The sequence below is a fragment of the Marivirga sp. genome, from assembly GCF_051117495.1.
Classification (GTDB): domain Bacteria; phylum Bacteroidota; class Bacteroidia; order Cytophagales; family Cyclobacteriaceae; genus Marivirga.
On the sequence record NZ_JBNPEF010000001.1, the window covers coordinates 1 to 57,671 of the forward strand.

Sequence of the window (57,671 nt, forward strand, 5' to 3'; positions counted from 1 at the left end):
ATTAAGGCCCCGCTCTAGATAGACTCCGGTGCAAAGAATCGACTGAAGCCTTCTTTTGGTCAGTTCAAAGTTAATAAATGGATTAAAAGTATAAAACTAATTAGGAATTTAACATAGTATCTTTTGTCTCTTTTATGGTTAAAGTATAGCAGTTAATTAATCAAAATTTCTTGTCTAGTAGTAGAAGTATAAAAAATGAGGCTTCAAAGTTTAACTTTATAACATTGGCAGGGGAAGGAGATGGTCTCACGTTGATTAAAATTAACTCCAATAGATTTTCTGGGATCTAAAAAAAATAGCCCACAATTTCTTGTGAGCTATTTTTATTGAAGATTTACATTTTACATTCTTTCATAAAGTACTCTTAATTGATCTTGGTACTCCACCGCTTTTTCGTTCATTCCGTATTGCCTCATAATTTGAACTATTTGACTTAGAATGGCAAAGCTAATTTGTCTTTCTCTTCCCATGTAAATCAAATCGTTGTTTACTAAATACTGAAACTGTTCGAAGTTTTGCTCCCATAAAATATTCATTACTTCATTGGCCTTTTCTTCGTTTCCTGTTGCCAAATAAATTTGAATGTAATCCAGCGCGGTCATATCATAAGGAACCACTTCATTAGGCACTTTTTCTCTAATAAATTCAATCACTTCAAGCGCTCTCTTTTCATCACCTTCAGCCACCAATGATTTTGCCAATGCAGTATAAACCGAGCGGTGATTCAGGAAGAAATTTCTATAATTTTCATTATAATAAACATCCGGATCTGCAGTATTGGTGAAGTGGAAGTCGTTCATTAAATTATTGTACATTACCTCGGTATTGACAAATTCAGATTGAACATCATCTCTTTCTATAGGCAATAATCTGTAGGTCAAACCTTCTTGAACCACGTATTTACGAAGATCCATTTTGATGCCGTTCAATGATGTGGTATTGAAGTAAATTGGTCTTTCCCAATTATTTTCATTCATGATATCCAAAATCATCAAATCTTTTTTCTCCAGTCCATTTCCTTTTACATTCCAAACCATTCTATCCACCATCATGTCAGCCTTATCATCAGGGATTATCCCCAACCCTCTCACATGGGCTGAATCTACTTTCAGACTCAACTGCCTAGAAGGCAACATATTATAGCTACCGACTGAAGTTGGTACTTCTAAACTTTTATTATTGCTTCTTATCAAGCTTAAATATCGGTCAATAGGAATCGCTCCTTTAATTCCGGCATTCTCCATATAAGGCAAATAATCATTTTTGCCTCCTTGGGCTACTTGCTCTTCGCTTAAAGTAATTGGTAAAGGTTCAGAATCATAGGCATTCTGGCGCATCTGGTTAATGTACCAATCTGTATTGAAATAACTTAAAACAATCACCCTAACATCGGTTCTAAACCCCTCCACTTCTTGTACAAACCAAAGCGGGAAAGTATCATTATCGCCTCCTGTAAATAGAATTGCATTCGGCTCGCAAGATGCTAAATAGTTACGGGCTGCATCAACAGAGAAATAACGCTCAGACCTATCATGGTCATCCCAACCTTCTGAAGCCATAATACCGGGCACGATCAAACAAATTACTCCCGCTACGGCACCTGCCACTTTTGGATTTTTGATTGCCCGTTCTAATAAGGAAGCAACCGCTAATACTCCAAAACCAATCCAAAAGGCAAAGGCATAGTAAGAACCAGCATAAATATAATCTCGCTCCCTAGGTTCGGTAGCTGGGGAATTCAGATAAAGAATTAGAGCTATTCCAGTTAAGAAAAAGAACAAACCCACGACACTAAATCCTTTCAGATCCTTTTTGTAATGGAAGAAAATTCCAATAAGCCCTAAAATAAAAGGCAGCATATAAAAATTATTACGCGCCTTATTTTCTTTCATCACTTCCGGCATTTCACTAGTATCCTGAAACATCGTTTTCCAGCCCGCCCCTTCAATATCGCTTTCTCGGCCTGCAAAATTCCACATTAAGTAGCGGAAATACATATGGCCTAATTGATAGCGAAAAAGGAATTTTATATTATCAGCAAAATTTGGTCTCTCGTTTTGCCTCAGTCCCGTCCATCTTCTATATTCCTCCGCATGACCAGGTGCATTGCTATACATCCTCGGAAAAATTGTAGTCCTTTTCGGATCGTGTTGAGTTGTAATTTTATAATCTGTTATTTCATACTCTTCCTCGCCTTTACTGTAAACGGCATCTCCTCTGTCTTGAGAAACTACTTCTGCATCAAAATACTGACCATGAATTAAAGGTCTTGAACCATACTGATCCCTATTTAGATAAGATAATAAGGTCATCACATTTTCAGGATTATTTTGATCAATTGGGGGATTATAATTTGATCTAATCAAAACAATGAAATAAGAAGAATAGCCAATTAAAATAAATGTGAAAGCTAATAAAAAAGTATGAAGCGTTACTTTATCATTTTTGATGGCATAATATATTCCATAAGAAAGTCCGCCAATTAAAAGTAAACCAAAAATTAAAGCTCCTGAACCAAAGGGTAATCCAATTGAATTGATAAAGAATATTTCAAATTTACCTATTAAATTAGGTACGCCTAAAATAATAAATTGCCAAATCACGATCAGGATGGCACTACTAATTAGCAATGCAAAAAATATCCCTTTGAAAGTTACTTTTTTATATTTCTTGAAATAATAAATTAATCCTAATGCAGGAAGCGCCACTATATTCAGTAAGTGAACCCCAATTGAAATACCTATGATATATGCAATTAAGATTAGCCAGCGATTTTCTGCGGACTCGTCTTCAATCAAATCCCATTTTAACATGGCCCAAAAAACAAGGGCAATTAAGAAGGAGGACATTGCATAAACTTCCGCCTCCACTGCTGACCACCAAAAAGAATCTGAAAAAGTAAAGGCCAAACTACCAATGGCTCCTGCCGCAAAAATCTTGATCATTTGTGCTGTATTGGCCTCCCCTACTTTTATATTCATAATTTTATGAGAGAGCAAATTGATTGACCAATACATAAATAAAATGGTGAATCCACTACTTAAGGCTGAAACCAAGTTTACCGCAAAACCAACTGATTCCACATCACTGCTAGCAAACATGGAGAACATCCTACCAATTAGCAAGAACATTGGGGCACCTGCCGGGTGCGGAACTTGCAATTTATAGGCACTGGCTATAAATTCGGCACAGTCCCAAAAGCTGGCAACCGGCTCAATAGTGAAGATATAAACGGCAGAAGCGATTAAGAAAATAATCCAACCACTGATGTTGTTAATCCTTTGGTATGACATCATAAATAATTTTGTTTTTTATAACAGAGGCGAAAATAAGAAATTTCATCCTATCGGACATTAGAACGTAGCAATTAATTCAGAATTGCTACCTTTTATGGATTTTAGTTTACTTTTTTACCCCACATTAGAAAGCTTAAACCCGATATTATTCTAATAATTTTCCTATATTAGATAATAAAGGTATAGTATAATCAATGATTTTTTAATATGACAGGAGGTCTTGGGTTTAGCAGACAAGGTAGCGATTCTTTTAAGCAGAACCGTGCTATGAGAAATAAGCGGAAATCAATGAATGAAAACCCTTATTCAGCACAAAAGATGAAAGTAAGAAAAAATCGCGGAAATTTTGATTTCAAAGAATTACAAAATTTCCGATCAAGAAGAAAACGAAAATCAAGGCTCATAAGCGTAATCGTTATGATTGTTTTCTTAGCAATAGTCTCTGTTTTAATGGCACTAATAATGAATTAAAGCAAAGGTTTCAGATTCTCCCAAACCGTTTCAGCCACAATTTTATGTCCCTCCGGTGTCGGATGAATACCATCTGGTAGGTTTAAGTCTTTCTCGCCTCCCACATCTTTCAATAAAAAAGGAATAAGGTTTACTTCTTTTTCCTCTGCTATTTTGGGGAATAGTTTTTGAAATTGCTCCGCATAATTTTGGCCCATATTAGGAGGAACCATCATGCCGGCCAATAAAATTTTCACCTCTGGATGGATTGCTCTTACTTTATCAATAATTGCCCGAAGGTTTTTATTGGTTTCTTCAGGTTCAATTCCTCTCAGTCCATCATTTCCTCCCAATTCTAAAACAAATATTTGCACGGGCTGTCGTTTCACAACCCATTCTACTCGGGATAGGCCACTGGCTGTCGTTTCTCCACTCACTCCCGCATTGATCACATTATAGTCATAATCCATAGAATCTAATCTTTTTTGAATTAAGCCGGGAAAAGCCTCTTCGGCCTCCACGCCATATCCCGCTGTGAGACTATTACCAAAAAAAATGATATTGTCCCTTTCTTCTTTCTTTTCAACTACTTCTGACCTTTCTTCTTTTTCAGATTTCTTTTCGGCCTGTTTATTATTGGTTCCGCATGCAGTGAGCAGTATAAAAGTTAATGCTATGAATGAATTGAAATATATTTTCATATTCTTATTGAATTGAACTGTTAACGCTTTCTATTAAAAGTATTAAATTACGCAAAATGTTATAAAATGATTGATTATATAAAAATTCCTCTGATAATACTTATTGTATTTTTAATTGTTGCTTGCAACCAGCAACCAAATAAACCCATTCCGGAAGATGCAGAAATCCTAAAAGTTGCCAATAGCTTTGCTTTTACCGAGGGTCCGACACCAGATAAGTTTGGTAATATTTATTTTACCGATCAACCCAATAATCTTATATATAAATATGATATCAATGGAAATTTGAGTGTGTTTACTGATAATTCTGGCAGAGCCAATGGTTTGTATATAGATGATGAGCAAAACCTTTGGGCTTGTGCAGATGGAAATAATCAATTATGGAAATTTTCATTGGATGGTGAAAAGGAAGTTATGCTGAATCCATCCGGTGAAGTAAATTTCAATGGACCAAATGATGTTTGGGTACATCAGAATGGAAATTTATATTTTACAGATCCCATTTACCAAAGGCCTTATTGGGAAAACAAGCATGATACGGTTGGCCATCAATCCATTTATTTATTTAAAAATGGATCTCCTCTCTTATTAGATTCAACTTTAGTGCAAGCCAATGGGGTGGTGGGAAATTCTAATGAAAATTTATTATTTGTGGCTGATATCGGAGCCGATAAAACCTATCGCTATAAAATAAATGAAAAAGGTGAATTAGAAGAAAAAATGCTTTTCATTGAACAAGGCTCAGATGGAATGACCTTAGATTCCAATGGAAATCTTTATTTGACTGGAAATGGTGTGGATATTTATGATAAGGAAGGCACCTTTATACAGCATTTGGAGATTCCTGAAGATTGGACTGCCAACATTTGTTTTGGGGGAGAAAATTTTGATCAGCTTTTTATTACTGCTTCAAAATCTTTATATAAAGTTAAGACCAATACAGAAGCCGTTCGTTGAAAAGGCTTTTGTCAATTAAAATTCTTCTTATAGTTTTGCCCTATCTTTTTCATTTCAGAACTTACTTTTTTTATGACTTTCAGAATTATAATTGCCTTCACATTATTATTGTTTTCCTTAAAGCCGATAATAGCACAAGATAATCCTGATTTAGGTGCCTGGTATATGTATTTCGGAGGCATTGAATTTGAAGAAAGCCAATTTGGGATTCATGCCGAAGCACAATACAGAAACCACAATATCATTGGAGATTTAGAGCAATTATTATTAAGAACTGGTTTACGCTATCATTTGAAAGATGGTTCTGCAACTTTCACTTTGGGTTATGGAAATATCACTACTGAGGATGTGGGTGAACCTAATGACACATTTTATGAAAATAGGATTTACCAAGAAGCGCTTTTGAGACAAACGGTATCAACAGCTTCTTTAAACCATCGCTTTAGATATGAACAAAGGTTTGTAGAAAATCAAGATTTTAGAACCAGGCTAAGATATGCTTTATTTATCAACATCCCCTTGACCGATAAGAAATTTAATCCGGGTGGTTTTTACATTCCTATTTATAATGAGATATTCATCAATGGAGAAAAAATGGATAATATTGAATATTTCGATAGAAACCGATTGTATGGAGGGTTAGGCTATGTTTGGAAGAAAAATCTCAAAGTCCAAATTGGATTAATGGAACAAACACTCAATAATAATTTCAGCAAAACACAATTGCAGTTCTCACTGCATCATAATTTTCAATTATAAATAATTTCAAAGAACCTTAAAAATGAAGAACTCAACCTTATCATTACTCATCCTTACCATTCTATTTCTTAATGCCTGTAAATCTGCTCAGCAAAGAAAAATCGAAGCTGAAGAAAAATATGGATATCTTCCTGATGAAGTCAGAAATTTGGAAACTATACAAGCCTATGCTGAAGAATGGGGTATTCCAGAAGAATCATTATACATCATGGATACCAAAAAATATAGTGATGAGATCTATAGTTATGAAGACGAGAATAAAAGGCTAACCCATGATTTATACCAATGGCATCAACTAATGGTTTTTGATCGATCAGACCGGTTATTATCTTATCAACTAAATTGTACCACCAAAAGGAAAGAGGATAATTGGAAATGGAATTATGAGGGTACTTTTAATCAATATCCGCCTAAAGATGAATCCGTTAAGAAATATCAAAGAGAACTAAAGTTATCCAATATTTCACCCTATTTTAAAGATCTATCGAACAACACCCTCAGCGATAGAATAAATAAGGATGCTGAAATTTTCATTATTGTTTATTGGACAATTTATAATGGAAGACAGTCCAAAAACTTAATTGAAGAAGTATTAAATTACAGAAAAAAATATGCTGACAAAAAAATTCAGCTCGTATTTCTAAATCAACCATCTGTTTTCATTGAAGACGAAACGATTAATTAATTTCATTTATACAATCACGATCTATGCCTAATATTGATATTTATAAGGCCTGTAAGCTTTTGAGTCAAAATACCCTAAACCCTACCGTCTATCTACTTTAATTTGTATTGATGTAATTATAGCATCCAATTCCTGAAAATTGTGTTAAAATTGGAAGCTAGGTTATTAATACATTAAAGTTTCAATTGCCAATGTTTAAAAAAATATCATTACCTCTATTTCTTATTATTTTTTCTAGTGTAACTATTTGGGCTAAAGACAAAGAAAAAAAGGCCATAAGGGAAATGGAATCCCAGTTTGTTGAAGAACTTACACCAAATATTGATGGGGATTTAGAGGATGTGTTTTGGCAAGGGTTAAAGGAAACAGAAGCGAATTTCATTGCCTTTGTTCCAGAAAACGGGGCTGAATCCAATCAAAAAACCTATATCAAAACTGCTTATACTGATTTTGGCATTTACATTTCAGCAAGAATGGTGGATGATAGCGGTGAACCCATTAGACAAGAATTAGGAATCCGAGATGATGACAGCAGAAATGCCGATCAGTTTGGAGTGATTTTGGATACCTACCAAAACGGACAAAATGCATTTTATCTTAAAGTGAGTTCGGCTGGTGTTCAAACTGACATATTTATCAATAGAGGCCGAAGTGATTATAATTGGGATGCTGTTTGGAAAAGCGAGGCCAAAATAACGGAAGAAGGTTGGCAAGTCGAAATGGAAATTCCTTATGCTGCCATTCGTTTTCCAAAAAATCCAAATCAAGATTGGAACATTAACTTCATGCGTAAAATCCAAAGCAAGAATGAAACTTCATACTGGAATTATGTGGATAATTCGGTCGATGGTTTGGTGAATCAATCTGGTGTTTTAAAAGGGCTGAAAGGAATTAAGCCGCCTTTAAGGTTATCCGTTTCACCTTACATCACTACTTATTATAATAAAAGGGGAAATGAAAGCGGAATGGACATTACGGGGGGTATGGATTTGAAATATGGTTTGACTGAAAGTTTTACATTAGATATGACTTTGATTCCAGATTTTGGACAGACCGTATCCGATAATCTGGTTTATAACCTAGGCCCATTTGAAGTTCAATATGCTGAGAACAGAGCATTTTTTACTGAAGGAACTGAGCTTTTCAATAAAGGTGGATTGTTTTATTCCCGTAGAGTGGGGCAATCATTTGGTTCTGTAGATTTACAGGATTCGGACTCTTTAATTAACAGACCTAGCGAGGCTCCATTATTAAACGCCTCTAAAATTACCGGTAGAACAAAAAACGGATTGGGAATTGGCTTTTTTAATGCCATTACCAATAGAACTTTTGCGGAAGTTTATGATAAAGAAAGCAAAGACAAAAGATTGGAACAAGTTGATGACCTTACCAATTTTAATGTGATGGTAGTGGATCAAAGTTTAAAAAATAATAGTAATATCAGTGTGATCAACACTAATGTTCAGCGTTTTGATGGTGGAAATAATGCCAATGTAATTGGTTCAGATTTTAGATTAAGAGATAAAAGCAACACTTATCAAATAGAAGGATTTGGAGCTTACAATAATATTCAAAATCCGGATGGCTTAGTTGAAGATGGTTATAAGTACAATGCGAGTTTTGCTAAAATAAGCGGAAAGTATCAGTTTGAAATAGGGAGAAACGTAGAAAGTGACACCTATAATCCCAATGATATGGGTTTTTTACGGAATCCTAATGAAATTACTCATTATGCCTCTTTAGGGTATAATCAATTTCAACCCACCACTATTTTTAATCAATATAGGATTTGGGCTGGTGCTAATTATAGTAAACTATATGAACCTCGTTTATACCAAAACTTTTCTCTCTGGAATCAGTGGTGGGCACAAACAAAAGATTTTCAAACTTTTTCTGTGAACCTAAATTATAGACCTTCCAAAACATTTGATTATTTTGAGCCAAGGGTAGCCGGAGCCAAATATTTCAGAACATGGAATTATAGTACAAACCTTCGGTATTCGTCAGATAGCAGAAAAGCCTTTATGAGCAATGTTTCCGTGGGGGTTTGGAATGCTCCCGACAGAGCGCAATTTGATTATTGGGTTAATATTTCTCCACGCTATAGATTGAATGATCAGTTCTCTATTAATTACGGCTTTAATTTTAACAAACAATTTAGCTCAATTGGTTTTGCTGAACATTCAAAAAATGAGGACGGAAACATAGAGCAAGTTATTTTTGGAGAAAGAGATATTGATGTGATGTCAAATGTTTTGGGCCTCAATTATACTATTAATAACAAAATGGGCTTTAATTTCCGATTAAGACATTATTGGAATAAAGTAGATTACTTCAATTATTATAATTTAACTGAACAAGGTGATATTGAACCCATTCCTTATAACGGAAAAGATTTACGAAGTGATAAATATGAAAAGCATGATACCAATTTCAATGTCTTTAATATAGATGCTGTTTATTCATGGCAAATTGCTCCCGGCAGTTTTGTAAATGTAGTTTGGAAAGATGCCGTACAAGAAGTCAACAATATGGTGGACATGAATTTCTCTGAGAATTTCAAGAATGTTTTATCAACAGAGCATCAACAAAATTTGAGTGTTAGATTAATTTATTTTTTAGACTATACTCAAATCAAAAGGGATATTGCGCTTAATAGAAGTTAAAATTATAGAAAAGCATAAAAAAAGGAGCTTGATAAAATCAAGCTCCTTTTTTAATAAGTATGAATTTAACAGCTTAGTAAACCAAGATTGGGTCAGCTGTTCCATCAGGGTCATTGTTAACCGTACCATCTGTAGAATTTCCTCCTAAAAGTAAAACTCCTGCTGCATGAGGTGCAGCCATAGAAGTACCACTAATGGTATTGTAACCGCCACCTTTCCAAGTAGAATTAATTCCAACACCTGGTTGGCAGTAATCAACCGGTGGATTTGCATAATTAGAGAATGAAGCAAAGTTATCATTGCTATCCATTGCTGAAATAGTATATACATTATTATACTCTACTCTTGCTGGAGATGAGTTATTGGCATCTTCACTAGAGTTTCCGGCAGCTAAAACCATTTTGATTCCTGCATCAGCAGCTGCTCTAACTGCATCATCCAAAGCATCAGAAGTTGGTCCTCCTAAACTTAAGTTAGCTACATCACCAGCACTTCCGTTAGCTGCAACATGATCAACACCTGCGATAACGCCTGAATAAGAACCACTTCCTCTTGAATCTAAAACTTTAACTGGAATTACAGTTGCACCAGCCGCAACGCCTATTACACCTACGCTGTTATCTAAAGCAGCAACAGTTCCAGCAACATGAGTTCCATGACCATTTCCATCATCTGTACTTTTTCCATCTCTTCCAGATGTAAATGCATTAAAGCCTCTTGAAGCATCAACATTTAAGTCTTCGTGATCCAAGTCAATTCCAGTATCAATTATCCAAGCAACGGAAGAACCACTATAAGCAACTCCACCATTTACTCTGTTAATTCCGTAAGGAGTAGTTTGTGAAGAGCTACCATCGTCTCCACCACCGTCATCTGGGTTATCATCACAAGGACCTCCATTTGGTGTTCCACAAGGTGGTGCCAATGTCACAATTCTGTCCGGCTCAATTTGAGCGATTCTTTTGTCAGAACGCAAATCTTTTAATTCTGAATCCGATAGCTTTAAAGCAAACCCTTTTACTGTTTCAGAATAAACAGCAATAACATTTTCATTTGAAATGTTATTTTCTGCCAATAAATTATTGGTAGTACTAACTATAGCTTCTTTTCTAGCTGCGGGAGAAGCCAATCCTCGCATGGTTAGGTTGGTAGTTGTTTCACTGTAAGTTACAATGTACTGGCCTGGTATAATTTGGCCGTTTACCACATCGCTTACCTCAATAAGGTCTGCGGGATCATTGATTTTCATTTCATCCTCTTGAGAACAGGCAACAAATATCACTGCTGTAATCAGTAAGGATAAAACACTCTTTGTTAGTTTTTGTAGTGAAAACATAATGTAAGTATTTAGTTAAAAATTAGTTTATCCAAAAGACTAATAATTCCTTTAAATAAACAAATTTAAAGCTGACAAATCATTATGTTACGTTATATTTATACCTATAATCCAATTTTAACAGAATAATATATAATTGAATAATGAAAAATACAAAATCAATTAATATTACCGTTAACAAATTGAGTGTAGGTGTTTAAAAGGTCAGATTTTAATTTAGGCGGATTTTATATGCTTTTAAGAAAAATTGAAGAAGAAAACAGAGAAGTCATTCTTTTTTTAAATGGATCAAAATATGTAATATATAATAACATAAATGTATAATTCATAAAAATCAACAATGTTATTTATGAAGGTAAACAGTAAATTTGGTTCCTTTTCCTAATTGACTCTGTACCTCTATTTTTCCGCCTAAGGCCTCTACTTGAGACTTAACAAGATAAAGTCCTAAACCCTTACCTTCCACATGAAAGTGAAATCTTTTATATAGGCCGAATAACTTTTCTCCATAATTATTTAAATCAATTCCCATCCCATTGTCTGAAATTTCAATAACAACGTTTTCTTCTGTGGAATAAGAATTAAATACAATTATGGGTTTCCGGTTTTTTTGATGATACTTAATGGCATTTGAAATTAAATTATATAAAATGCTTTCAATATAAAGTGGTAAAGACTTGATGACTTTTTCACTTTTAATGTTCCCCTTTATTTCAGCTGAGGTTCGCTCAATTTCATGAGCTAATATATCTCTAACTTTCTGTAGAGATTTTGCCAAATCAACTTTCACTAACTTTTTGCTTCCCGGCTTTTGAACTAATAAAATTTTACCCATATCATCTATCACTTCATGAAGTTCGTGAGAGGATTGAATCATCAGCTGAATTATTTTTTCTCTTTCTCCTTCCTTCGTTTTATCAATTAAATTACCTAGCCCTAACAGTCTCGCTGTGGGTGCCCTTAAATTATGCGATACGATATAGCCAAATTGCTCTAGTTTATTTATTTGATCCACTAGCTCTAAGTTGGTTTTCCTCAAGTCTTCATTTTGCCTAGCTACTTCCTCTGTTAATTCTTCATTCCTTAATTCCAGAAGCTTTTGTTGTTTTTCAATGGTAACCTTCGCCTTATTAAGAATTTCATTTTGAGTGGTGAGCTCTTCATTTTTCTCCTCAATTAACGCTTGTTGATTACTCATTTCTTCATTATGTAACATAATGACGTCATTCTGAGAAGAAATCTCTTCATTTTGAGCCCTTATTTCCTCATTCTGAGCTAATATTTCATCTGTCCGTTTTCTCACTAATCGTTCTAGCGTCTCTTTCTGATTTTCCAAAATGTTGGCCTTATCTGATTCTGCTTTTCTGAGTTTATTGGATAGTGAGATAGTTTTCGTACTATATATTGCAGAATAAATAAGGGTTGGCATAGCGATTAAAAACAGAAAAATCTGTAGCCAAAAGGATGTTTGGATAGCCGTTTGAAACTCTTCATTTGCTGTTGCTTCTATTTTATTCTCAAATACCGTTACTTCATTTGAAAAGTTCTTAGCTTTAAGCCATACAGGGTAGCCTCTATCCTCAGCTACCATTGCTTGCGCTTTTAAAAAATTATTATCTTGGATTTCTTTTGAAATATTGCCAACAAAATTAAAGTATTCATCAGTTAAATTTTTCAAGTCAGAAAAATCATCCAATGGAAAGGCTTGATTTTCCAAAGTCTGTTTTAAATAATTAAATGCTTTATTTTTTCTTTGTCTGGCGCTATCAGCTGGACTTTGATACATTTCAAGATTTCCCGTGATGGCATATCCTCTTATTCCTACGTCCAATAAATGAAGGGTCTGAACAATTTCTTCTGCATTTATCACTACTTTTTGTGCAGTGTCTATTATTTCTTGATTCTCTTTAATGGTTTTACCGTTTTCTCTTATCAAGAAAATATTAATAAGCATCAAAACTGTGACAATGCCTACTATAAAATAAATTCTATTTCCTTTTCTTGACTGCATAAATTAAAAGAATCAATGAAAAATACGGAATATAAACTTAATTTTGAAATAGAGCTAAGATTAAAAATCCAAACTCTTTGAATTCTCCACTTTTCCTATACGTTCAATTATTCTGACTAAGCTTATTTTTTCATGAAGGATAAAATATATACTTACTTTGATGTGCTGAATCAACACAGTATTATATCTGCCACCAACCTCAAAGGGGAAATCAAATACGTAAATGATCAATTTTGTGATATCTCTAAATATGAAGAATCTGAATTAATCGGTGCTCCTCACAGCATAGTAAATTCTGGTTATCATAATAGAGCTTATTTCAAAGATTTATGGAGAACTATTGGCAGAGGAAAGGTTTGGCAAGGAAACATTCTGAATAAAGCTAAAGATGGAAGTAATTATTGGGTAGCTACCACCATAGTTCCGATTATAGAAGAAAGTAAAGTAAAAGAATATTTTTCCATTCGGATTGAGAAAACCGAAGAAATGAAATTGGAAGAAGAAAAGACCCTTCATGAAAATCGTTTCACACAACTTTTTAATCACATTAGCGAAGGGGTTGTTACCTTAAAAAAATTCGGACACAAATTTATTATCACCGATTTTAATCGAGGTGCAGAAAAATTAGACCATAAAAATAGTGCAGAAGTAATAGGTAAAGATGTCTTAGAGGTATTTCCTGGAACTGAAACCAGTGGTTTTTATGACTATATTGAAGAAGCCTATCAAAAAGGCTATGCGCAATATCCTATTTTAAAATATCAAGACGAAAATTCAGATGTTTGGAGAAAAGGGGAGTTTTATAAGTTACCAAATGAAGAAATAGTCTGTGTTTACCATGATATCACAGAGGAAATAATACAATTAGAACAACTAAAAAAATATAATGAAAAACTAGAGGAAATCGCTTTCAAGGCTTCACATGAAGTAAGGGCGCCAGTGGCCAGTATTTTAGGTTTAATGCAATTATTAGATTTGTCTGATCTGTCTGAAAACAATCAACAGGTTTTAGAACATATGAAAAGCTCCGTGGAAAAGTTAGACCAAACAATTCGAGATATTGTCAAAGTAAGTTATGATACTGAAGAAGGAAAAGCACTTTTTTCCAAGTTATCTGATTTAAAAAATCATTTCCAAAATCTTTAATTTTCTATTTCATCATAACCGACTCTTAAAAGAGCGTAAGCCATTAAGCCAGAAACAATTAATCCAATAATAGGAATAAGAAAAACATCCCAAGTAATATTGTTTTCAAGAAATATTGCTTGATAAACAAGGACAAAAAAACCTACCAAACAAATAACTGCCCCAAATAAACTGCCTATTCCAAAGTAAATTGCTAATCCACCATTCACTCTTTTCTTAATTCTTTTTGACATAGTGCTATTGTTTAAAAAAAGGTTAAGCTTACCTGCATTAATACGGCAAATATCATAAATGCCACCAAACCCAAACGCAAATCATAGTTTTTTACTTTATAAAAATATAGATATTGGGAAAGAAATACAAACGGAATGATAAAACCAAAAATTCTATAAATATCATAAGGAGGGGTTAGTTTTTCTCCTGTTCTATGATGAATAAGTTCCATGCAAGTGCCAAAAAACACGCTTTTTTTCAAAATGTATTTTTCACCTATTTTAACAACTTCTTTTGTATTAGCCTGAATTTCATATTGTTGATTGTTTTCTAGCAATATAGAATATTCGTATGCGATTTTGTTAGGATTTATAACGCTTTTTCTTGAGGTATTATAATGATATCCTACAATTGTACTTTCCTTTTCAAAATATGGGAGTACGTAATCCAATGCAAGTAAAATATTAAAAGCTAAAACGATTAAAACGAATGGCTTTACTTTTTTAATCATCCACTGATAAACTTCCTTTTGAGTTTGTGCTTGACCAGCTCTTTTTCTTCTATAATAAGCTTGTCTTTTTTGCGCATAGTTATCTGGCGCATTATAAAATGCTGATTTTTGATTTCTCTGATAAGTAGGGTTTTCGGGGGGATCGGGATGTTTCTTTAAAAAGCTATAGGCTGAATTAATTTCCTTAAATTTCTCTCCATTATCCAATTTATAAATATCAGGATGATATTGCTTGGCTAAATTTCGATAAGCATCTTTTATCTCTTCTGGTGAAGCTCCAGGGCTTAATCCCAAAATTGAAATGGATTCAATATAAGTTCTTTTGATTCGAGCCATTTGACCTAGCAATATAGAAGTAGCCTATACCTAATGCAAAACCAATCCCTGTGAAAAGGGAAATATTATCCACAAAGTATCCTACTAACATTCCTGCCATGGTACAGATACTAATTTTGAAAAAAGGACTATGCCATATTTTTCTCATTTAATCATTAACCTGTAAACAGGATATCGTTTGTGGGATTTTTCATAATGCTTGGATTTCTTAAAAATCCAGTCTAATTGTGCATAATTATTAGAGGCAAATGCGGAATCATTTTCTTGCTTTTCATAAAATAATGATTGTTCATCTTTAGGCAGATCCGCTAAAATTTCTTTAGCTTTTGGTTCAAATACATAAGCTGAAAAACTTTCCTTCTGCTGTAAAATACTATCAAAGAAATTCCAATTAAAAAATGAATCCTTTGCCTCAGGCTCTAGGGTCTCTACCAAATACCTTTTATTTTTTTGGCGGGTATCAATCAAATAATCACCTTTTCGAAATGCCATTTCTTGATTTGAAGATTTAACCTTTGTATTGTAATGCAAATAATGTCCCTCATAAGGATTCCCGACCGTTTTAAAATCATTAATATGATAAACTTCAACTGAAAATGCAGTATCTTTTCTCAAAGATTCCATCTTTATCCCATTAGCTTTAAGTCTGTTAATTACTTCAGACCATGCTTGAGGAATTACATAATAATCTGGCACTTTTACAGATTTTTCCACTTTATAATAATTGTAAAATGGCACCTCTTTTTCGAATGTATCATTTTTATGATACTTCAATAATGGATTTCCCGTTAATTCACTTTCAGGATAGCTTGTTTTATATCCATTCAATGTAATCATCTTAAATTCATCTTGATCATTTTTCCATAAGATCGGCAAAGAATCTGCTTCTTGAATTTGGTTCCTATCCTGCGCTTTTAATTTTTGGATTTTAGCTCCTTCCTTGGCTGTCAATTCTGAAGCAATATTCAGAAAGTCATAAATATTTTCCACTCTAGTTTTATAATCTTTCCACATATGGTCTTCAGTCATAAAACCAAAAGTCTGGAATAGGGTAGTGTATCCTGTTGAATAGCGAGGCGCATCCCAGAATTGCGTCCATCCGTTTTCTGGTGTAGTGCCATGTACATTTACATATTCAATAGGGTTTCTGCCTTTTGCTTCCATCATTTCAAAAATCTTAGGCTCAAATTCATTCTCAAGATATTCCCCCAAATTTCTACCTAATTTATTATGCTGAGTAGTCAGCACTGTCACCACATGCTGATGATCGGAACCATTAGTCACATGCGTATCAATAAAAACATCGGGGTCGAGTTGATGGAAAATTTCAGCAAAGGCAAAGGCATTTTTGGAATCCATTTTGATAAAATCCCTATTCAAATCATAATTATGAGCATTACCTCTGAAACCGTAAGATTCTGGTCCGTTTTGATTGGTTCGGGTTGTGCTGTTTCGATTGAGTGCCCCTCCAATATTATAAAAAGGAATTACGGCCACTATCACATTATCCAAAAATTTATGCTGGCTAATATTTTGAGCCCAATTTCTAAGCATCATCATAGAAGCATCTATTCCATCAGATTCACCTGGGTGAATTCCATTGTTGATGAATAATATGGGTTTTTCTGAATTTTGTAATTCACTAAATCGAAAATTTTCTTCCTTATTGAAAACTACTAAATGTAAAGGTTCCCCACTATCCGTTTTGCCCATTTCCCGCATATCAATTTGCGGAAATTTTTGAGCTAATTTTTTATAAAAGTTTATTCCTTCGTGATAAGTAGCGGTTTTTGTTCCATTTGATTCTTCGAATGCTGTAATTAATTCTTGAGCATTGGAAGATGAGAGGCAAAAAATAAATAGGATGAAAAATATGGGTCGCATCATATTGCTATTTTAAGTTGAAATTTAAAATTACTAAATCAGATTTGATTATAAAATGTATTTTATCTCCTGCCTCCTTTAATTCCCTTCTTTTTTCTATTCGCGAAAAACTCTTGTTTTCTTCTCTGTTTTTCTTTTTCAAATTCCTTTTTTTCTGCCGTGGTCATAGGTTTATCGGTTTGAGGAAATGGATTGTCCTTCACCACAGGAATTTTCTGCTTGATCAGTTTTTCGATATCTTTCAAATAGTCGTTTTCTTCCGGTTCACATAACGAGATTGAAACTCCAGCTTCACCTGCTCTGCCTGATCGGCCAATTCTATGCACATAAGTTTCTGCAATATTGGGAATATCATAATTGATCACATATTGCAATTTGTCAATGTCAATCCCTCGGGCGGCTATGTCTGTTGCTACCAAAACGCGAATTTCTTTGTCTTTAAATTGACTCAAAGCTTTTTGCCTTTGATTTTGAGCTTTATCACCATGAATGGCTGCTGCTGAAATATTATTCTTTTTTAAATCTCTTACAATTCTATCCGCACCATGTTTTGTTCTATCAAAAAGCAATACCTGATCCATTTTTGGGTCTTTTAAAATATGAAGAAGTAAATCCTTCTTATCTGATTTATTGGTATAATATAGATATTGCTGAATAGTCTCTGCTGTGGAAGAAACTGGGGTTACCGCTATTTTTTTAGGATTATTTAAAATTTTTCGTGAAAGTTCCACTATCACATCCGGCATGGTAGCCGAGAAAAATAAAGATTGTCTTTTTGGAGGAAGAACGGCTATCACTTTTCGGATATCATGAATAAAACCCATATCCAACATTCGGTCTGCTTCATCCAGAACAAAATATTGAATATCTCTTAAATTGATAAATCCTTGATTCATCAAATCTAATAATCTGCCAGGAGTTGCAATTAACACATCCACACCATTTTTAATGGCATTGGTTTGTTTATTCTGATTTACTCCTCCAAAAATTACTGTGTTTTTTATAGTTGTATATTTTCCATAAGTGCTAAAACTTTCTCCAATTTGAATGGCCAATTCTCTTGTTGGGGTCAGTATCAATGCCTTAATTTTTCTAGAGTTTGATTGGCCTTTTTCTAGATGTTGCAAAATAGGAATGGCAAAAGCCGCTGTTTTTCCGGTTCCGGTTTGGGCACTGGCCATTATATCATTTTTTTCAAGCAAAAGCGGAATAGCTTGTTCTTGTATGGAAGTAGGCTCTGTATAATTTTCTTCTTTTAGCGCTTTTAAAATGGGCGCAATAATATTCAGTTCTTCGAATCGCATATTTAGGATTTAAATGTTCCTATCAACGAATAAACGACCAGGAACTTGGGTGTGAAAAATCAATAATTCAAAGGTAGTTAATTAGATTTCATTAATACCTTCTATAACTTTTTATTTTATGAAAATGATGAAGGCTTTAGTTTACAAAATCGCCTCTTAATTGGCGGAATCTTTTTCTGGCTTCTGCCACAAATATGCTTCCCGGATAATCTGTCATTAATTGCTGATAATATTCTTTTGCTTTGTTTTCATCTTGAATGAATTCTTCATAAATAATCGCTATTTCATAAAGTGCATCATCGGTTAATATATCATAGGGCATATCGTTCACAATTCTCTCCAACAAATTAATGGATTGTGTGTATTCCCCAATTTCTTTATCTCTTTTAGCTTTTAGCCAAAGCAGTTCATCCAGAATCGGATGTTCTTCATATTCTTTGATTAAACTGTCCAGTGTTTTTTGTGCTTTCTGGTATTTATTTTGATAAATTAACAAATCAACACCAGCATAGGCGCGAAGCGCCTTTTGCGTACTATCCAAAATAGTATTATTCTTTATAAGAATGCTCAAATCCATAGCATCATTAGCTATTTCCCTTCGGGTTGCATTTTTCAGAATATCCAGATGTTCCTGAGCCAGTTCAAATTCTCCTTTATAAAAAGAAAGTTTTGCATTTTTAAGTTTAGCGTTTTCGCCTAAATTTTCATTTTTATGACTCTTTTCTACTTGATAATATAATAAAACAGATTCCCAAGGCTCTTCTGTAATTATATAAATATCTCCCAAATTCAATTTTGCTTTAGCAATAATATCTTTTTCTGCATTGGGAAAATTTATTACTTCTTTTAACATATCAATAGCTTTCTCATGTTCATTTAAGTAAAATGCATGTAATAAAGCTTGTTGTCTGTAGGCTTCTAAGGTATAGTTAGATAAGCCAATTTCATTTACCAAATTTTTATAGGAAACAATCAAATTTCTAATAGCAGCCGTATCTATAGGGAAATGATTTTTAATTTTGATTTCCTGCGTTTTAATTTTTAATTGTTTGGCTCTTATATAATTCATTGAATTAGGAAAATTATCAACAACATAGGAAAAAATCATTTCAGCAATATCGTAATCTTCATTCTGATAGGCCAATTCCCCTATTTCCAAACTATTTTGCCCGTCTAATTGATTTCTTTTATCTATTGCTCTTGCTTGTATAAACGCTCCGTAAAAATTCTCTAATTGTAAATTGGCCCAAATCAGGAGATCGGAATACATATCTTTCTCCTTACTTTTTTGCAATTCTACCATTATTCTTTCCACGAAAGCTTGAAGTTCTTCCTCTTCTGTTAAGGATAACTGTAGCATGTTTTTAACATATCTCAAATTCCCCGGTCTCTCATTGGCATATTTTAAATACTCATTAACCATTTTATCTTTTTGATTGGTATATCGATAAAGCGTGGCCAATTGAATTGCAAATGCATTGGGATCTCGCATTATTTCACGTGCTGATAAATACAGACGCTCGGCATAATCTCGGTGTTGTTTATTGATAAAAAATTGTGCCGCAGATCTGAGATTTCCTAAATTTTGTAAAACGTCTGACTCAATTTGCTGATAAACTTTTTCTGCTTTTGAACTATCGTTAATTGTAATATAAAAATCTACAAAATCTACTTGATAATTAATATTGGAAGGAAATATTTTATTAATGTTTTTTAGATATTTTTCTGCTTCTTCATTGTATTGCTTTGCATATAATATCTCTAAATAATTATTGTGGATAAAAGAGATGTTTTGCGGAGAATCAGTCAACTCTCGATATATTGATATTGCTTTTTCAAACTCTCCTTCCTGATAATATGCATTGGCCAAACCAATTTTCTGGTTCGCTTGCCCGTAGCAAATAGTTGTTGCTAATAACAAATATGTTAATATCCAATACTTCATATATTTCAAAATCTTTTAACTAAGCCTTTTTCCACACACATAATATTATATTATTTAATTATATATAAATTATTATCTATTGTTAATGCTGTTGATATGTTGATAAATAATGAATTTAATAAAATAGTTTCTCTTTTGTATATGAATTGTAGATAACTTCATTCGATATCCACTTATATTTATCTGTAAATTAATCAATTAACATTATTGATTTTGTTTGTGAATAAAATCTTCTAGTCTGATGTTTATATCATGTCTGTGGATTAAGTTGTAGATAGATCTCACTTTTTTACACTTATCCTCATGACTTATTAACTTATCAGGATATTTTATTATCTACTGTTAAAGGATGTTTATAAATCCTCTTCTTTTACACCACTATCCACTTCATTATCCACAGTGAAATCGAAGTTTTTGTCTATAATTTCCCAATTAGCTTTTACCGTAATTAATTCATCATAGAACACGTATTCCTCTGCTTTTCTTAAAGTGTAAACATTTCCTGCATCCCAAACATTATTGTTATTGAGGTCTTTCAGTAATCTCAGTCTATACTTTCCGGGTTTTACGTAATCAAATTTATATTCCCTTTTATTGATTAGAGTATCTATAATTTCATATTTTTCATTGAGCAATTGTATAACAAAGGGAAAGGGTGGATCTATTATTTTTCCTTTTATGGTTCCATAATCTTCTATTTTTTTAAATGATAGGCTTACTTGTGTTTGTTTGCTTGTATCATTTTCTATTCCCATAAAGGCCGATTTGCCAAAGTATAATTGTAAATTCCCTGTAGATCCCTCTGATGATTGGCTGCTTTGTCTCCCTTCCATTGAGATTGGTTTTTTTAATACGTTTTCAGATTCTATTTCATTAGCTTTTATAGAATCATTAACTTTTGAGCTATCATTTAAATTGTTTGAAATAGAATCTGCTTCCTGAAGTTTTTGATTGATTTTAGTCAGGCTGTCAATTATAGTTTCAATTTTTTCTTGTTCAATATTAGTATTGATTTTTATTTCTTTCTTATTAAAACTTTGTTCTACTTCATCCTCCTTAAATGTATATATTGGAATGCTATCAATTCTTAATTGAATTGAATCAAAATTAATTTTTCTTACAGGTTTCGAGAGGCTAACATTAAACTGTTGTTTTCCAGAAGTTAATTCTCCTTTTGGTTTTTCAATAATTTTTATTGAATCATTGGTGATACGACTTTCCCTTAGTTTGAAATAAACAGAGTCTGTTCTACTTGATCCTATAGAATCAGTGACACTTACAAGAAGTAATGTCGAATCATTATCAAAATTTAGTTCTGGAAAATTTTCTTTATAGACTTTTAAGTATTTGGAATTTTCTACGTCATTGGTATATATATATTGATTGTTATCTTTTGGATTAGTTATATGATAATTACTTAGACCTTTATTGTATTGAATTATAAAATCTTTACCTACAGGACTGTATTTTTTAATCTTCAATGTATCCTCATTTCTTTGATATGTATGTAAATTGATTTGACCTATGCTATCATATAATTCAACAACCTCTGAGTGAAAACCAAAAGCTTCATTTTGTGGATTGTTTATCAAATCATCATTGTTATCCTGAAATGTATATAACCGATATTCCCCGTTTTTTAAATTTTTCATCTGATATTTTCCTTCCTTATCAGTAGTGGTAAAATATACGGGCTTACCTTGTCTTAAATTAGCGGTATCGTAATCAGTGGTATATAGTCCAACTACAAAACCTTCTTTTGCTGTATTATCTTTAATATCAGTTATGGTTCCAGATATTTCTAATGAATCTAAATAAGGACCTGTACTAAATGCAATTACGGGGTTTTCCCATAAATTTCCTTCTGTGATGTCTTTTAGTGCTTTTCTGAAATTGAATGTATAAGTGGTAGAATCCTTTAATGGTTTTTCTAATTCTATGGTGAGTTCTTGTTTTTTTAAGGAAGCCTCAAATTGTATATCTTCTCGTGGAGTTATGATTAATTCCTTATCAAGTTGTTCAAGTTTCATCCATTCATTAAAAAATAATTTTATTTCCTGATCATTGAAATTTATTGACTGGTTTTTAGGATTAGACTCATACAGAATAGGTGCTTTTTCGTCTTTTTCACCACCAGTTGGGCCTTGTACTGTGGCACATGCATATAAGATAATTGGAATTAAAAAGGATGCTATTTTTTTGGTCATTTCTTAATAACGTAAATTAGGCTAGAGAAATTATTTTTATTTTTGGAAGCGTAAGTATTTGATTTATAGCCAGTTAAAAATGAATTTACAAATTTATTCTTATTAAATTTATATTTATTGCTAAGTAAACTTATGTAGTAGGCATCTAATTTCATCGGATAGACTTTTTTTACTCTTAGGCCGTGTTTTAACATAAGGGTTTTCATAGTTTCCTGATTGAAATGATATAAGTGTCGTGGGACATCATAAGCTGCCCATTCTTCTTCAAATACCGTTTGCTCGTAACTTTCAATATTAGGTACAGCTACAATAATCTTGCCTTTTTCTTTGAGAATTGTCTTTAATATTTTGATTGTATTATTGATTTCATGTATATGTTCTAAAACATGCCAAAGTGTTATGATATCAAACTTCTTATTTTTAAGATTTAGGTCATCTATTTTTTCCTTTACCTTGGCCTTAGATTTTGCTAATTCCCTTGCTTGATCGTTAGGTTCTATTCCATATGTTTTCCAGCCATCTTCTTTCATTGTTTCTAGAAAATATCCTGTACCACATCCATAATCAAGAATCCTTCCTTTTTTCTGTTTGGCAATTGTATTTATTAATTTCCTTTTTGATGCCAAGGCATATTTTCTTACTAACTTATATATAAAATTGATTGGGGAATTAGCCTTATCCGAATGAGATATATATTCATCAGATTGATAATATTTCCCGATCTCATTTTCATCTGGTCTAGGATTAGTAAATTGAAAGTTACAATTTTCGCAAATCATGATATTAAAACTTTCCTTACTAACAGAATAGTCTTTTATCACTTTATGATTCTTTAGATTCGAAGCACTACAAACGGGGCATTCGCTAAGCTTTTCGTACATATTTATCTTCCTAAGTAAACCATTAAAATTGAAATATCTGCCGGAGTGACCCCGCTTATTCTTGAGGCCTGACCTAAAGTTTGTGGTCTTACTTTTCTTAGCTTTTCCTTGGCCTCTGCTGAAAGTGCAGGGATTTGATTGAAATCCAACGAATCTTTAATTTTCAGATCTTCGAGATTCTTCATTTTTTCAATCATTTGATTTTCTTTCTCTATATAGCTTTCATATTTTATATGAATTTCTGAAGCTTCGATTACTTCTTGAGTAAACCCATTGATCATTTGGTTTAATTCATCTTCTATATGTTGTAATTCTTTAAAGCTAATTTCTGGCCTTTTCAATATACTGTAGGCATTTGTTTTTTCCTTAATTGGTGCAGAATTGATTTCATTTAACCTTTCATTAACGATATTAGGCTTTACTTTATGAGTTTTTAAATTATTAATAAATGAATCAATATGAGATTGTTTTTTCTCAACATGCTTTAATCTTTCATCGGAGGCAAGACCAATTTTATGTCCTAAAGGAGTTAAACGAATATCTGCATTATCTTGTCTTAATAATATTCTATGTTCCGCTCTAGAGGTAAACATTCTGTAAGGTTCTTCTGTGCCTTTATTAATTAGATCATCTATTAAGACGCCAATATAGGCTTCAGACCTTGATAGTATAAAAGGTTCTTGTTCATTTAATTTTAAATGAGCATTGATTCCAGCCATCAATCCTTGGCATGCTGCTTCTTCATAACCTGTTGTACCATTAATTTGACCGGCAAAATATAAATTGTCAACTAATTTTGTTTCTAAAGTAGTTTTTAACTGAGTAGGCGGAAAGAAGTCATATTCTATAGCATATCCAGGTCTAAACATTTTAACATTTCTGAAGCCCTCTATTTCTCTTATAGCTTTATATTGTATATCTTCTGGAAGAGAGGTAGAAAATCCATTTACGTAAACTTCAACTGTATCCCAGCCTTCTGGCTCTACAAATATTTGGTGCCTGTTTCGTTCTGCAAAACGGTTGATTTTATCTTCAATTGAAGGACAGTATCTTGGTCCTAAGCCTTGGATTCTTCCATTAAACATAGGAGATCTTTCAAATCCTTCTTCTAATATTTCATGAACCAATGGATTTGTGTAGGTGATATGGCAACTTCTTTGGTTTTCTAATCTTTTGGTTTCATTTGAGAAAGAGAATTTTTCCGGAAGCTCATCCCCTTTTTGTTCTTCTATTATGCTGTAGTCAATAGTCCTTCCATCTACTCTTGGAGGAGTACCCGTTTTCATTCTTCCCGATTCAAAGCCTAAATCTTCTAGTTGTTCGGTTATTCCTTTAGACGCTCTTTCTGCAGATCTACCACCACCAAATTGTTTTTCACCAATATGGATCAATCCATTTAAGAATGTGCCATTGGTCAGAACCACAGCTTTTGCTTTTATTTTTAAACCCATGCTGGTTTCAATACCGGTAACTTTATTGTTTTCAACAATAATTCCAGACACCATTTCTTGCCAGAAATCAAGGTTGGGAATTCTTTCTAATTGTAATCTCCATTCTTCGGCAAAACGCATACGGTCATTTTGCGATCTTGGGCTCCACATGGCTGGTCCTTTGGATTTATTAAGCATCCTAAACTGAATCATAGACTTATCTGCTATAATACCAGAATAACCCCCAAGTGCATCTATTTCGCGAACAATTTGTCCTTTAGCCACCCCACCTACTGCAGGGTTGCAAGACATTTGGGCAATTGTATTCATATTCATTGTCGCCAGCAAGACTTTTGAGCCCATATTGGCAGCGGCAGCAGCAGCTTCACACCCTGCATGCCCACCTCCTACTACTATTAAATCGTAATCTTGAAACATATTGCTATATATATTCAATGTTCCACGTGGAACACATGATTTTATTTTAGATGTTTATTTACTGTTCCACGTGAAACAGTTTTCGTTTTATTTTTTTGCTTTGTTAATGTTCCACGTGGAACATCCAATTTCCTATAATAATTCAATCGCTTTGTTTTCTTCTACCCTCATTTCTATTTTCTCAGCTTCTGTTTTATCACGGAACCCCATTAAGTGTAATAAGCCGTGTGCCATTACTCTTGCTAATTCCTTTTCCTTGCTTATTTCTAATTTAATAGCATTTTCATTCACTCTCTCAAGACTGATAAATATATCTGCCTCTATAGTGTTTTCTGCTTCCGAAACCTCTTTTAAATCAAATGTTATGATATCAGTATAAGTATCGTGATTTAAATATTCTAAATTGATTTTATGTAAGTATTCGTCAGAACAGAAAATATAATTAATTTCAGTAATCTTGTAATCATAAGAATTGGCAATTTTATGCAACCAATTTTTATGATTTCTTAGTTTTCTTAAATCTATTTTATAATCTTCCTTAAAGAAGTAAATATTGTTCATTAACTTATATAGAAGCTTAATTTTACTTTTTTCCCTTCTTCTTCAAAACTTAATTCATCGCTCAATGCTTTCATCAAGAATATCCCTCTTCCACCTGGTTTATCGATGTTTTCCGGTGCAGTTGGATCAGGAAGAGCATTATAATCAAATCCTTGGCCTTCATCCGAAACATTAAAGACTATGGTGTTGTCTTCCATATTGAGTGAGAGAAAAACATTTTTTTCTTTATTGCCTTGGTTTCCATGGATAATGGCATTATTAACGGATTCCGTTACTGCAATCATGATGTTGCCATAAATGTCATCATTCAGGTCAAATTTTTCCTTTGCATTGTCAATAAAGCTCTCAACAATTCTTATGTTCTCACTGAGAGATGGAATACTTATACTGATTTCGCTCATTGTATTAGGTTTTCTTTTGATTTTAATCGATTATAATATTTATTGATTTCGTTTTTATAGTAAGGGGTAAAGTTCGGTGGAACGTTCCTTAACTGTTCAATTTCCTTCTGTTTCTCTTTTATATATTCTTCAAAAGCGTTAGGGATACGTTCTCTTTCATATTCTGTTGCAGTCTCCCCTTTTCTTTCATCCTTTTCTTCTTGTTCTTCTCGTGCTTTTTCGGATTCTAATAATCTAGTCACTATTTTTTGCTGTCTCTCTATTAATTTTCTGTCCAAACGCTTATTAACTAAATCCTCTTCTATTTTTTCCATTTCTTCCGAGATACTACCATTGTTTCCCCCGTTTTCATTTCCGTTTTCTGAATTCATTTGTTTCTCAAGCTCTTCCATTATTTGCCTGATTTTAGCTTGTTCGCGTGCTAGTTCTCCTAATTCTTCAGAAAATTGCCTACCTGATTTTTGTCCTTTGCTTAATTCCTGCGTCTTTTGGTTGAGGGATTCTTGCATTTGAGATAGGCTTGGTGTTTGTTGGTTGCCTTGTGATTCTTGCCCCATTCCCATGGATGATTGCATTTGCATCTGCATTTGCTCAAGAACATCATCCAGCATAAGAGCTAGGTTATTCATAGAGGTCATGGCAAATTGCTGTTCGCCTATAGCCTTTTCATTTTCTCTTTCTCGTAAAGCTTTGACACTAGATTCCATTGACTCATTCATTTGGTCAAGTTCTTTGTAAATAAAATTTTTAAGTTGAAATACACGTTCTGCTAAAGTAGAAAGACTATCTTCCACAATTTTAGCATCATCTTGCATGGCCAGTTGTTTTTCTGATAAAGTAATAAACCTAGGATCGCTTGGGTTAACTTCTTTAAATTTATTCATTAATTTTTCTTGCCTAAATGACAGCTTTAATAGATTATCGACAATATTTTTCAAGTCATCAATATTTTCCTGTAACATTTCCATTTCCATACCCATTTGCATGGAAGATAGCATTTCAGACATTTTTTTCATTTCATCTGCCGCTTTTTGCTGTTGTTCGCTAGCGCCTTTTTTGTTGTTCTCTTGAATTTTTTGCTGACTGTTCTGCTGGCTTAAGTCTATTTCGCTTTCTTGTTCTTTTGTATTCTGAAGTGCATTAGGTTGTTTTAAAGACTGATTGCGCTTTTCAATCTCTCTTAATTCCTCTTGTAATTTCTCAAAATCTTCATTTACCTTTTTTTGCTTTTCTAAAGCTTCTTTTTGTTCTTTTTCAGACTCAAAATTTTCTTCATCATCACCATTTCCCTCATCCCCATCATTTTTTTTTGGTGTTGAAGAATTTTCTTTAGGTTTATTTTCCTCAGCTAATTTCTTTTGTTCTTTTTCTAATTCTTTGAATTTCTCCCCCACCTGCTTCATATCATACTGGATTTCCATTCTCTTAAATAACTCCATCAATCTTTCCATCTCCTTAAGCTTATTTTTCTCTTGCTTTTTAAGGTCTTCAACTGATTCTCTAAATTCATCAGATTGATTTTGCTCTTCTAAAAGGGATTTTATTTTTTCCATGAGTTCCTCATTCTCATCTTGAAGCATCTCTTCCATTAAGTTTTCCAGCTGTTCAGATTTTTCTCTGAGTTGGTCATCTTCTTTATTAAACCGTTCTCTCTTTGCTTGATTTTTCTCAAGTTCATTTTTTATTTTCTCTAATTCCTTTCTTCTATTCTCTCGTTCTTGAAAAATTTCTTCAATTAACTTTTTATCTTCCCAATCAAGGTTTCTTTTTGTTTTAAGGATTTCTTCTAATTCTTCTAATTTTAAATTAGTCCTTTTAGTGGCATCTATGTTTTTATCTAACTGATTTTCAGTAGATTGACTAGTTTTTCTGATTTCTTCTTCAATTTTTTCATCATTGGGTAATTGAAAATAATAGGTTGTGCTTTTTGAATATTTTGGTCCGTTAATACCGTCATTATCCGCAACTTCAACGAAGTACTCTAATCTTATGTCTTTATCAGTTAAAAGAGAATCTATTTCCCAAACTTTGAAATATTTTTGATTGAGGATTTTTTGATCGAAGGACAACGGAATAAAGCCTTTTTCCAATACTTCCCCTTTTTTTAGTTTTTGGTAAACAATTCTTAATTGGGAAAAACCATAATCATCACTTATTTCACCTGCTATAGCTACTTGGTTAAAGTATGTGCTGTCATTAATTGGGTTTAAGTTTATTTCAGGATGCTTATCTTTAATTACTTCAATTGAATAGTTGATTTTATGATTGTATGATGCTTCAGTATTAAATAAATTCAATTGATATTGTGCACTTTCTATCAATATTTTTGACAAATTAAAGGTGTTATTATTAATTTTAGTAAAAGGAGTGCTATCATTATTAATACTTATGGATAACAGATCGCTGGATCTACTTTTAATAAGCCATTCTGCTTCTGTTCCTTCTGGAATGATAAGATTTCCAGAATTACTTATTCTTTCTGTCTTTGTTCCAATATAGTCAGGATAATTTAGTGTAATGTTCATATCCTGAATTCTTGGCTTTTCAAATATCTTCAAAACATAGTTACCTGAATAGAAGCCTGCCGCCTCTAAATTGAAATTCAAATCCTTTTGAACATTTTTTATAACGAACTGAAATTCATTATTGGATATTTTTTCAAATTTCTGTTTTACGCCATCCTTATTAATATATAAATCCTGTGGTAGCTCGTTTCCTTCCAATTTAGCTTTAAGGGTATAGTTTTCGCCTTTAAAGCTTTTTAACTCATCATTTTCTACTATAAATGAAAAAGGAGCTTTTGGAATAAAATCCTCGTTGAATTTTATAATACGATAACTTCCTTCAGTAATCATATTAGGGGAAAGCATAAGAATTAGTCCAATGATGATGGTGGGAATTATCAAATAAGGTAAATAAGGAGAATTTGAAGATTTTATATTAATACTTTCCTTAAAATTCAGCAGAGCAATTTTTTCAGACTTTTGATCGATACTTGCAGCAATGAGGCTATTTTCATTGGAAGTTATTTTATTTAACTGTATGATATTCAAAAGTTTATCACTTATTTCAGGAAAAAATTTTCCTATTTGCCTTGCCGCTTCAGCATCGCTTAATTGCTCTCCATTTTTAAGGAGATGAAAAGCAGGAATCAAAAGGGAACGGATCAGGACATAAACAATTATTAGGGAAGAAAGGCTAAAAATAATTGTTCTAGCAAAACTGCTCATCTGAAAACTATATTCTAACCAACTACTAATCAACAAAATAAATAGAAAAATAGCCATGTTGACAATAATGCCTTTTACTATTTTATTCAAATAGTATTTTCTCTTATAAGCCCTTAGCTTATCAAGAATTTCCGCTATGTTCCTATTTTCCTTCACTTCAGTTATAACGGGAATTTTAAAACAATGATTTCCAATATATTATCAATTTCAGGATACATCTAATTCAATTTTTACTGGGCAATGATCAGAATGTTTAACATCCTGTAAAATATCAGCTGATTGAAGTTTATGGAGTAAGTTTTCCGAAAGCATGTGGTAATCAATTCTCCAACCTTTATTTCTTTCTCTTGCCGCAGAACGATAACTCCACCAACTGTATTGGTCAGGTTCTTTATTCAAATGTCTAAAAGTATCAATAAACCCATCATTTAAGAATTCAGTCATCCATTCTCTTTCTTCAGGTAAAAAACCCGAACTATTTTTATTTCTTACCGGGTCATGGATATCAATCGGCTGATGGCAAATATTATAATCACCACAAATTAGAAGATTAGGATAGTCTTGCTTCAGCTCTTGAATATAATTCCTGAAATCGGCCAGCCATTTCATTTTGAAATCTTGACGGGGATCACCGCTGGAACCGCTGGGCATATAAGTGCTGATAATTGAAAAATCATTAAAATCGGCTCTAATTACTCTTCCTTCCCTATCATATTCCGGTATTCCACAACCGACCTCAACATTTTTAGGTTTTATTTTCGTAAAAATACCAACACCACTGTAGCCTTTTTTCTCTGCCGAGTGCCAATAAATATGGTACCCTAAATTTTCGAAAACAGAAAGGTCAATTTGGTCTTGATTGGCTTTTAATTCTTGCAGGCAAAAAACATCGGGTTCTTCGTTTTGAAGCCAAACGCTTAAACCTTTTCTTTCTGCTGCCCTAATTCCATTTACGTTGTAAGAAATGATATTCATTAATAAATTATCAAATTAAAATTCTAAACCGATTTCTTGCTCAAAATACTCAATTACATGCATTTTAAGCAATTTTTCCTGTTCTAATAAGTCAAAATGCGGAAGTTTTTTAATTACCTTCCAATGTGGCCATCCATTTTCGTCTATTCCTTCTAATTCATAAAAACCTGAAAGACTTAAAACCTTGCAAATGGCAATATGCATTAAATCTTGTTTCTCCTCTTTGCTGAAATTATGAGGACCTTTACCCAATTCTTGAACTCCTATTAAAAAAAGTATGGCATTCATATCTTTTGGTTTTCTGCCTACCGAATCCTTTAAAGCCAATCTTAAGGCTTGCCATCTTCTTTCGAGATCAAGATCTTTTTTAATCATCAGCGTTTTCTTTCAAATACTCCCAATATTCCACTGCTCTTCTTAAATGTGGAATAACAATAGTGCCACCGATTAAATTGGCTATTGAAAAAACTTCAAATACTTGTTCTTCCGTAACCCCCATTTCAAAGCATTTTCCCAAATGGTAGCGAACACAATCATCGCAACGCAAAACCATGGAAGATGATAGACCAATCATTTCTTTGGTTTTTTTATCTACACTGCCTTCTGCAAAAGCATTAGTGTCTAGATTGAATATGCGCTTAAGGATTTTATTGTTGCTCCCCACGATTTTATCGTTCATTTTTGCGCGATATTCGTTGAATTCTTCTACTTTATTCATATATTAAAAATACTATCAAAATTGAAAATTTAATTAACCCGCAAAGTTAGCCGTTGTGAACTTAGGAAACCAAAACTTTAGCTTAATTGTATCAGATTTTTGGGCACTATTTTTTCCCAATTATTGTAGTGTCTGCAATTTAACCTTATCAAAGTCCGAAAATTTGGTTTGCAGTCATTGTCTTTCAAATCTGAACAAAACTAATTTGCACCTTGATCAACCCAATCAACTTCATAGGAGGTTTTTTGATATCCCTAATCTTAAATATGCTATGACTTATGCCTGGTTTCAAAAAGATTCCGTTATTCAAGAACTTTTGCACCAACTCAAATATGAAGGAAACGAGGCAATAGGGCTTTTGTTGGGGGAAATTTATGGGAAAGAATTATCCCAGTATTTCTCTGATGAATGGGATTTAATCACAAGCGTCCCTATTCATTACAAGAAACAAAGAAAAAGGGGTTATAATCAAAGCGATCTTATTGCAGAAGGAATGAGTTCTGCTTTAAATATTCCTTTTGAGCCTATAATTAAAAAAACAGTCAACAAAAAGAGCCAAACCAAAAAACACAGAATAGAGAGATTTGATAATGTTGAATCAACCTTTCAACTTATAAATCCGAATAAAAATATATATGAGAAAAGGGTATTATTGGTTGATGATGTGCTAACCACAGGCGCTACTCTTCAGTCTAGTTCTCAACCATTGATAAAAGGTGGAGCGGAAATATCCATTGCTACCATTTCCGCTACCAGAAATTAAATAGAGCCCATTAGGTAATTATTTGAGAAAAGAATGCGTCTATCTGATATTCAATTCCAAAAGCATATTTTGAGAAATTAACTAATAAAGTCTATATAAATTATTCTTGATTAATGGAATTTAGCATAGCCACTACATGGTTTCCTAAGGATTCGGCTACTATTTTTTTATATTCCGTTGAATTAGTAAACCCACCATCTTTATTAAAGAATTCTGCCATTATTGACCCCCAATCACTATTTTTTGGCATTATGAAACCAAATTCTTCACCGGTTTTATCGCCAGCAGGATGCCTTTTAATATTTTGTGCTTCTTCTATAGCAGTTAAATAGGATGAAAAATCTAAATAGGTAAAGTATTTTTCATTTTGGTTTACTTTTTCATAGCATTCCCTAAATGAATTAACGGATTCTATTTTAAGGGATGGAAATGAACTTGCTTTTAATTCCTTAGCTCTTTTTTCATGTGTTGTCCCGCTTTGAACAATTAAAGTCATACCAGAAAACTCACTGGAAATATTATTAAAGCTACTTAATTCCGAGACGGATTTGTTGGTTAGTAAAATAGAAACATTGGAGAAAAATGAGGGGCTAAATTTAACCTCGCTCTTTCTTGCTTGTGTTATTGTGACATCTGCTAAACCAAAAACCCCTCCATTGGCATTTTGAACACTTTTATAAAACTCGTTAAAGTCTATCGCATCCTTTGGCTGATGCACATTTACTTTTAAATCAACCGAGTGATTGTTTTCTACATATTCCACAAATTTATCCCAAATTTTAATGCATAGACCATCTAATTCTCCGCCATTTTCATAGATGAATTTTCCAGAATAATTGTAAGTAATCGTGACTTCTCCAGCCCCATTTGATTGAGTCTCCTTCCAACTATCTCCCGATAATTGTGAATTTGCAGTAAAGCTTAAAAATAATGCCGAAATGATTAATATTAGATTTTTCATATCTTGAAGTGTTTGATGTTTATCTTAAATATTTATTATATTCAATTTAAACAATTCTAATTTTAATTAAAACAGATATTAAATTGTTTTTGTTCTATTATAGAAAAAAGCATAGATTTATTAGACTTGGAAAAATCTAATTATATGTAAGAACTAGTGCTTAATTTCGATTCCAATTCGGAAAATTTATAACTTAAAAGAAGCATACTTATCATTCATAACTTATTGGTGTATGCTCATCGAAATCATGCGAATTTAGTATAGTGTGACTTATGGCTTCAGGTTGAAGAAAGGCAGAGCTATATTTTTTTGAGAAAAAAAGAAATAATGATTTCTGAATCTAGAACTTAGGTTTATCGGAGTTTTTCTAATATCAAATCCTGATGTCGGAGGTAAAGGATGAAATTTTCTAATAAGATATCAGAGGCTTCTTTTGCCTCTTGTTGAGCCAATACTTTTTCACATACTCTATAAAGCACTTGTCTTGATGATAATCCATGAGTTTTGGCCACTTTCATTATAAAATTTGAAACCTCATCTTCATGTAAAGCTCCTTCTTCTAAATTATCCAACCTATTGATTTCAGATTTTAAAGCTTCTACTTCTGCTAACTGAGTAGGTTTTTTTGATAAATAATCCTTATCATCATCTCTTGATTCAGAAGATTGATTTTTCATAAATTCATTCAAATCCTTTAAAGTATCTTTTTTCTTAGCCATGGTCATCAATATTTAGAGATGTGAAAGAATTGCTTTTGCAATCGGTAAAAATTCTTTTTCAGCCAATATGGTACTGAAATTAGCAAAAATATTCTTTGCTGGAACTTTTACATCCAATATTTCAGCATCCAATTCGGAAAGCGCATCTTTAACGGTATCAATTTTAGTAGCAGAATGAACCCTATTGGGCAAAATCAATATTTTCAAGCTTTCATTTTCTTTTTGTGCATGTTTAATATCTTCCACTGTTTGATAGGTTACCAGCAAATCATTAGGCGTTAAACTTGTAGGAACAATCACCAAGTCACTTTTCAAACTTAATTTTTTGATATGTTCATCTGTGGTTTTTCCAGCACTATCTACAACAATAAAATCCAGCTTTCTATTTTTCAATTCTGCTATATCATCCAAGGCCTTATGGTCTTCAGAACCAATAATAGGAAAAACTGCAGATTCTTTTGCGCCAGTTTTATAAAGTTCCATTTTTCTCAATGTATTGAGCGTATAATTAGTGTCGGTTTCCAACATGGCCAAGGAATGCCCTAAACTGTGAAGCATGGTGGCAAAATGAATAGCGCTCGTGGTTTTTCCTGTGCCGCCTTTTCTTGAGATAAATGAAATTATTTTTGTCATACCAAAAAATGAATATCAATAAAAATACATAGCTGTAACTCTTTTTCCAAATCTAGGTTAAATTTGCAAAAAAGATAATGAAGAAAAGTTTTAATATAGAGGAATTCAACGAATTAATAAGATCAAGGAGGTCTATTTATCCTGCGCAATATACGAGTGAAAGAGTAGATGATCGAATAATTGATCAAATGCTGGAAAATGCCAACTGGGCGCCCAACCATAAACATACGGAACCTTGGCGTTTTATAGTTTTCACACAGCAGGGATTGGATCAGCTGGGAAAATTTCAATCGGAAATTTATCAACAAGTTTCCACTGCCAAGGGTAATTTTGACGAAGCAAAAATGGAAAAATTGAGAAATAAACCCTTAATGGCTTCACATGTGATCGCAATTGGCATGAAAAGGGATGAAAAGCAAAGTATTCCTGTTGAAGAGGAAATTGCGGCTGTTGCTTCTGCCGTTCAAAATATGCAATTGACAGCAAGTGCTTATGGAGTCGGCTGTTACTGGAGCTCGGGAGGAATAACCTATATGGAAGAGGCAAAAAATGCCTTAGGATTAGAAAAAGAAGATAAATTAATGGGATTTTTATATGTTGGCATTCCTAAAGAAGGATTTTGGCCAGAAGGAAAAAGAAAACCCATTAATGATAAAGTAAATTGGGTAAGAGAATAATAGGTATATGAATCAATTTTGGCCATATTTTTCGATAGTAATCGCTTGGATGATTTTTGGAATTGCCCATTCAGTTTTGGCATCTTCTTTAATAAAGGAGAAAATTAATTTAAGTCCGGTAAATTATCGAAGGTTGTACAATATTATTTCCATATTTGCTGTCTTATTCATTTTCATATTGGGCAGTACAATTCAACCTCAATTTTTATTTCCAAAAGATCAAAGTAGTAAGGCAATCGGCTTAATTATAGCAACCTTTGGATTTTTATTAGCGAAGTTGGCTTTTAAACCTATTAGTTTTTCTGAATTTATGGGAATTAAATCAGAAACTAATCAAAAGCTCATTACTAAAGGAATTTATGGAAGAATGCGACACCCACTTTATACAGCACTAATTTTAGGTATTGTTGGCTTTGTCATTTTCAGCCCTACTTACACAAATTTGGTACATGCCATTTGCATATTGATTTACCTATTCATTGGCATTTATTATGAAGAAAAGAGGTTGTCAGCTCATTTTGGTAAAGAATATGAAGAATATAAAAGTCAAACCCCCATGCTTTTTCCCACTTTCAAACGATAAAGGATAAAATTTTAATTAAAAACTCTGACACTTTTTTGATAAAAAAATGGTTTATTTATTTGATTACACCTACATATTGCCTCGTTAGTCGAAATATGTGGTGAAAACTGAAAAATTAACAGTGAATTATTTTACTTTTTATGTTAGCAAACTACATTTGAAGTGTATATTTGCGCCACGCAATTTTAAATTCCTTTATGGAACTTATTCAAAATAAGCATTTTAGTCAAGAACAAATCGAGCAGTACAAGGAAGAGTTTGAATCTTCCAAACCTTTCCACCACATTATCCTAGATGACTTTTTGTCAACAGAGGTCGCTGAAAAACTCCATAACTTCTTTCCTGAAGACGAGCTTTTCAACAAGCCTAAAAAGGATAAGCATGAAAATAAGCTGGAAGGAGATAAGTTTGAGGAATATCCTCGCTTATTTAATCTGCTGAAGGAAGAAATTGCGCAACCAAAATTTTTGGAATTTATTGAGCAGGTGACAGGCATTAAAAATGCCTTTATCACCAATGATGGTTTCGGAGTAGGGATTCAAAAAGGTAAAAAAGGCTCTTTTGAGGATGTTCATGTAGATTTTAATATTCATCCAGAAAAGGATGTGCAAAGGAGACTAAACCTTCAACTTTACCTAACACCAAGATGGAAACCTGAATGGAACGGTGCATTGGAAATGTGGAACGATTGTGTTTCGAAGTGTAAAAAAGCCGTTTCTTGCCGATTCAACAGAGCAGTGATTTTCGAAGTAAAAGATACTTCATATTATGGTTATACCAAGCCTTTGGAATGTCCGGATAAGCAAGAAAGAAAAATGTTCTCTGCCACTTTTTACACTAAAAAGGAAAAAGAGGATATAACTTTTCATGACACTATTTTCCCTGAGCATCAGGAAGAAAAACCACAGCCCTCCTTTTTTGAAAGTATCAAAAAAGCATTAAAAGTAAGCTAAGCAATAATCATGGCCAACGTATCCACCACGGAAATCACATCCGACTCTATTGCATCCGATAATCCTATTCATCAGCGACTTTTGTCCGCTTATGTTTATGCACAGCCACAAATTGAAGGAAAATTATTGGAAATTGGTTGTGGAACCGGCCGAGGCTTGGAAATTTTGGTGAATTCTGCGGATCATTATACTGGAATTGATAAATATAAAAGCTTAACAGATCAGCTGCAGGCAGAATATCCCCAAGCGGATTTCAAAGCTATGCATATTCCACCACTAACCGGAATAGCAGACAATACTTTTGATACCGTGGTTTCATTTCAAGTAATTGAGCACATCAAAGATGATAAAAGCTTTTTGAAGGAAATTCATAGAGTATTAAAGCCAGGAGGAAAAGCGATTATTTCTACACCCAACAAAAAAATGACCTTGACCAGAAATCCCTGGCATGTGAGAGAGTATTTTGCACCTGAATTGGAAGCACTCTGTAAAAGCATTTTTTCAAAGGTGGAAGCCAATGGCATTGCAGGAAACGATAAGGTGATGGATTATCATGAAAAAAACAGACAATCTGTAAAGAAAATTACTCGTTTTGATATTTTAAATTTACAATACAGACTACCTGCCCCTTTATTAAGAATTCCTTATGAATTCTTGAATAGAGTAAATAGAAATAAGCTAGATCAGGCAGACAATTCCTTGGTGAAATCCATCACCGTAGCGGATTATTATGTGAATGATAATGCGGAAGAAAGCCTGGATTTATTCTATACTTTGGAAAAGTAAATGGCGAATTTTACTTCATTCCAGGCAAACTTATCCCTTTTAATTTTCTATAAAGGTTTATTGCATATCTATCTGTCATTCCACTAATGTAGTCTATGCAAATCAAACTGATTTCATAAAGACTGGCCGTATCAGTAATTAATTCTTGATAGGTTTCGGGCAATAATCTAAAAACAGTTAGATCTTTTTTACTTGATTCCTCTATGTCTTTTTGTGCAATGGCTGCACCTAGGAACTCTTCTAATAAGCCTTCCAAAACACGATGTCCAACCACTTCGGTTTGTAAAACTAAGGGAGAACGATAAATTTTCTGAACAGAAACCTCAATAATATCCCTTAAGACTCTTTTAGAAGGAACTTGGCTCATTAAAGATGAGTCAAAATTTCCGCTTAAAATATCTTCTTCGTTTGCAATGAAAACCTCAGCGCATTCATTGATGAGTTTATTAATGCAAAGCGCTCGTAAATAAGCGATTTTTTCATTTTTGCCTTTAGTTTTTTCTAGCTTTTCTGGCAAATAGGAATCGCCTAAAACATTGGCTAGCAAATCACGAGCTTGCTCATAAAGAACCCAACCCAATCGGCAACCATCTTCCAAATCAATTACATGATAGCAAATATCATCCGCAGCTTCTACTAGAAAGGTTAAAGGATGACGCACCCAGCTCATTTCGTTTGAAAGCCGAATTAAACCCAATTCATTAGCTAATTTTTCAAAATAATCCTTTTCAGTTTGGAAGAAACCGTATTTCTTCTGACTTTTTCGGTTGCTGTCTTTTTCAAAAAGATGGGCAGTTCTAGGGTATTTACTGAAAGCGGCTAAGGTACTGTAGGTTAATTTTATTCCCCTATTATCCGGTCTGTGGAACAACCGGAAGCCTTGTGCATTTCCTTCAAAGTTTATTAAATCTTCCCATTCTTCCACTGAAACTTGAGATTGTATCCATTTGCCTATTTGGCTATTTCTGAAAAAAGCTGAAATGGCATCTTCCCCCGAATGACCAAATGGCGGATTTCCGATATCATGGGCTAATGAAGCGGCCGCTACAATTGCACCAAAGTCAAAAGATGAAAAGCCCGATTCCTGCAATTCAGAGTATTTTTCCACTATGGATTCTCCCACTTTTTTACCGAGTGAACGACCTACGCTACTTACTTCTAAGCTGTGTGTTAACCGAGTATGAACAAAATCTTCCTCGGGTAAAGGAACTACTTGGGTTTTATCCTGCAACCTACGAAAAGGATGAGAAAAAATAATTCTATCGTAATCTTGCTCGAAAAATGATCGTGCAGAAGACTGATTGGTATTAGTGCTTTGCTCTAAGCGATTTGGGTTTAGTAATTTTAGCCAATTCATTTTTTCCATAGCTTAAAATTAATGGAAAGAATTGATTTAAGAATTATAGAATGGAGATAAAAGACAGAGACTTTCCATAAGTAGGCTCCTATGGAGCCAATAACAAATAAGCCTTGATAATAATATGCTCTTAAAGAAATTTGTATATTAAAGTTTCCGATTTATTTGTAAATCACTTTATGATAAGATGTTTTTACCTGTAATAAATTGGTTGAATTAACTTCTTGATCATTGCTTCAACAGAAGAAAAAACCCTTGGGTCACTTTGGAAAGAATCATCAGCATTGTAAAACAAAATTTTATTAGTTTTCCTGTCCGCTAGCACTAATTTAATACTAACCCAATTCAGTCCGGAACGACCTAATAAAATGGTGTTAGTCTGTAAGCTTTGTTTCATTACATAGTTTGGTTCATAATCAGGATGATAATAACCGTAAAAAAATGTAGCCATAAAGTATCTACTCTTATTCCCATGCCTATCATTTTTTAGCCATTCAGGTAAATGAATATTGTCCAATCCGCTTTTTGAGGAATCAAGGTCATTGAAAAAGGCAGTAATTTCATCATCTATATTTGGCTTTAGAAAAAAGGGCTCACTTTCCAAGCTGTACTTTCTCTTTAATGTTGAGCTAGTTGTTTCCGATATTCTTTTCGATACTTCTAATGATAGTTCTTCATCTGGTAACCGCTTGGTTTTAGATGCGGCCTCTACGATTACATGAGGAGATAAAAGTGCTAGGGTATCTACAGAAAGGCTTGAATCCTTGAAAGCGCTAGCCTGCTTTCCTGATTTACATCCATAATTGAAAAAGGAAAGGCCGATAAACAGAATTAGGTAGGTCAGAAATACTTGTCGCTTTGCTAAATTACCGATTCTCACTTCTCACAATCGTATTATCGATATACAAATTCCTTCCCGATAGGCTAGTGTAATATTCCCTCAGTTTTCTAGGAGAAGGACTATTAGTTGGGTATCCGCTTAAATTATAGAACGAATTGCCACATTCGCATTCCAGATATTGTTGGCCAGCATTCATGGAAACAATTGAACATTCTTTTTCAGGCTCATAAGGGCAGGTTCTTTCAAAAGCAGCATAATCATTTTCTGCTCTTTTGACTACAATCACTCCATTTAAGCCCACATCTGGTAGAATCACATTTTTTTCAAACTGTAGGCTTTGATAGCTTACCAAATCAAGATTTAGAGATAATTGAAAAGGATCTGGCAAAGGGAGTTCATCTACAAAAACCTCAGGGTTTTCTTCTCCACAACCCAAAAGAAGTACCAGGGGCACCAAGAAAACAAATGAAAATTTCTTAATTATAGTCATAGAAACCTTTGCCGCTTTTTCTACCGTGGTGGCCGGCATCCACTTTTTGTTGTTGAATTCTGCTTGGTCTGAATTTGCTGTCATAATAAAATGATTCAAACATTGACTTGGTTACTGAAAAGTTAGTGTCCACGCCTATTAAATCCATTAACCGAAAAGGACCCATTTTAAATCCCGAACTTTCCACTAATCTGTCAATTTGTTCGAAATCGGCTACATTTTCTTCCGCTATTTTTAAAGACTCTACATAAAAATGGCGTGCCACCCGATTAACGATGAAACCAGGTGAATCTTTTGCCATCACCGCCTTTTTACCCATTTTTTCAGCCAATGCTTTTGTAGTTTCCGCTATTTCAGGATTAGTAGCAGCTCCAGAAATAATTTCTACTAATTTCATGATGTGGGCAGGGTTGAAGAAATGCATGCCCACCAATCTATCAGGATTTTTTAATCCAGCCCCAATTTGAGTGATTGGAATGGAAGAAGTATTGGTAGCTAAAATAGTATTTTCAGCATTAATTTTTTCCAGCTCACTGAAAATATCAATTTTCACTTGTAGTTTTTCAACTACTGCTTCAATGATAACATCCGCCTTTAAATTATCTAATTCAGATATGAAACTAATGTTTTGAAGACAAGCATCCTTTTGTTCATTAGTTACTTTTCCTTTTTCAATTCCTTTTTCAAGGTTTTTGGTAACCGCAGTTTTGGCTTTATCCAAAGCCGCTTCTTGAATGTCGAAAATAATAGTTTGGTATCCGGCCATGGCGCTCATTTGTGCAATGCCCGAACCCATGGTTCCAGCTCCTACTATTCCTATGCTTTTGATGTCTTCTAAATTCATTTCTTAATTATTCTTATCAACTCAAATGCTTAAACTGATTTAGGAACCTCACATCATTTTCCGAGTAAAGCCTTAAATCATTTACTTGAAACTTTAGCATGGCAATTCTTTCTATTCCCATACCAAAAGCAAATCCGGTATATTCTTCTGAATCAATGCCACAATTTTCTAAAACATTCGGGTCAATCATACCAGATCCTAAAATCTCTACCCAGCCTGAATATTTACAAATATTGCAACCTTTCCCTTTACATATGTTGCATGAAATATCCATTTCGGCACTTGGTTCTGTAAAAGGAAAATAAGAAGGGCGGAACCTAACTTTTGTGTCTTGACCGAAAAGCTCTTTAGCGAAATAATAAAGTGTTTGCTTTAAATCTACTAAGCCCACATTTTTATCTACAAAGAATCCTTCCACTTGATGGAAAAAACAATGTGCGCGAGCTGAAATAGCCTCATTTCTGTAAACCCTTCCTGGTGCCAAAGTTCTAAAGGGGGGTTTTTGATTTTCCATAGTTCTGATTTGCACAGAAGAAGTATGCGTTCTCAAAGCAATATCAGGATTACTTTCAATAAAGAAAGTGTCCTGCATTTCTCTTGCGGGATGGTTTTCAGGGAAATTCAAAGCGGTAAAATTGTGGAAATCGTCTTCAATCTCTGGTCCATCTGCCACATTAAAGCCAATCTTTTGGAAAATTTCTACGATACGATTGTGCACATAAGTCAATGGGTGAACAGTACCTAAATTAACATTTGGAGGCAATGTCAAATCAATTGGGGCAGAAGATTTACTTCCAGCATTACTGCTTTCTAAACCGGCAATCAGATCTTTGAATTTTTCTTCCGCCTGTTGCTTTACTTCATTAACGGCTTGTCCATAAGCTTTTCGCTCATCAGGTGCAATATTTTTCATGTCAGCAAAAAGCTCACCCAAAACGCTTTTACGACTAATAAATTTTAATCTATAAGCCTCTAACTCTTCTTGAGTTTTGGCTGTTGCTGCTGATATTTCAGCTTTTAATGCTTTTATCTTTTCAGACATTGAATTTCAAATCAGTTTTAATCCTAAAAAACAAAGTTAAACGAAAATGGCGGAATATTAAACTAGAGGGGGGACTTGTTAAGAATATAGAAATGTATTGGCTTTCAATTTTTACAATGGTCTTATTTAACCACAATAGTAACAATAGAAAACAAAGGGTTTTCGCTAAAGCGAAAGCCGCCACTAGTGCATCATAAAAAAGTCTAATTCATATACTGTTCCCACCACTCCTGAAAAACGATTAATGCCCAAACATGTGCATGACTATCTTCAGGATTGTTTGAAAACAGCTTTTTTTTCAATGCTTGAATTCCACTCCAATCAAAGACTTCTTGTGAATTTATTAATTCTTTGCTCAACCATTTGTCATTGATCTCGCTTTTTAAATCTTTTCTGAGCCAATTCAAGAGCGGAACTTCAAAACCGTGTTTCGGGCGATTGTAAATTTTTTCAGGCAAAAGATCTCTAAATGTATCCTGTAAAATCATCTTTTTTCTTTTGCCATTCACTTTGAATTCTTCGGGCAAGCTGTTAGCAAAAGCGACTAAATCATGATCCAGAAAGGGGACTCGAACTTCCAAAGCATGTTGCATGCTCATCAAATCTACTTTTTGCAACATATCGCCTTGTAAAACCAACTCTTGATCTAACTGCAAAGATTGATTGATAGACTTTGAAGTCAGTGTTGCAAGCAAATTGTCCTTCCATAAATCATAAGCTTCAAAATCAACATCTTCCAAAACGGCATTTGATAAGATATCAGTAGTTTTTCTTGCAGATTGTAAACTCGCCAAGGCCCAATATTGAGATTGTACATCCAGTTTTGAAGCAACTGCAAACTTCTTTAATTGTCTAGATAGATTACCAAAAGGGTTATTTCTTGACTTGGGTAATATATTCCACAATGGACTTAGTGCGCTCACCAATTTTTCTTTTGCGCCCGGATGCCAAAGTCTATATAGCGCAGCATGTTTGTTATATCCAGCAAAGAGTTCATCTGCGCCATCTCCAGATAAAGCAACCGTAACATTTTCTTTAGTCAATTGACTTAATGCATAAACAGGAAGTGCAGAGCTGTCGGCAAAAGGCTCAGAAAAACTTTTGAGCATTTTAGGTAAATAGTCGTACAAATCTTCTAAACTTAGGGAAAATACTTGATGCTTGGATCCAATATGCTTTGCCACAGCATTGGCATATTCCGTTTCATCAAAATATGAATGGCCTTTATAGCCAATGGAAAAGGTATTTAGGTCCTCTACCTTTTGAGAGGCAATGGCTGAAATGATGGATGAATCCACTCCCCCACTTAAAAAAGTGCCCAAAGGAACATCCGCCACCAATCTTCTTTCTACAGCCTTTTCCATCAAAGCTTTTAGTTGGATTTGAGCGTCCTGGTATGAGGCCTGAAAGGGATTATCAAAAGTGTTTTTTAATTCATAATAAGTATTGATTTCAACCGATTTCTTTCTGATAAGGGCATATTGACCAGGCATTAATTTTTTTACCCCTTTCACCATACTCATAGGAGCGGGTAAATAATTCAATTGCAGATAAGTATAAAGCGAATTAGTGTCTATTGCTTTATCAATTCCGAATTTTAAAATAGCTTTTAATTCGCTGCCAAAAATAAAGCGGTCTTCATCTTCAAAATAGTAAAAGGGTTTAATGCCATATCTATCTCTAGCCACCAGCATTTCTTCTTTTTGCTGATCATAAAATGCAAAAGCGAAGAATCCATATAATTGGTTTAGTGCATCCTTTCCTTCATGAATCAGCAATTGCAAAAGCACTTCAGTATCAGACTCGGTTTCAAATTCAACTCCTTTTGAATTCAAATCTTGTCTAAGGCTTTTATAATTATAAATCTCCCCATTAAAAACCAATTGGTAGCGACCAGAATGAGCAGACATCGGCTGATTGGAATTGGGGGTTAGGTCAATAATAGACAACCGTCTATGGCCCAACGCCACAAAATCACCCACAAAAACCTTTTGAAAATCAGGGCCTCGATGTTCTAATGTTTCTGTAGCCAAAGAAATATTAGGAAGGTTAAACCTGCCAATTTCATTAAATGCAAATACTCCGGTTATGCCGCACATGCTGCGAAGATAGTTAATATTTTTTCGATAGAAGGTAAGGTTTATCGGAGAATACAGCTTGCACAATATTTTCTAAGTGATTTTTGAAAGAGGCTCTTTTCATTGAATTATATGCCTTAGTTACTAATAATCATCTAATGTGAATAAGTTTAGCTTTGATTTACGATTTATATAAATCTGAAATAATTTTGTTTTTAAAACAGTATATTCTATGTTTGTAGAACAAGGTGTCAAAACGTAGAATATGAAATTATCAGAAACAGAGGAAAAATTAATGGACTTGATCTGGATGCATGAAAAAGTTTTCATGAAGGATTTAATAGATCATCATCCAGAACCAAAACCTGCTAAGTCAACAATTGCAACTTTATTAAAGCGAATGCAACAAAAAGGATTTGTGGGCTATAATTTATTTGGAAATTCCAGACAATATTATGCACTGATTACAAAAGCAGATTACTTCTCAAATCGTCTTGGTAAAATGGTTAAGAATTATTTTGACGATTCGGCTCTCAAGTTTGCCTCATTTTTTACAAGCTCCGGAAAAATGAGCTATGAAGAGCTAGAAAAATTAAAAAAAATCATTGATTTAGAAATGAAACAAAAAAGATGATTAATTATCTGATTCAATTTACACTATGCTCTGGACTTTTTATTGCAGTCTATATAATCCTTCTTGAAAATGAAAGGATGCACAAATTTAACAGGCTATACTTGCTTTTCAGTCTGGTGGCCTCATTGTCCATCCCTACTTTAAATCTAGAAAGTCAAATTAATTTATTGCAAAAAGTGGAAGGAACGGTAAGCACAAATATTGAATTCCTTGGTGATGAAGGGAGTATGCCCTCTTCAAATACTGAAAAACATGAATCAGTAGGTAAAGCGCTTTTTTCGCTTTATTTGATTGTATCAATATTACTCATATCACGCTTTTTCATACTAAACTGTCTTATGATCAACAGGATTTTTAGCGCTAAATCAAAATCTTTAAAAGACATAAAGCTTATAGTTATTACTGGAGACATAGCACCCTATAGTTATTGGAGATACATTTTTTTAAGTCAAAAAGATCACAATAAAGGAGTAGAAGATGAAATAATTGAACATGAGCGGGCACATATCAAACAAATGCATACGCTAGACATCCTCTTTATAGAGTTACTGATAGCTGTCTTTTGGTGTAATCCCTTTTTATATTTCTATAGAAACGCTATACGTCTGAATCATGAATTTCTAGCTGATAGGGCAGTTTTAAAAAAGGCCAAGAATACAGCTCAGTATGCTGAATTGATACTTGAGCAAATAGCATTGGCTAAGAGTCCAAAAATGAATAACCCATTATCAAGCTCATTTCACTATTTAAAAACTAAAAAAAGATTAATTATGATGACCAAGAATTATTCAAAACAGCGAATTTTAATAAAGCAAATATTAATGATACCCATCTTAGTTTTGGCTATCCTAACATTCAGTAAAAATTCTATTGCTCAAAAAACAGTTTCCAATGAAAATAAGATAGTATCAAAACAAGGAACTGAAAGCGAGTCGGAATTGCAGGTCGCTTTTGACCAAATCATCAATAAATATATAGTAAAAACTGAAAACGGCAATTCTTCGCTTAATATGAATTTCACAGAGGAGGAAAGTAGAAGATTGCATGATATTTATATTAGAATGTCATCGAGACAGCAGGAAAAGCAGATAGTAAAATTTAGTAAGAGAAGATATGAAAAAAATATTCCAACTATAAGTCAATTTGAGGAGTGGAAAGATCCGGAAAAGTATGGTATATGGATAGATAGTAAAAGGATTAGTAATGATGAGTTAAGTAATTTTTCAAATACAGACTTTTCTCACTACTTTATAAGTAAATTAGAAAAGAATGCCGTGAATTATGGAGAACATATTTTCCAACTGGATTTGATGACAAATGCAGCATTCGAAAAACTTAATAATAGTCAAGATATTCGGATGAAGCCAAATCATGTAAATAAATAAAGGGTGTTTGCTAATATAAGCTAAAAAAGCCTAGCTAGCAATTTGCGTTTGATCTTTCAAAAGGCGTTCTGAAAATTTATTTTATGAGATTTTGATTGCATTTATTATTTTTACTTAATCTTTTGTTTTGCTTAAGCTTGGAAATTATGGTATTTTTGAATAAATTAATAAAGAAAAAACAAATTGTCTGATATGAATAAAACTCATCAAGTAGTTGGTCAAGCGGTCAAAATTGCATCAAAAGATGTGCGGATACCTAAGGTTGTGCGTTCAGGAACTGTTAAGAAAATAAACTTGAAAACTGTGACATCCGCAAAACGCTAAAAATCCGTTTTCATGAGCGTTAAATCACTCTATATAAAATCTGATTTTAAAAGAGAGAAAGAACCAGAACCATTTGAGAATAATCTTGAACCAGAGGATTATAGAAGTTCGTGGCGTAGAGACTATGCAAGATTAATACATGCGCCAAGTTTTAGAAGACTTCAAGGCAAAACACAGTTGTTTCCGGGAGTAGAGTCTGATTTCTTTCGCAATAGATTGACCCATTCCATTGAGGTTGCTCAAATAGCGAAATCAATAGCATTAAGAATTAATTATAACTACAATAAATATGGCAAGCCAAGGAAGAAAAAAGAGAAATCTTTAGGTATAAGTCCTGACCTTGTTGAATTTGCGGGACTTGCGCATGATTTAGGACACCCTCCTTTTGGACATCAAGGCGAAGAGGCTTTAGATGAGTGTATGATGGAATATGGTGGGTTCGAGGGAAATGCTCAAACCATTCGTTTACTAACAAAAATTGAAAAGAAGTTTAAAGTTGAGAATTCTGGCTTTATTGATGGGAAGGATAAGAGGGTTGGTCTTAATCTAAGTATGAGGACTATTGCATCTGTTTTAAAATATGATAGAGTTATTCCTGAAAATAAAGCTGACAGACTTGAAATTGCTAAAGAAGGAGAATTATTGCCTGTAAAAGGGTATTATAAATGCGATGAATCAACTATTAATAATGTTAAATCTGCGGTATTAAATAATTCGCCTCTTCCTCATGGCCAATTTAAAACCGTTGAGTGCACAATAATGGATATTGCGGACGATATTGCTTACAGCACCTATGATTTAGAAGATGGGTTTAAAGCAGGATTTATTAGTCCGATGGATTTATTATTTCCTTCGGCCACATTGATGGAAATGGTGGTTGAGAAGGTAAATAGAAACCTTGTTAAGGAAAGTATATCGAAAGTACTTACCAAAGACGAAGTTTCTGATATTATTCGAGAATCTATACTTCCTATCGATGGGTCAACTATAATTGACGGATATAGTAAAGAGGATTTAGGCGAATATTTTTTAGATTTTGCCGGTAGTATTGTGGATCTACAATATAGGACTGCAAAATTAATTGCTGGTGATGGTTCCATTAGAACTGGTTTTACCTCATCTATAGTAGGAAGGTTTATACGAGGTGCGAAACTTGAATTTAACAAAGATCAACCTGCACTTTCAAAAGTTAAATTGGATGATTCAATTAGAATTCAAGTTGAAATATTAAAGACATTTACTTTTATGTCCCAAATAGCTTCACCTCGATTAAAAATAGCTGAATTTCGGGGTAAAGATATTGTTAGCAAAATTTTCAATACATTGGATGAAGAGAATGGCTATAATCTTCTGCCTGATGATGTTCAAAAGGTTTACAAAGAAGCTAATGGCGCCTATAAAAAGCGAATAATTTGTGATTTCGTATCCAGTATGACGGACAGGTATGCTATTGAATTCTATGGTAGGCTAATTTCTGAAAACCCAGAAACCATTTTCAAACCTTTCTAATTTGTTGGCCTGAACATTTTAGATAGGGTACACTAAAGTAGACATACTAACATTATATTTTTTTCAATTTATTAATAAATCCTAAAAAATCCTTTCAAATTACTCTATGTCAATTTTTAAGACTTTAACAGTAGAATTAAACGTATCATTTTTGTTCAATTCTACTTTTTCATATGATTAATTCGCCACCCACAACTCAGGCTTTGCTCCCAAACTATGCAACCACTGACGATAATATAATCTGTATTTAGTCTGTAGCTCGATATATTTCATGCGGGCATTAACTAAACTCATCTGGCGGTAGTTAATTAAGAAAATACTACTTTCTCCTATTTCAAATTTTCTCAATTCTGCGGTTAATAGGCTTTCATATTGGGTTACTATATCCTGATAAGTTTTGAGCTGTTGCGCAATATTTTCAAAAGTATTTTCGTATTGGCGCGCCTTGTTTCGTATGGACAAACGCTTTTGTTGTAGTTCAAAGTTGGTGTTTTCCAGTTTGATTTCGTTCATCCTGAGTTCTCCCCTTGGCTGTCTTAGAAGCAAAGGCATACTAAAAGTCAAACCCCAATTATAATTGTCCAAATTTTGAATTTCACTGAAATTACCGGCAGGATCTTGCAAAAGATTATACTCCAAATTTAATTTTGGCTTTAGCTTTTCCTTTTTAAGTCTATTATCAATTTGAAGTTTTTGAATTTTATATTCACTTTCCCTAATAGCCGGATGCTCTTGAATAAATATTGGCAAACTAGCTCTTAGGCTGTCAATTTTACTTTGAGAAATATTATTAATGGCGGTTGCTTTTAAGTCAGACTCCTCAATTGGCTGGTCTTTTCCCCATAAAAACGTAAATAAATTTAATTTGGCATTGGCCAAATCTACTTCAAGTTGCTGGTTTTGAATGTTAAGGTTTTGTAATTGAATGGAGGCTTCCAAAGTGTCCACTGCTGGCTTGTCCCCTTGTTCATAAGATATTTTATAATTCTCAAAGTTATCTTGTGCCAGTTCTATAGCTTCTTCTATTACCCTTTTTTGATATTGAAATTTCGCAAATTGCCAATAATAGTTGCTTCCTTCCAACAAAATATCAATCAACATTAATTGTGCCTCGTTCTCAAAGGCTCTTCTGTCCACAAATGCTTTTTGTAATGCTGCCCTCCTATCATCAATAAATAAACCTTGCAAAACCGGTACGCTCACACCAGCATACCACAATCCAGCATTGGGCAATGTGGATTCGTTGCTCAAGAATTCTCCTGCCGTCCAATCATATCCTCCTTGAAGTGTAATCCCTGTTCTAGTGGCTAAGCTGATTCCTGATTCGCTATATTGATAATAATTCTTTTGGTCATAATACTTCTGTTTATTTTTTGAGTAAAGCTCAGGATCGAAATTGCCTCGGGCCGCCATAACAGCAAAGTCTCCCATTTTCCTTAGGTTCTCTGCTTGCTGAATCAGGGGATGGTTTTCCATGACCAATTCAAGAAAGTCTTGTTCACTTAGTTTTTCTAAACTAAGGGTCTCTTGTGCTTGCGCTGAATAATGAATAAATGCCAAGCAAAAAAAGGAAATAATAATATGTTTTAAATTAAACATCACTTTTTCGCTTTTCCATCAAGTTTATTAAGATCACTGGATTTACCCGTATTTTCAGGAGTATAGAAATTAGGCGGGAAGCCATTAATCTGTCTCCATATTTCGTACCAAACTGGTACAATATCCAATAAGGCCAATCCGTTTGCTCCACCACCAACTCGCAATGCTTCTGGCCATTCCGGTTCATCAGGGTCTTGTCCGATCAAAATTCTATATTTTCCATTTGGGCTGATAAATCTATCAATTGCCACCACTTCACCGCCAAAAGTACCATAGGTTATAATAGGCCAGCCAGAGAACACAATAGAAGGCCACCCATCAAAAATCAAACGCACTTCATTTCCTACATTGAAAAGAGGTAAATCACGAGGCATAATATACATTTCCACAGCATAGTCAATTTCGGCAGGCATAATGGAAACCAAAGATTCTCCCGCTTTGATATTTTCACCAATCCCAGTACTTACAGCACGAGTAATGTAGCCATCTTGAGGTGCAGTTACATAGTAAAATCCAAAACGAACTTGATAATTGGTCAATTGATTCTCCATCTTCACTACTTCTGCCTGAGCATCTTGGAGCATTGAGCGTGTAGTAAATAAATCAGACCTAGCCTTTTGTAATTTGTCCGTATATTCATTGTAGATGGAGTTGATTTCTATTTTAGCATTCAGATATTGATTTCTACTACTCAATAATTTGCTTTCCATGCTTATTTTTTTGGCCAAGGATTCTTGATATTTATTAGTCCTCAATTCCAAATCGGTAAGAGATTTCAATCCCTCATCATAAAGCTCTCTTTGCCGGCCTAATTGCTTTTCTGCAATGCTTAAATTGGTTTGAGCCGCTTCATAATCAATACTATCTGCTTGAATCTTTAATTCTGCTTGTCTCAGATAATTCTTGGCCTGACTCAATTTTAGCCCCCTGTTTTCTTCTATGGCTTTTATTTGACTGTTTAGAGCTTCTATTTTTTCTTCATAAAAGCCTAAAGATTGTCTTTTTGCGGTAATTTGTTCTTGTGTTCTTTCGATTAATTGAGGGTCGAAATATTCATCTTTAATTTCACGAATGAACAAAATAGTGTCCCCTCTTTCTACATAATCTCCTTCTTGTACATGCCATTCTTCAATTCTTCCATCAATAATGGAGTTCAATTCTTGTGGACGTTGAGAAGGGGAAAGAGCCGTAACTTGACCATTTCCTCTTATATTTTGAGTCCAGGGCAAGAATGAAACCCCAAGAAATATCAAGAAAAAGATTATGAGCAATCGCTTTAATATCTTATCGGCACGTATTTCTTTAAACATGCTAAAAGTAGAATACCTTTTGGTATCCACTTTATCTTTTATGGAATATGGACTGATATTAAGCATTTTTATTCAAAACTATTTTTTCAAACCAATCATGATTTTTAACTCCTTTTCCAGGTATATCATATAGTACTTCTCCCTTGTCCATACCAATTACCCTGTCGCACTTTTCTAAGATCGTGATATCATTACTGATCATTACTACGGTTCTTGTATTATCTTTATTACAAAGAAAATCAGCAAATTTATGCTTTTCTTCTTGGGAAATCATCCCAAAAACATCCTCCCAAAGAATTAAAGTTTTTTGTCCTAGGATACCTCTTGTCCACAGAATTTGTTGTTTGATTTTTTTAGGAAAGGTTCTATCACCAGGAAATAACATTCTTTGATATCCTTCAGGCTCTGTTTCCATGAATTTATCCAAACCGGTAATTTCAGCGGCCTTTTGTATTTCTTGCAAACTACTTAGCGGAGAGCCAATACTGATGTTTTCTTCTATGGTGCCCAAAAAGATTCCGCCTGAATTCATGCAATCTCCTATATTTCTCCTTACCTCGGAAATGTTGAGATCTCGCAAGGCCGTACCGTTAAACATGATGTTTCCTTTATAATTTCCATACCACCCCGATATTAATTGAAGTAATATTGATTTACCAGCATTTGCAGTACCGGCAATTCCAATTTTTTCACCGGACTTGATATCAAGCGTAATATCTTTAAGGAATACATGGTCTGAATCATGTTCTTTTAAATGGATGTCGCGCAATTTTATAGACATACCATCTGATTTGTTTAAAGGCTGGATTCCAGATAAAAACTCCTCTAATGGTTTGTCAGTTACTACGGCTATTTTTTCCACCGCTGTAAGAACATCATAAACAGACTCAATAGTGAAAATTATTTTTTCCACAGAGTTAATGATAAGAATAATGATGATTTCAGCCGCAACGAATTGACCGATGTTCATTTGTTGCTCTATCACTAAAATACCGCCAATCAGCAATAACCCTGCTGCCACCACGGCTTTGAAACCAATCATTAAAGAAAATTGATTGATTATAACATCAAAGTGCGACCTTCTTGCTTTTACATAATTTTGAGTGTTGAAATTATTTTTTTCCAGTGGCAAAGGAGAATCACCTGCCATTTTGAAGCTTTCTACATTTCGGGCCAATTCCTCTAACCAATGTGCAGTCTCATATTTATAATTTGATTCTCTTAAACTTGTTTTTAGTCCTTTAGGACCAGTTAAGCGTACTATTAAGAAAATTAATATGATTAAGAAAAAGGAAAAAATGATGAAAAAGGGATGATAAAATGAAATCAATGCCAAGCCAAAAATAATTTGGAAAAAGGCTGTTGAAAAATCAATTAAGATTTTTGCAAGCCCTTTTTGCACAGACATAGTATCAAAAAATCGGTTAATTAACTCTGGCAAGTAATCATGACGAACTTGGTCAATTTTAAATCTTGGAATTCTATAGGCAAATTCAAAGGATGCCCTAGTGAATATTTTTTGTTGTAAAACCTCATTTATCGTTAATTGCCTTACTTGCAAAATTCCATTAATGATAATCCCTAAAATCACCAAAAACACTAAAATTATCCAAGAGGTACTTACTTGACCTCCCATTATGAGGTTGATAATCGCTTGAATACCCAATGGAAGGGAAAGGCTAATTAAACCGGCAAAAATAGCATAAATATAAATGGTAAAAACCAAGCTCTTTTCGGGTTTTAAGAGGTTGAGAAACCTTTTGAATGGGTGTATTTTAAAATTATCCGCCATTTTAGTTTTTCAAGTTTTTTAGAATAATCTGATAAAATACATTTGAAAGTTCGTCTCGATCATACTGTATATCAGATAAAGAAGGCATATGTAATGCAAAATATTGTTGATGTAATATACCAACAATACTTGTGGATGCTAAGGTATTTGCATAACTAAATTCAGGATTAATTTCCGTCATGATATCAGCCAACCTCTTAGAAACTTTTTTAAATGTCAAAAAGAGCCCGAATTGATTTTCTTTGTCCACTTCCTTGGTTAAATAAGCCTTTGATGATTCGGATATAACTATATTGACTAATTGTTGGAAATTAAGTGCGCTGATACTTTTATCCTCAGAATCTGGTTTGCAAATTACTTCAATAGCCCTTTTTAATTTTGAATCGGTATTCGATAGGTTGTTCGTATGAAAGGCTAATTGAAGATCAATCCAGCTCCAGTACCAATTATAGAAGTAAAGTAAAAGTTTGTGCTTACTTTCAAAATAACGATAAATTGAACTTTCCGTGGTACATAAAGCTTTGGCTAGCTTCCCGAAAGTAAAGTTCTCTAATCCCATGTCATCTATCATTTCTAAAGATTTAGACAGAATTTTCCTGCCTAATTCCGATGAATCAGGGTCTTTTTGGAATAAATGAGGGTTTAACTCGATTTTTATTGATGAAAGTAAATTATCCACTGTTTTACACGCAATATTAAAAGTAATACTATCGAGAAACGGATAAAGACTATTCTTGTTTAGAAAATATTAAAATATTTTTTCAGGGTTTAAGATATTGTTTGGATCGAATACATTTTTGATGCCTCGCATTAAGTTTAACTTGACATCTCCCATAGCCATTTGCATATAAGGCCTTTTGGCTATTCCGATTCCATGTTCACCAGAAAGTGTTCCACCTAAGCGAACTACTTCTTCAAAGATTTCACCTATTCCCTCATTCACTTCTTTATTCCAATAGGCATCACTCAAATCTTCTTTCATGATATTGATGTGAAGGTTTCCGTCACCGGCATGACCATAGCAAACCGAATTGAACCCGTATTTTTCTCCTACTTTTTTTATGAAAACAATCAATGCCGGTAAATTTCCTCTTGGCACTACTACATCTTCAGCTTTGGTTAATGAATAGGCATTTACGGCAGGACTAACATTTCTTCTTAATTTCCAAAGTTCGTCTTTACGAGCTTGGGTATCAGCAAAAAGTACCTCTCCACCAGTATCAAAATCTTCCAGCACATTCAAAATGATTTCTGCTTCATTCATCATGACTTCCTCATCATTTCCATCTAATTCGATTAATAACTGGGCTTTAACGTGATCGGGCAAATCCACACTCACGGTCTCCCCCATCTCATTTTTTATATAATCTTGGGTTTTCACTATCGCATCTCTTTCCATAAACTCCATGCCTGAAGGAGCTACTCCTGCTTTAAATATGGCGGCTATTGCTCGGCAAGCCTCTTCATTACTTGTGAAAGGGGCTAATAAAGTCACATCTTTTTTGGGAAAAGGCCGAAGCTTGAAAACAATTTTAGTGATAATACCTAAAGTCCCTTCGCTTCCACACATCAATTGGGTAAGATTATAGCCGGTACTATTCTTCAATACATTAGCGGCCGTCCAAATGATTTCTCCATTGGGTAAAACCACTTCCATATTGAGAACATAATCTCGGGTAACGCCATATTTCACAGCTTTTGGGCCTCCTGCATTTTCAGCCAAATTGCCACCCAAAAAGCATGTGCCCTTACTGGATGGGTCAGGCGGATAAAATAATCCCTTTTCTTTAACAGCATTTTGAAAAACCTCCGTTATAACACCAGGTTCTACGGTAGCCTGTAAATTTAATTCGTCTATGGATAAAATATTATTGAATTTCTCCATGCTAATGACCACGCCTTTTTTAGTAGGTAATGCCCCACCGCTCAGTCCGGTTCCACCGCCTCTTGGCGTGACGGGGATCAGATGCTCATTACATTTTCTCATTATAGCACTGATTTCTTCTGGAGTGGAAGGTTTCAATACCACATCTGGCATGAAAGAATAGTCCTCAGTATGGTCGTGGGAATATTTATATTTGTCCTCATCTTGTAAAAAGGCATTTTTTGCGCCTACGATGCTGACCAATTCCTGAAAAATGCTTTGATTTGTAACTGTATCCATGAATTAATTGATTTCTGACCTTGAATTATGCTTCAACACAAATTTAGGAAAATATATTCCAACCAACTGATTTTATTGTTATTGATTGTAGTCTTCCTTTCAGGATGTGCGGCTAGTAAAAAGAGAAAGGTCAGGGAGAAGAGGTTGGATATTATTATTGAGACGGCAAGATCCTATACGGGAACTCCTTATAAATGGGGTGGAGTAAATCGCTCCGGAATGGATTGTTCAGGTTTGTTATATGTGAGTTTTAAGGCAGGAGACGTAAATATTCCTAGGGTTTCCAGAGACCAGGCAAAAGTGGGTAAGAAAGTAAAATTTAGAAAGCTGGAAGAGGGGGACGTAGTCTTTTTCGCTATGGGTAAAAGAAGAAGAAAAATCACCCATGCAGGCTTGGTGACAGAAGTAAGAGGTAAAAATGATGTGCGTTTTATCCATGCCTCCTCTAGTGTAGGAGTGGTTGAGGCCAATATTTACACTGATTATTATAAAAAGAAATTCAGGAAAGCCAGAAGGTATTTTTAGAAATGAATTTTTTCCATAGCTTTGCAAGCTTTAAATGGAAGTTTAATTATTGTCAACTGTTTATTGTCAATTGTTTACTTAAAAATGGGGCATTAGCTCAGCTGGCTAGAGCGCTACGCTGGCAGCGTAGAGGTCATCGGTTCGACTCCGATATGCTCCACAAAGCTACTTCGAAAGAGGTAGCTTTTTTAGTTTCAACCAAACCCAATATTATGGAATATTACGTGTACATACTTTATTCAAAAAAGTGCGATAGATATTATGTAGGTCATTCTTATAATGTAGAAAGAAGATTGGAAGAGCGCAATTCGGGTAGGGGTGTTAATCGTCAGGCTAAAAATGCGTTTGCTACACTTTGCTAATGAAATACTAAAGAAGAGAAGCCAAACCATAACACAATTATTGTAAGAGAAAAGAATAAAACTTTCCTGGATTTGTGGTGATTGCACCTCTTCTCTTTGATAGAAGCAATAAGCAAATGCATTTTTAGCAATTGTTGGTAAGCGTTAATATTTTTTCTGTCTAATCGTGTTGGAGTCGATGACAGTCAAATTGTGTCCAAATGAAATAGTTTTTTTAGTAAAGAGCTCTTCTAAAATATTTGCTGTCTCTAATGGTTCAGTGGGCTGAATTCTAATGAAAATGACACCTGCTTGCGGTTTGTATCCATGCTTGAATATTAATTCACCATAATCGCTGTCATAAGTTATAATAGTCCTATTCTCATCAATAGCAATCTGCATAACCTGTTCGTCCGTTATGCTAGGATCGTCAACTCCAATTGCCTTAATGTCGTATCCTTTTGATTTGAGATAAGTGATACTGGAGAATGGTACATTCTCATTGGCTAGATACTTCAATTTAGGTGAATTTAAGAATTAGTGTATAAAAGCCCATCCTTTAAGCATTCTTGAATGTAAGAGAAAACAGCTTTAAGTGATTCCTGATTCATCCGAGGATAATTTTCAAGAATTTGTTGTTCTGTCCATCCTTGAGCAAGGAGTCCAATGATATGTTCAACAGATACTCGAGTTCCTTTTACCGTAGGCTTTCCAAGTAGAACAGTTTCATCCGCTATAATGTGTTTTCTCCATTCCATATTCAAAGGTACGAAATTTCTTAGTTCTTCGTTCGGCCATGCTTACCAATATACGAGTAAGTGTAAGCTATGGGATTTAATTTATACCGAATCCTATGAAAGTAAAACTTTAGCGGTCAATAGTGAATTAGAAATTAAAAATAAGAAGAGTAGAAAATATGTTGAGCGATTAATTAAGAAGAAAAATCAAAATGATATTAGCTCAGCTAGCGGTCTCGGATATGCTCCACAAATAAAGGCTACTTCGAAAGAGGTAGCTTTTTTAGTTTCTTTCTGATCCTATCTTATACGAAATTATTATCAATGAAAGTATTATAAATAGCAATATCAGCTTAACTTTGAGTCCATATTAAATAATCAATACCTTGGCTTATCAATATCGAACAAAGGAACAAATTTCTAAATTTATTAAAAATGCATTAGAGGAAGACATCAGAGATGGCGACCACTCTTCTTTAGCTTCTATTCCTAAAGGCACGAAAAATACCGCGCAATTGATTATTAAAGACGATGGGATTTTGGCAGGGGTGGAAATGGCAGAGCACATATTCAAAGCAGTGGATAAGGATTTAAAATTGGAAGTTTTCAAAAAAGATGGAGAGGCTGTTAAAAAAGGAGATATCGGTTTGAAAGTGCATGGGGAAGCATCATCCATTTTATCAGCAGAGCGATTAGTATTAAATTGTCTTCAAAGAATGAGTGGAATAGCTACTTACACTCATAATCTAAACAAAATGATTGCGCATACTTCCGCTAAATTATTGGATACCAGAAAAACCACGCCTAATTTTCGATTGGCAGAAAAATGGGCGGTGGAAATTGGGGGAGGCAAAAATCATCGATTCGGATTATTTGACATGATTATGTTGAAAGATAATCATAATGATTTTGCTGGCGGCATTACAGCTTCTGTAAACGCTACTAAAAAATATTTGAAAGAAAATAATTTGGATTTAAGGATAGAAGTTGAAACCCGAAATCTTGAGGAGGTAAAAGAGACTTTGGAAGTTGGGGGAGTCGATGTCATCATGTTGGATAATATGAGCGTGGAGGAAATGAAAAAAGCGGTTGACTTGATAGGAGACCAATCCGAAACAGAAGCTTCAGGGGGAATCACGGAATCTACCATTGTAAAAATTGCAGAGACGGGTGTAAACTTCATTTCAGTAGGTGCATTGACGCATTCTTATAAAAGTTTAGACATCAGTTTGAAAGCGGTTTCCTGAAACCATAAAAATGAGATATATTTGCATTCCTATTCAGGATTTGAATCATTAATTAAGAATAAATTGAATTGCAGCAATGCTAGTAAAAACAAAAAAATATAAGCTGGATAACGGTACATACATCAAAACGGGCTTGAAGAATATTGTAAAAGAACAATGGTGGGTGTTTTTAATAGCCCTAGCCATTTGTTCAGGATATGCTTGGATTCCTAATATTTGGTGGTTCATTGGCTCTTTTATAGCCCTATTATTGTATTTCCTTTTTTGGCTAATTCAGTTTGCAGGGGTAACGCAGTTGGATCAATACAAAATTTTATTTGAAAGGCTCTCTTATGA

The 57,671-nt window shown here is 33.8% G+C and carries 51 protein-coding genes and 1 tRNA gene (1 of these 52 running past the window's edge); 18 read left to right on the forward strand and 34 right to left on the reverse strand.

Annotated elements, in window-relative coordinates; genetic code table 11:
* Positions 1 to 341: 341 nt before the first annotated feature.
* Together ACFE0M_RS00005 and ACFE0M_RS00010 are read right to left on the reverse strand one after the other, a co-directional pair.
* Positions 342 to 3,296: a protein O-mannosyl-transferase family gene (locus ACFE0M_RS00005; protein ID WP_434543678.1), complete on the reverse strand. Its 2,955-nt coding sequence runs from the start codon at positions 3,294 to 3,296 to the stop codon at positions 342 to 344.
* A 467-nt stretch (positions 3,297 to 3,763) separates the two neighbouring features.
* Positions 3,764 to 4,447 (reverse strand): arylesterase, encoded by a 684-nt coding sequence (locus ACFE0M_RS00010; protein ID WP_434543679.1) that lies wholly within the window; start codon positions 4,445 to 4,447, stop codon positions 3,764 to 3,766.
* 66 nt (positions 4,448 to 4,513) lie between these two features.
* Here ACFE0M_RS00010 and ACFE0M_RS00015 point away from each other — a divergent pair, with 66 nt between their 5' ends.
* The 4 genes from ACFE0M_RS00015 to ACFE0M_RS00030 all read left to right on the forward strand — a co-directional run bounded on the left by ACFE0M_RS00015 (position 4,514) and on the right by ACFE0M_RS00030 (position 9,514).
* Positions 4,514 to 5,404: an SMP-30/gluconolactonase/LRE family protein gene (locus ACFE0M_RS00015; RefSeq protein ID WP_434543680.1), complete on the forward strand. Its 891-nt coding sequence runs from the start codon at positions 4,514 to 4,516 to the stop codon at positions 5,402 to 5,404.
* A 72-nt stretch (positions 5,405 to 5,476) separates the two neighbouring features.
* Positions 5,477 to 6,163 (forward strand): DUF2490 domain-containing protein, encoded by a 687-nt coding sequence (locus ACFE0M_RS00020; protein ID WP_434543681.1) that lies wholly within the window; start codon positions 5,477 to 5,479, stop codon positions 6,161 to 6,163.
* A 22-nt stretch (positions 6,164 to 6,185) separates the two neighbouring features.
* Positions 6,186 to 6,848, forward strand: a complete 663-nt coding sequence (locus tag ACFE0M_RS00025; RefSeq protein WP_434543682.1) for a hypothetical protein — start codon at positions 6,186 to 6,188, stop codon at positions 6,846 to 6,848.
* A gap of 191 nt (positions 6,849 to 7,039) precedes the next feature.
* Positions 7,040 to 9,514: a DUF5916 domain-containing protein gene (locus tag ACFE0M_RS00030; protein WP_434543683.1), complete on the forward strand. Its 2,475-nt coding sequence runs from the start codon at positions 7,040 to 7,042 to the stop codon at positions 9,512 to 9,514.
* 73 nt (positions 9,515 to 9,587) lie between these two features.
* Here the strand turns inward: ACFE0M_RS00030 and ACFE0M_RS00035 are convergent, their stop codons facing one another.
* Together ACFE0M_RS00035 and ACFE0M_RS00040 are read right to left on the reverse strand one after the other, a co-directional pair.
* Positions 9,588 to 10,850 (reverse strand): S8 family serine peptidase, encoded by a 1,263-nt coding sequence (locus tag ACFE0M_RS00035; protein ID WP_434543684.1) that lies wholly within the window; start codon positions 10,848 to 10,850, stop codon positions 9,588 to 9,590.
* A 343-nt stretch (positions 10,851 to 11,193) separates the two neighbouring features.
* Positions 11,194 to 12,861: an ATP-binding protein gene (locus ACFE0M_RS00040; RefSeq protein ID WP_434543685.1), complete on the reverse strand. Its 1,668-nt coding sequence runs from the start codon at positions 12,859 to 12,861 to the stop codon at positions 11,194 to 11,196.
* A gap of 132 nt (positions 12,862 to 12,993) precedes the next feature.
* On the opposite strand from ACFE0M_RS00040, the gene ACFE0M_RS00045 reads away from it, so the two are divergent.
* The gene (locus ACFE0M_RS00045; RefSeq protein ID WP_434543686.1) at positions 12,994 to 14,007 is read left to right on the forward strand and encodes a PAS domain-containing protein; all 1,014 of its coding nucleotides are present in this window, start codon (positions 12,994 to 12,996) and stop codon (positions 14,005 to 14,007) included.
* Here ACFE0M_RS00045 and ACFE0M_RS00050 read toward each other — a convergent pair.
* From ACFE0M_RS00050 to ACFE0M_RS00115, 14 genes are all read right to left on the reverse strand, one after another.
* Positions 14,004 to 14,240 (reverse strand): hypothetical protein, encoded by a 237-nt coding sequence (locus ACFE0M_RS00050; protein ID WP_434543687.1) that lies wholly within the window; start codon positions 14,238 to 14,240, stop codon positions 14,004 to 14,006. The two genes, ACFE0M_RS00045 and ACFE0M_RS00050, sit on opposite strands and share 4 nt — an antisense overlap.
* Positions 14,241 to 14,251: 11 nt before the next feature.
* On the reverse strand, positions 14,252 to 15,067 hold the full coding sequence (locus ACFE0M_RS00055; RefSeq protein WP_434543688.1) for a J domain-containing protein: 816 nt from the start codon (positions 15,065 to 15,067) through the stop codon (positions 14,252 to 14,254).
* 144 nt (positions 15,068 to 15,211) lie between these two features.
* Positions 15,212 to 16,954, reverse strand: a complete 1,743-nt coding sequence (locus ACFE0M_RS00060) for a M14 family metallopeptidase (RefSeq protein ID WP_434543689.1) — start codon at positions 16,952 to 16,954, stop codon at positions 15,212 to 15,214.
* A 59-nt stretch (positions 16,955 to 17,013) separates the two neighbouring features.
* Positions 17,014 to 18,255, reverse strand: a complete 1,242-nt coding sequence (locus ACFE0M_RS00065) for a DEAD/DEAH box helicase (protein ID WP_434543690.1) — start codon at positions 18,253 to 18,255, stop codon at positions 17,014 to 17,016.
* Positions 18,256 to 18,391: 136 nt separating this feature from the next.
* Complete coding sequence (locus ACFE0M_RS00070) at positions 18,392 to 20,200, reverse strand: tetratricopeptide repeat protein (RefSeq protein ID WP_434543691.1); 1,809 nt, start codon at positions 20,198 to 20,200, stop codon at positions 18,392 to 18,394.
* 353 nt (positions 20,201 to 20,553) lie between these two features.
* On the reverse strand, positions 20,554 to 22,407 hold the full coding sequence (locus tag ACFE0M_RS00075; RefSeq protein WP_434543692.1) for an Ig-like domain-containing domain: 1,854 nt from the start codon (positions 22,405 to 22,407) through the stop codon (positions 20,554 to 20,556).
* Positions 22,404 to 23,288, reverse strand: coding sequence for a class I SAM-dependent methyltransferase (locus tag ACFE0M_RS00080; protein ID WP_434543694.1), 885 nt, complete (start codon positions 23,286 to 23,288; stop codon positions 22,404 to 22,406). Before ACFE0M_RS00080 ends, ACFE0M_RS00075 begins: the two co-directional genes overlap by 4 nt.
* A gap of 2 nt (positions 23,289 to 23,290) precedes the next feature.
* Positions 23,291 to 25,156 (reverse strand): tRNA uridine-5-carboxymethylaminomethyl(34) synthesis enzyme MnmG, encoded by a 1,866-nt coding sequence (gene mnmG, locus ACFE0M_RS00085; RefSeq protein ID WP_434543695.1) that lies wholly within the window; start codon positions 25,154 to 25,156, stop codon positions 23,291 to 23,293.
* Positions 25,157 to 25,288: 132 nt separating this feature from the next.
* A complete protein-coding gene (gene ybeY / locus ACFE0M_RS00090; RefSeq protein ID WP_434543696.1) occupies positions 25,289 to 25,717 on the reverse strand; it encodes an rRNA maturation RNase YbeY in 429 nt (142 codons plus the stop codon).
* The gene (locus ACFE0M_RS00095) at positions 25,717 to 26,118 is read right to left on the reverse strand and encodes an ATP-binding protein (RefSeq protein ID WP_434543697.1); all 402 of its coding nucleotides are present in this window, start codon (positions 26,116 to 26,118) and stop codon (positions 25,717 to 25,719) included. The genes ybeY and ACFE0M_RS00095 overlap by 1 nt, the downstream gene beginning before the upstream one ends.
* On the reverse strand, positions 26,115 to 29,504 hold the full coding sequence (locus ACFE0M_RS00100; RefSeq protein ID WP_434543698.1) for a DUF4175 family protein: 3,390 nt from the start codon (positions 29,502 to 29,504) through the stop codon (positions 26,115 to 26,117). Before ACFE0M_RS00100 ends, ACFE0M_RS00095 begins: the two co-directional genes overlap by 4 nt.
* A gap of 51 nt (positions 29,505 to 29,555) precedes the next feature.
* Positions 29,556 to 30,323 (reverse strand): exodeoxyribonuclease III, encoded by a 768-nt coding sequence (locus ACFE0M_RS00105; RefSeq protein ID WP_434543699.1) that lies wholly within the window; start codon positions 30,321 to 30,323, stop codon positions 29,556 to 29,558.
* A 15-nt stretch (positions 30,324 to 30,338) separates the two neighbouring features.
* On the reverse strand, positions 30,339 to 30,698 hold the full coding sequence (locus ACFE0M_RS00110) for a hypothetical protein (protein ID WP_434543700.1): 360 nt from the start codon (positions 30,696 to 30,698) through the stop codon (positions 30,339 to 30,341).
* The gene (locus tag ACFE0M_RS00115; RefSeq protein WP_434543701.1) at positions 30,691 to 31,041 is read right to left on the reverse strand and encodes a carboxymuconolactone decarboxylase family protein; all 351 of its coding nucleotides are present in this window, start codon (positions 31,039 to 31,041) and stop codon (positions 30,691 to 30,693) included. The genes ACFE0M_RS00110 and ACFE0M_RS00115 overlap by 8 nt, the downstream gene beginning before the upstream one ends.
* Positions 31,042 to 31,246: 205 nt before the next feature.
* Here ACFE0M_RS00115 and ACFE0M_RS00120 point away from each other — a divergent pair, with 205 nt between their 5' ends.
* Positions 31,247 to 31,804, forward strand: a complete 558-nt coding sequence (locus ACFE0M_RS00120) for a ComF family protein (RefSeq protein ID WP_434543702.1) — start codon at positions 31,247 to 31,249, stop codon at positions 31,802 to 31,804.
* Positions 31,805 to 31,904: 100 nt separating this feature from the next.
* On the opposite strand, the gene ACFE0M_RS00125 is transcribed toward ACFE0M_RS00120, so the two are convergent.
* The 3 genes from ACFE0M_RS00125 to ACFE0M_RS00135 form a co-directional block, all read right to left on the reverse strand.
* Positions 31,905 to 32,765 carry a substrate-binding periplasmic protein gene (locus ACFE0M_RS00125; RefSeq protein ID WP_434543703.1) on the reverse strand — a complete coding sequence of 287 codons (861 nt, stop codon included), beginning with the start codon at positions 32,763 to 32,765 and terminating at the stop codon, positions 31,905 to 31,907.
* A 353-nt stretch (positions 32,766 to 33,118) separates the two neighbouring features.
* Complete coding sequence (locus ACFE0M_RS00130; protein ID WP_434543704.1) at positions 33,119 to 33,484, reverse strand: hypothetical protein; 366 nt, start codon at positions 33,482 to 33,484, stop codon at positions 33,119 to 33,121.
* Positions 33,485 to 33,496: 12 nt separating this feature from the next.
* On the reverse strand, positions 33,497 to 34,117 hold the full coding sequence (locus tag ACFE0M_RS00135; protein ID WP_434543705.1) for a division plane positioning ATPase MipZ: 621 nt from the start codon (positions 34,115 to 34,117) through the stop codon (positions 33,497 to 33,499).
* 77 nt (positions 34,118 to 34,194) lie between these two features.
* Here ACFE0M_RS00135 and ACFE0M_RS00140 point away from each other — a divergent pair, with 77 nt between their 5' ends.
* The 4 genes from ACFE0M_RS00140 to ACFE0M_RS00155 all read left to right on the forward strand — a co-directional run bounded on the left by ACFE0M_RS00140 (position 34,195) and on the right by ACFE0M_RS00155 (position 37,116).
* A complete protein-coding gene (locus tag ACFE0M_RS00140; RefSeq protein ID WP_434543706.1) occupies positions 34,195 to 34,794 on the forward strand; it encodes a nitroreductase family protein in 600 nt (199 codons plus the stop codon).
* Between the two features lie 7 nt (positions 34,795 to 34,801).
* The gene (locus ACFE0M_RS00145; protein ID WP_434543707.1) at positions 34,802 to 35,377 is read left to right on the forward strand and encodes a methyltransferase family protein; all 576 of its coding nucleotides are present in this window, start codon (positions 34,802 to 34,804) and stop codon (positions 35,375 to 35,377) included.
* Between the two features lie 197 nt (positions 35,378 to 35,574).
* The gene (locus ACFE0M_RS00150; RefSeq protein ID WP_434543708.1) at positions 35,575 to 36,330 is read left to right on the forward strand and encodes a 2OG-Fe(II) oxygenase; all 756 of its coding nucleotides are present in this window, start codon (positions 35,575 to 35,577) and stop codon (positions 36,328 to 36,330) included.
* A 9-nt stretch (positions 36,331 to 36,339) separates the two neighbouring features.
* Positions 36,340 to 37,116 carry a class I SAM-dependent methyltransferase gene (locus ACFE0M_RS00155; protein ID WP_434543709.1) on the forward strand — a complete coding sequence of 259 codons (777 nt, stop codon included), beginning with the start codon at positions 36,340 to 36,342 and terminating at the stop codon, positions 37,114 to 37,116.
* 10 nt (positions 37,117 to 37,126) lie between these two features.
* On the opposite strand, the gene ACFE0M_RS00160 is transcribed toward ACFE0M_RS00155, so the two are convergent.
* The 6 genes from ACFE0M_RS00160 to asnB form a co-directional block, all read right to left on the reverse strand.
* Positions 37,127 to 38,473: a deoxyguanosinetriphosphate triphosphohydrolase gene (locus tag ACFE0M_RS00160; RefSeq protein ID WP_434543710.1), complete on the reverse strand. Its 1,347-nt coding sequence runs from the start codon at positions 38,471 to 38,473 to the stop codon at positions 37,127 to 37,129.
* Positions 38,474 to 38,666: 193 nt separating this feature from the next.
* Positions 38,667 to 39,353 carry a hypothetical protein gene (locus ACFE0M_RS00165; protein ID WP_434543711.1) on the reverse strand — a complete coding sequence of 229 codons (687 nt, stop codon included), beginning with the start codon at positions 39,351 to 39,353 and terminating at the stop codon, positions 38,667 to 38,669.
* The gene (locus ACFE0M_RS00170) at positions 39,340 to 39,804 is read right to left on the reverse strand and encodes a hypothetical protein (RefSeq protein WP_434543712.1); all 465 of its coding nucleotides are present in this window, start codon (positions 39,802 to 39,804) and stop codon (positions 39,340 to 39,342) included. Before ACFE0M_RS00170 ends, ACFE0M_RS00165 begins: the two co-directional genes overlap by 14 nt.
* The gene (locus ACFE0M_RS00175) at positions 39,791 to 40,648 is read right to left on the reverse strand and encodes a 3-hydroxyacyl-CoA dehydrogenase NAD-binding domain-containing protein (RefSeq protein WP_434543713.1); all 858 of its coding nucleotides are present in this window, start codon (positions 40,646 to 40,648) and stop codon (positions 39,791 to 39,793) included. Before ACFE0M_RS00175 ends, ACFE0M_RS00170 begins: the two co-directional genes overlap by 14 nt.
* A gap of 16 nt (positions 40,649 to 40,664) precedes the next feature.
* The gene (gene pheS / locus ACFE0M_RS00180; protein WP_434543714.1) at positions 40,665 to 41,690 is read right to left on the reverse strand and encodes a phenylalanine--tRNA ligase subunit alpha; all 1,026 of its coding nucleotides are present in this window, start codon (positions 41,688 to 41,690) and stop codon (positions 40,665 to 40,667) included.
* Between the two features lie 203 nt (positions 41,691 to 41,893).
* Positions 41,894 to 43,789: an asparagine synthase (glutamine-hydrolyzing) gene (gene asnB / locus ACFE0M_RS00185; protein WP_434543715.1), complete on the reverse strand. Its 1,896-nt coding sequence runs from the start codon at positions 43,787 to 43,789 to the stop codon at positions 41,894 to 41,896.
* Between the two features lie 244 nt (positions 43,790 to 44,033).
* Between asnB and ACFE0M_RS00190 the strand changes: the two genes are divergently transcribed.
* The 3 genes from ACFE0M_RS00190 to dgt all read left to right on the forward strand — a co-directional run bounded on the left by ACFE0M_RS00190 (position 44,034) and on the right by dgt (position 47,620).
* Complete coding sequence (locus ACFE0M_RS00190) at positions 44,034 to 44,402, forward strand: BlaI/MecI/CopY family transcriptional regulator (RefSeq protein WP_434543716.1); 369 nt, start codon at positions 44,034 to 44,036, stop codon at positions 44,400 to 44,402.
* 77 nt (positions 44,403 to 44,479) lie between these two features.
* Positions 44,480 to 45,787, forward strand: coding sequence for a M56 family metallopeptidase (locus ACFE0M_RS00195; RefSeq protein WP_434543717.1), 1,308 nt, complete (start codon positions 44,480 to 44,482; stop codon positions 45,785 to 45,787).
* A gap of 336 nt (positions 45,788 to 46,123) precedes the next feature.
* Positions 46,124 to 47,620, forward strand: coding sequence for a dGTP triphosphohydrolase (gene dgt, locus ACFE0M_RS00200; protein WP_434543718.1), 1,497 nt, complete (start codon positions 46,124 to 46,126; stop codon positions 47,618 to 47,620).
* Between the two features lie 177 nt (positions 47,621 to 47,797).
* Here dgt and ACFE0M_RS00205 read toward each other — a convergent pair whose 3' ends face one another.
* The 5 genes from ACFE0M_RS00205 to ACFE0M_RS00225 all read right to left on the reverse strand — a co-directional run bounded on the left by ACFE0M_RS00205 (position 47,798) and on the right by ACFE0M_RS00225 (position 54,485).
* Positions 47,798 to 49,219: a TolC family protein gene (locus ACFE0M_RS00205; RefSeq protein ID WP_434543719.1), complete on the reverse strand. Its 1,422-nt coding sequence runs from the start codon at positions 49,217 to 49,219 to the stop codon at positions 47,798 to 47,800.
* On the reverse strand, positions 49,219 to 50,595 hold the full coding sequence (locus ACFE0M_RS00210) for an HlyD family secretion protein (RefSeq protein WP_434543720.1): 1,377 nt from the start codon (positions 50,593 to 50,595) through the stop codon (positions 49,219 to 49,221). The genes ACFE0M_RS00205 and ACFE0M_RS00210 overlap by 1 nt, the downstream gene beginning before the upstream one ends.
* Positions 50,588 to 52,321 (reverse strand): peptidase domain-containing ABC transporter, encoded by a 1,734-nt coding sequence (locus ACFE0M_RS00215; protein WP_434543721.1) that lies wholly within the window; start codon positions 52,319 to 52,321, stop codon positions 50,588 to 50,590. Before ACFE0M_RS00215 ends, ACFE0M_RS00210 begins: the two co-directional genes overlap by 8 nt.
* Before the next feature lies 1 nt (position 52,322).
* Positions 52,323 to 53,000: a TetR/AcrR family transcriptional regulator gene (locus tag ACFE0M_RS00220; RefSeq protein ID WP_434543722.1), complete on the reverse strand. Its 678-nt coding sequence runs from the start codon at positions 52,998 to 53,000 to the stop codon at positions 52,323 to 52,325.
* 69 nt (positions 53,001 to 53,069) lie between these two features.
* The gene (locus tag ACFE0M_RS00225; RefSeq protein WP_434543723.1) at positions 53,070 to 54,485 is read right to left on the reverse strand and encodes an FAD-binding oxidoreductase; all 1,416 of its coding nucleotides are present in this window, start codon (positions 54,483 to 54,485) and stop codon (positions 53,070 to 53,072) included.
* A 27-nt stretch (positions 54,486 to 54,512) separates the two neighbouring features.
* Here ACFE0M_RS00225 and ACFE0M_RS00230 point away from each other — a divergent pair, with 27 nt between their 5' ends.
* The 3 genes from ACFE0M_RS00230 to ACFE0M_RS00240 all read left to right on the forward strand — a co-directional run bounded on the left by ACFE0M_RS00230 (position 54,513) and on the right by ACFE0M_RS00240 (position 55,372).
* Positions 54,513 to 55,010, forward strand: coding sequence for a C40 family peptidase (locus tag ACFE0M_RS00230; RefSeq protein ID WP_434543724.1), 498 nt, complete (start codon positions 54,513 to 54,515; stop codon positions 55,008 to 55,010).
* Positions 55,011 to 55,096: 86 nt separating this feature from the next.
* Positions 55,097 to 55,170: transfer RNA gene (locus ACFE0M_RS00235), tRNA-Ala, on the forward strand.
* A gap of 52 nt (positions 55,171 to 55,222) precedes the next feature.
* Positions 55,223 to 55,372, forward strand: a complete 150-nt coding sequence (locus ACFE0M_RS00240; protein WP_434543725.1) for a GIY-YIG nuclease family protein — start codon at positions 55,223 to 55,225, stop codon at positions 55,370 to 55,372.
* Positions 55,373 to 55,516: 144 nt separating this feature from the next.
* Here ACFE0M_RS00240 and ACFE0M_RS00245 read toward each other — a convergent pair whose 3' ends face one another.
* Positions 55,517 to 55,870 (reverse strand): DUF5615 family PIN-like protein, encoded by a 354-nt coding sequence (locus ACFE0M_RS00245; RefSeq protein WP_434543726.1) that lies wholly within the window; start codon positions 55,868 to 55,870, stop codon positions 55,517 to 55,519.
* Between the two features lie 11 nt (positions 55,871 to 55,881).
* A complete protein-coding gene (locus tag ACFE0M_RS00250) occupies positions 55,882 to 56,109 on the reverse strand; it encodes a DUF433 domain-containing protein (protein ID WP_434543727.1) in 228 nt (75 codons plus the stop codon).
* A 365-nt stretch (positions 56,110 to 56,474) separates the two neighbouring features.
* On the opposite strand from ACFE0M_RS00250, the gene nadC reads away from it, so the two are divergent.
* Both nadC and ACFE0M_RS00260 read left to right on the forward strand, forming a co-directional pair.
* Positions 56,475 to 57,335 (forward strand): carboxylating nicotinate-nucleotide diphosphorylase, encoded by an 861-nt coding sequence (nadC, locus tag ACFE0M_RS00255; RefSeq protein WP_434543728.1) that lies wholly within the window; start codon positions 56,475 to 56,477, stop codon positions 57,333 to 57,335.
* A 76-nt stretch (positions 57,336 to 57,411) separates the two neighbouring features.
* Positions 57,412 to 57,671 carry the 5' portion of a YcxB family protein gene (locus tag ACFE0M_RS00260; RefSeq protein WP_434543729.1) on the forward strand. 217 nt of this gene lie beyond the right edge of the window, so only the first 260 of its 477 coding nucleotides appear in the window; the start codon lies at positions 57,412 to 57,414; its stop codon lies beyond the right edge, outside the window.

Bases quoted from the DNA above. Each gene is read 5' to 3' on its own strand.
- ACFE0M_RS00045 (WP_434543686.1), top strand. From the start codon at position 12,994: ATGAAGGATAAAATATATACTTACTTTGATGTGCTGAATCAACACAGT.
- ACFE0M_RS00010 (WP_434543679.1), bottom strand. From the start codon at position 4,447: ATGAAAATATATTTCAATTCATTCATAGCATTAACTTTTATACTGCTC.
- ACFE0M_RS00170 (WP_434543712.1), bottom strand. From the start codon at position 39,804: ATGACTATAATTAAGAAATTTTCATTTGTTTTCTTGGTGCCCCTGGTA.
- ACFE0M_RS00065 (WP_434543690.1), bottom strand. From the start codon at position 18,255: ATGCGATTCGAAGAACTGAATATTATTGCGCCCATTTTAAAAGCGCTA.
- ACFE0M_RS00125 (WP_434543703.1), bottom strand. From the start codon at position 32,765: ATGAAAAATCTAATATTAATCATTTCGGCATTATTTTTAAGCTTTACT.
- ACFE0M_RS00140 (WP_434543706.1), top strand. From the start codon at position 34,195: ATGAAGAAAAGTTTTAATATAGAGGAATTCAACGAATTAATAAGATCA.
- ACFE0M_RS00080 (WP_434543694.1), bottom strand. From the start codon at position 23,288: ATGTACGAAAAGCTTAGCGAATGCCCCGTTTGTAGTGCTTCGAATCTA.
- ACFE0M_RS00135 (WP_434543705.1), bottom strand. From the start codon at position 34,117: ATGACAAAAATAATTTCATTTATCTCAAGAAAAGGCGGCACAGGAAAA.
- ACFE0M_RS00150 (WP_434543708.1), top strand. From the start codon at position 35,575: ATGGAACTTATTCAAAATAAGCATTTTAGTCAAGAACAAATCGAGCAG.
- pheS (WP_434543714.1), bottom strand. From the start codon at position 41,690: ATGTCTGAAAAGATAAAAGCATTAAAAGCTGAAATATCAGCAGCAACA.
- ACFE0M_RS00240 (WP_434543725.1), top strand. From the start codon at position 55,223: ATGGAATATTACGTGTACATACTTTATTCAAAAAAGTGCGATAGATAT.
- ACFE0M_RS00060 (WP_434543689.1), bottom strand. From the start codon at position 16,954: ATGATGCGACCCATATTTTTCATCCTATTTATTTTTTGCCTCTCATCT.
- dgt (WP_434543718.1), top strand. From the start codon at position 46,124: ATGAGCGTTAAATCACTCTATATAAAATCTGATTTTAAAAGAGAGAAA.
- ACFE0M_RS00035 (WP_434543684.1), bottom strand. From the start codon at position 10,850: ATGTTTTCACTACAAAAACTAACAAAGAGTGTTTTATCCTTACTGATT.
- asnB (WP_434543715.1), bottom strand. From the start codon at position 43,789: ATGTGCGGCATAACCGGAGTATTTGCATTTAATGAAATTGGCAGGTTT.
- ACFE0M_RS00175 (WP_434543713.1), bottom strand. From the start codon at position 40,648: ATGAATTTAGAAGACATCAAAAGCATAGGAATAGTAGGAGCTGGAACC.
- ACFE0M_RS00205 (WP_434543719.1), bottom strand. From the start codon at position 49,219: ATGTTTAATTTAAAACATATTATTATTTCCTTTTTTTGCTTGGCATTT.
- ACFE0M_RS00250 (WP_434543727.1), bottom strand. From the start codon at position 56,109: ATGGAATGGAGAAAACACATTATAGCGGATGAAACTGTTCTACTTGGA.
- ACFE0M_RS00230 (WP_434543724.1), top strand. From the start codon at position 54,513: ATGCTTCAACACAAATTTAGGAAAATATATTCCAACCAACTGATTTTA.
- ACFE0M_RS00075 (WP_434543692.1), bottom strand. From the start codon at position 22,407: ATGACCAAAAAAATAGCATCCTTTTTAATTCCAATTATCTTATATGCA.
- ACFE0M_RS00070 (WP_434543691.1), bottom strand. From the start codon at position 20,200: ATGAAGTATTGGATATTAACATATTTGTTATTAGCAACAACTATTTGC.
- ACFE0M_RS00130 (WP_434543704.1), bottom strand. From the start codon at position 33,484: ATGGCTAAGAAAAAAGATACTTTAAAGGATTTGAATGAATTTATGAAA.
- ACFE0M_RS00095 (WP_434543697.1), bottom strand. From the start codon at position 26,118: ATGAGCGAAATCAGTATAAGTATTCCATCTCTCAGTGAGAACATAAGA.
- mnmG (WP_434543695.1), bottom strand. From the start codon at position 25,156: ATGTTTCAAGATTACGATTTAATAGTAGTAGGAGGTGGGCATGCAGGG.
- ACFE0M_RS00015 (WP_434543680.1), top strand. From the start codon at position 4,514: ATGATTGATTATATAAAAATTCCTCTGATAATACTTATTGTATTTTTA.
- ACFE0M_RS00005 (WP_434543678.1), bottom strand. From the start codon at position 3,296: ATGATGTCATACCAAAGGATTAACAACATCAGTGGTTGGATTATTTTC.
- ACFE0M_RS00145 (WP_434543707.1), top strand. From the start codon at position 34,802: ATGAATCAATTTTGGCCATATTTTTCGATAGTAATCGCTTGGATGATT.
- ACFE0M_RS00020 (WP_434543681.1), top strand. From the start codon at position 5,477: ATGACTTTCAGAATTATAATTGCCTTCACATTATTATTGTTTTCCTTA.
- ACFE0M_RS00050 (WP_434543687.1), bottom strand. From the start codon at position 14,240: ATGTCAAAAAGAATTAAGAAAAGAGTGAATGGTGGATTAGCAATTTAC.
- ACFE0M_RS00115 (WP_434543701.1), bottom strand. From the start codon at position 31,041: ATGAATAAAGTAGAAGAATTCAACGAATATCGCGCAAAAATGAACGAT.
- ACFE0M_RS00160 (WP_434543710.1), bottom strand. From the start codon at position 38,473: ATGAATTGGCTAAAATTACTAAACCCAAATCGCTTAGAGCAAAGCACT.
- ACFE0M_RS00025 (WP_434543682.1), top strand. From the start codon at position 6,186: ATGAAGAACTCAACCTTATCATTACTCATCCTTACCATTCTATTTCTT.
- ACFE0M_RS00030 (WP_434543683.1), top strand. From the start codon at position 7,040: ATGTTTAAAAAAATATCATTACCTCTATTTCTTATTATTTTTTCTAGT.
- ACFE0M_RS00215 (WP_434543721.1), bottom strand. From the start codon at position 52,321: ATGGCGGATAATTTTAAAATACACCCATTCAAAAGGTTTCTCAACCTC.
- ACFE0M_RS00210 (WP_434543720.1), bottom strand. From the start codon at position 50,595: ATGCTTAATATCAGTCCATATTCCATAAAAGATAAAGTGGATACCAAA.
- ACFE0M_RS00055 (WP_434543688.1), bottom strand. From the start codon at position 15,067: ATGGCTCGAATCAAAAGAACTTATATTGAATCCATTTCAATTTTGGGA.
- ACFE0M_RS00110 (WP_434543700.1), bottom strand. From the start codon at position 30,698: ATGATTAAAAAAGATCTTGATCTCGAAAGAAGATGGCAAGCCTTAAGA.
- ACFE0M_RS00155 (WP_434543709.1), top strand. From the start codon at position 36,340: ATGGCCAACGTATCCACCACGGAAATCACATCCGACTCTATTGCATCC.
- ACFE0M_RS00195 (WP_434543717.1), top strand. From the start codon at position 44,480: ATGCACAAATTTAACAGGCTATACTTGCTTTTCAGTCTGGTGGCCTCA.
- ACFE0M_RS00040 (WP_434543685.1), bottom strand. From the start codon at position 12,861: ATGCAGTCAAGAAAAGGAAATAGAATTTATTTTATAGTAGGCATTGTC.
- ACFE0M_RS00105 (WP_434543699.1), bottom strand. From the start codon at position 30,323: ATGAATATCATTTCTTACAACGTAAATGGAATTAGGGCAGCAGAAAGA.
- ybeY (WP_434543696.1), bottom strand. From the start codon at position 25,717: ATGAACAATATTTACTTCTTTAAGGAAGATTATAAAATAGATTTAAGA.
- ACFE0M_RS00190 (WP_434543716.1), top strand. From the start codon at position 44,034: ATGAAATTATCAGAAACAGAGGAAAAATTAATGGACTTGATCTGGATG.
- ACFE0M_RS00225 (WP_434543723.1), bottom strand. From the start codon at position 54,485: ATGGATACAGTTACAAATCAAAGCATTTTTCAGGAATTGGTCAGCATC.